Here is a 55,134-nt window from a genome sequence, read left to right as displayed (position 1 = left end):
TTGACGTCCCCCTTGTCGGCGCGGGCGGTAAACACATGGGTGCCGAGCGGACGATCTGCCGCTGCGATCGTAATCGGCACCTCGAACAGCGGCTCGAAGTTTTGCCGCACGTAAAGCTTGCCTTCCTTGCGGCTGACATAGGCCGCGATGTGTCCGGAGCGTGGTTTGACCGGACCGATGAATTCTGCCGAGCCCTCGCGCGGCGGAACTGCATTCGCGACAGCAGGCGTCTTGTCCGCGTCCGTGGCGCGGGATTGATCCTTGGTCGCTGCGGTCTCCGCTGTCTTTGCGTCACCGGCCGTTGCCGCGGGCAGGACATCGCTAGCCGCCTTCTTCGCCTCATCCTTCGGCGGGCTGGGGCTTTGGATGGGGCGTTCGTCAGCATCGGATTTCAGTTGCATCGCGTTGCTGGCATCCGCTGTGCGAATTTCATCGCCTTTGTCGGAAATGGGGGAAAGCCTCAGCTCGATCTTCTCTGACGCGGGCGGCGAGTTGGTCGCGTCCGCGACCGTGGATTTGTCGGACTTGGCCGTGGTGACGGCTTCGTTCCGCGGCGGTGACGCCGTCGGGGCGGCCGCGGCGGAGACCGCAGGCTTTCGCGCAATCAAGTTGGGATTCGAAAAGTCGACGGGCGACAGATCTCCCGGCGCGATGATCACGCGCGCACCCATACGGGTCCAGCCCCACATGCGCATTGCAAAATTCATCGGCATGCGGATGCAGCCGTGTGACGCAGGATGACCGGGGACCACGCCGGCATGGAGTGCGACACCGGACCAGGTAATGCGCTGCATGTAAGGCATCGGCGCATTACTGTAGATGTTGGAGCGGTGGTACTTGTTCTTTTGGATGATGCTGAACACACCCATCGGCGTTAAGTGCCCAGCCATCCCGGTCGAGACCGGAGATTCGGCGAACAGGCCGTTTGAATCGTAAACTTTGAGGTGCTGGTTTTCGATCGAGATGGCGATCACGATCGGGCCTTGCGGCTTCGGCGTGTTCTTGGGGGCGTCGGCAAGCTTGGGTGTCGCACGCTTCCTGTGCATCGGCCGTGCTTGGTAATACTCCATCGGGGCCGGGTCGTCGTAGACCGCACCTCCGTAGTATTGGTTTCTTTGTGAGGGCCAATACACTTGGGAGTATTGCTGGGCTTGCGCGGGAGGGCTGACGCCGAGAGTCAGCGTTGCGGTCAGGCATACGGCCAATGGCGTTCGTGATGGGACCAGTCGAGCAACTGCGACCATTTTGGGTTGTCTCGTGGAAGAGGCTCGCTGATTGTCGAACACGCCCGGTATCCTCAATTGATTCCAATTATGAGTGTCGCAGACAGGCAAAATGTTCACTAGTGCCGCACGAACCGAAGGCGCCAATTTGACGCTCCGGAGCCAGATTATGTCCAAAATCTAGTTCCCAAGCCCTGATGAGCGCTTAACAGCGGCGCCGGTGGAAGTCACAATTACGTGCCTTCCAACATTTACGCGGCCACCCCACATACGGCTGATCAGGGCTGATTCCTGGTCCTGAGATCCCCGCTGGAGATATCGATGATTGTCCGCAAGACCCGCTTTTCGGTCCTATCCTTCGTGTGCTGGGCGTTGATCGCCGCGACCTTCGCCGGGTTCGTGGCATCGCCGGTTCTCGCCGGGGATGAGCCGGACCTGATCTTCCGGCGGTCTACGGTGTTCAAGCTGCTAAGCCCCGATGACAAATTGGCGACCTATGGCATCGATGACCCGGATATCGAGGGCGTGGCGTGCCATTTCACGATCCCTGAAAAGGGCGGCTACAAGGGCTGGCTCGGGCTTGCCGAACAGGTCTCCGATATCTCGCTGTCCTGCCGGCAGATCGGCCCCATCCGCTTCAAGGGCAAGCTGGGGCAGGGTGACGACATGTTCCGGCAGCGGCGCTCGCTCCTCTTCAAGAAGATGCAGATCGTGCGTGGATGCGATGCCAAAAGAAATGTGCTGGTCTACATGGTCTATTCGGACAAACTGATCGAAGGCTCGCCGAAGAATTCGACGTCGTCCGTCCCGCTGATGCCGTGGGGCGCCAATGACATCGTGCAGAAGTGTGGCGATTATATTTCAGGATAACTCTTGGCGTGAAGCGCGCACTTCAGTGCGCGCTTCACGCCATAAGCACTCAATCGGTCATGCCATCCGGCTTTTCAGTGCTCCAACGATAGCGATCAGGATGGCGCCGGATACGCCGCCGCCAACCGCCTGCGCAATGATCACACCGAGGTCTGGCATGGATGGCGTGTTGGCGAGCACGGGAATCAGCGCCCCGATGATCTGCCCACCGACGCCACCGCCAATCGCTCCGGCAATGACGTAATCGACCTTCCGCAGGATGCCGTTTTTTGCTGCGCTTGCCGCGATGTTGCCGCCGATCGCGCCGCCAATAATCTGGAAAACCAGATTGACGAGTAGGCCCGACATGACTTCGTCTCCCGGTCCGGTGCTTCAATCCATCGAGGGGCGCCCGGACACGCCGGGCGCCTTGATTGTAGGCACTGCTGGAGTGTCGTCACGCTGCACGCGCGAAATCACCATGCAAAAAAAGTCGGTCGACAATTCATAAATGTCTTGCGGAATCGAAAATCAGTCGTGTGCTTCGTGGAAGCGAACCATGGATTGAACAATAAGCGGCATCGACGCGACTAACGAGCATCTTGTCGCGGAGAAATTCCCATGCGTGTTTTCGGTGTTCTTTTGACCGTTGCGTTCTTTTTCGCTGGACCGCTGCAACCTCAGCATCATAGCGATTTGCCGGGCATTGGCACGTTTGACTATAGCGGTCCTCCGATCATCGATATTCAGCAGGCATCTGCGTCGACAGGCGCGCGCTAGTGTGGCGGTATTGTTGGTATTAGCCAAAAAGTCTTGAAGAGGAGTGCTTGCGTTCCTCCACGGTTTGATCGACGCTTCCCGAACAACGACATAAACAGGAACCGGGAAGATGCGGCTGAAGGATAAGGTTGCCCTCGTAACGGGCGGGGCATCGGGGTTTGGAGCGGCGATTGCGCGTCACTTCGTGGATGAAGGTGCGAAGGTTGTCATTCTCGACCTGAACGGCGAAGGCGCTGCGCGCGTTGCCGCAAACACTGGCGGCGCTGTCGCGGTGACGGGCGATGTCACCAAACGCGCCGATATCGACAAGGCGGTTGCCGCTGCGGTCGACAATTTCGGCAAGCTCGACATTGTGGTCAACAATGCGGGCTGGTCGTTTCGCAACAAGCCGATCATGGACGTGACTGAAGAGGAGTTTGACCGCGTCTTCGCGATCAACGTCAAATCGATCTATCACATGACCAACGCCGTGGTGCCGCTGATGCGCAAGCAAGGCGGCGGCTGCATGATCAATATCGGTTCGACGGGAGGCATTCGTCCGCGTCCGGGACTGACGTGGTACAATGGCTCGAAAGGCGCGGTGAACCTGCTGTCGAGCGCAATGGCCGCGGAGCTCGCGCCGGACAATATCCGTGTGAACTGCGTCGCGCCGGTGATCGGGGAGACGGCCCTGCTCGAAACGTTCATGGGCGTACCGGATACGCCGGAAAACCGCGCGAAATTCATCGCGACGATTCCACTCGGCCGCATGTCGCAGCCCGAAGACATCGCGAAAGCATGCGTTTATCTGGCGTCAGATGACGCGAACTTCGTGACCGGCGTCGTATTGCCGGTCGATGGCGGCCGAACGGTCTAGCGTCGCATGGTCTTTCGGTCAGCGCATTTGCGGACGCGGGCGACGCCCGCGGCCGTCAGCTTCACGCCGGTGACCTCCTTGATCTGTCCTGCCGGACACGAACCGTCATCAATGTAGACGTGCTGGCCGAGCCGCAGGTCGTGGATGTCGGATTCCCGCATCACGATGTCGGCCGATGCCGGGACGGCGGACAGCAGGCTGACAAACAATGCGATGCAAACGATCTTGCGATGGCTCATGGTGAAGCTCCCGGCCGCTCCGGCCGCTAGTGCTGAATTGTCGAGGAAAACAGATTGATCGTGCCGACGCCGGCAATGATGAGGGCGAGCCCGATCACTGCTGGTGTGTCAAGCTTCTGGCCGAACCAGACGAGGCCAACAAGCGTAATCAGAACGACGCCCAGTCCTGACCAGATGGCGTAGGCGATGCCGACGGGCATCGAGCGCAAGACCAGTGACAGGAAATAGAACGAAGCGGCATAGCCGAGCGCAGTCAAGATCAGCGGCTTCGGCTTGGTGAATTGCTCTGAGGCTTGCAGCGCCGAAGTACCGATGACTTCAAGGACGATGGCCACGATGAGATAAAAGAAGGTCATGTCCCATCGTATTCACTCGCCCCTGATTCTCATAGGTGAGGGGCTCAACAGCGGAAGCGGGACGAGGAGCGCCATACGTGAGATAAGCCGAGGAAGGTCGACCAACCGTTCCTCGGCTCCAGACCCCAAGCCAAAAGGGGTAACTCATGGCTTGGAAAGAGTATGGCTTGGAAAGTGCTCAGCAGCCCGAACGCAGAAGCCCGGGCTGCTAATAGCAACCTTAGGCGGCGGCCTTTGCGCCGGTCGGCACTTCGGAGATCGTCTTCAGGATCTGCGAAGCGATCTGGTAGGGGTCGCCCTGAGAGTTCGGACGGCGATCTTCCAGATAGCCCTTGTAGCCGTTGTTGATGAAGGAGTGCGGCACGCGGATCGACGCGCCACGGTCGGCAACGCCGTAGCTGAACTTGTTCCACGGCGCGGTCTCGTGCTTGCCAGTCAGGCGCAGGTGGTTGTCCGGACCATAGACGGCAATGTGGGCGTCGAGGTTCTTTCCGAACTGCTTCATCAGCGCTTCGAAATAGTCCTTGCCGCCGACTTCGCGCATGTACTTGGTCGAGAAGTTGGCGTGCATGCCCGAACCGTTCCAATCGGTGTCGCCGAGCGGCTTGCAGTGCCATTCGATATCGATGCCGTACTTCTCGGTGAGGCGCAGCATCAGGTAGCGGGCAATCCACATTTCGTCGGCGGCGCGCTTGGAGCCCTTGCCGAAAATCTGGAACTCCCACTGGCCCTTCGCGACTTCAGCGTTGATGCCTTCGTGGTTGATGCCGGCGGCGAGGCACAGGTCGAGATGTTCTTCGACGATCTGACGGGCGATCGAGCCGACGTTCTTGTAGCCGACGCCGGTGTAATAGGGGCCTTGCGGTGCTGGATAGCCGTTCTCTGGGAAGCCGAGCGGGCGGCCATCTTCGTAGAAGAAGTATTCCTGCTCGAAGCCAAACCATGCGCCATCGTCGTCGAGGATGGTTGCACGCGAGTTCGACGGATGCGGGGTCTTGCCATCCGGCATCATCACTTCGCACATGACCAGAGCGCCGTTGGTGCGAGCCGCGTCAGGGAAAACTGCGATCGGCTTGAGCACGCAATCAGAGCTGCGGCCTTCGGCCTGCATGGTCGAGCTGCCATCGAAGCCCCACAGCGGAAGCTGTTCGAGCGTCGGAAATGCGTCGAATTCCTTGATCTGCGTTTTCCCGCGAAGGTTTGGGACCGGGGTATAGCCATCGAGCCAAATGTACTCGAGCTTGTACTTTGTCATTTCGATCTCTCGTAAGTTGACGATGCGAAGGGGGGAGGACCCCCAAGCTGGCCTGGCCACCCAGGGTGGTTGGCCGCCAACGGCCGCGGCTTAATAAGCATTTAACGTGCCAGTTGGTGTGGTCAGATGCCGCAGGCTGGCGAAGGTGGATTCCAGGGCCTTTAGCTGGCCGGCGGGCGCCGACCGGCCATTCCTATGCGCCCATTTCTTCATCGGCGCAAAGGATTGCACGTTCTTTTGGCGTTTTTGGCTCAGTTCGGCCTTCTCCGGAACTGCACAAGGCCGCACGCGTTTGATCCGGCGACGGAATGCTGTGCAAAGACGCAAAGGGTCGAATGACCAAATTTTGTGCAATCGCTGCTCGATTAAGGAGCAATTCGCGCAAATGCGGGGCGACTCCATTATAGTGTCCAAGCCGCGTGTCAGCGCAGCGTCCGAGAGGGAGACCGCAATGGCGTCGAATGCTTCTCACGGGACCGCGAAGATCTATCAGTTTCCGGTGCGGGGTCGGAAGACCGCCGGTGGCGATCACGAGCCAATCAGACCGACAACCGATCCGCGATTTCAACCCGTCCTGGGCGATACATTCGGGAGCGGCTGGTACCACGACGCTGCTATCGAAGAGGAAAAGCGGCGGCCGAGCGAGCACTAAAGCTTTCTGTCTGTTCTGCGTGCTCAATTCGGAATTCGAAACGCTGAGACGATGCGCTTCGGCATTTCCGTTTGAGTGCAATAAGTCTGCGATCAAACTCCGAAGATCGACCAGCCTAGCCGTCTTGTCAGCGCTTCCAGCGCCATCCTGCCGAGATGCGAATTGCCGTTGGCGTCGAGCCCCGGCGACCACACCGCGATAGAGGCTTTGCCTGGCGCGATGGCCAGAATGCCGCCGCCGACACCGCTCTTGCCGGGGAGACCAACGCGGTAGGCGAACTCTCCTGAGCCGTCGTAATGGCCGCACGTCATCATGATCGCGTTGATGCGGCGCGCCCGCTCAGCCTGAACCACGTTGAGACCTGTTGAAGGATTGCGTCCGGCGTAAGCAAGATAGCGCCCGGCCATCGCCAGTTGCCGGCACGACATCGCAATCGCGCAGTGATGGAAATAAACGCCCAGCGTAAAGTCGACGGAGTTTTCGATCACGCCGAAGGACTTCATGTAATTGGCGAGGGCGATGTTGCGAAATCCAGTTCGCTGCTCGGAGGCCGCAACGGCCTCGTCGATCGTGATCGATGAATCGTCGGCGAGAAATCGCATGAACCGGAGAATTTCACCGAGTGCTTCACGCGGCTGGTGTCCCGAGAGGATCAGGTCGGTGACCGCGATCGCGCCGGCATTGATGAAAGGATTGCGCGGAATTCCGCGCTCACGCTCGAGCTGGACAATGGAGTTGAAGGGACTTCCCGACGGTTCGCGGCCAACGCGACTCCACAATCTGTCTCCCACCTTGCCAAGTGCGAGCGTCAGCGTGAAGACCTTCGAAATGCTCTGGATCGAGAAAGGCGTTTCGCGGTCGCCCGCGGCTGCCACATGTCCATCCGCATCGACCACCACAAGGCCGAAGGAGTTGGCGTCGACCCTTGCCAGTTCCGGAATGTAGCTCGCGACTTCACCGCGATCGGATCTTTGGGCCATCTCGTCGGCAATTTCGCGAACGACTTGATCAAGAAGAGAGGTGCTGGTGCTCATTGAACTGTAATTTGTCGTTTAATCTTACCGTGGCAGGGCGGACGAGCCCTTCGTATGCGACAAACGTGCCAGTCCGTCCATGGACGTTGACGGAGCCCGCGCCGCTACGCTGTACTTGAGCGACCTCTGGGCTGGAATGGACAAGAACGATGGATGCGATGAACACCGCGGACATGCAGCGCCGCATTACTGATGCCGTCGACGATGCGTTCGACCGGCAGATGGAAACAACCAAGCAGTTTTCTGCCATCCCAAGCACGCGCGGGGCGGAGGGTCCCTGTCAGGACATGATGCATGATCTGCTGCGTGTCCGCGGCTATGAGGTCGACGATTGGCATATCAATACGGACGATCTGAAGGATCTGCGGGGCTATGGGCCCATCGAGCACGATTTTTCCCATGCGCGGACCGTTGTGGGCACTTACCGGCCCACACGAGACGCCGGCCGATCCCTAATCCTTCAGGGCCACTGCGACGTCGTCCCGGCCGGTCCGCTCGATATGTGGGATACGCCGCCGTTCACACCGACAATCAAGGATGGCTGGCTGTATGGCCGCGGTGCCGGCGACATGAAGTCGGGCACCATTGCCGCGCTGTATGCGCTCGACGCCCTTCATGCGGCAGGATTGAAGCCGACAGCGCGAATTCATTTCCAGTCGGTGATCGAAGAGGAGAGCACGGGTGTCGGGGCGCTCTCGACAATTCAGCGCGGTTATCGGGCCGACTGCTGCTTCATTCCGGAGCCGACCGATGCGAAGTTGGTTCGTTCTCAGGTCGGGGTGATCTGGTTTCGCCTCAAGGTGCGCGGCAAGCCCGTCCATGTGTTCGAAGCCGGTGCCGGCGCGAACGCGATCAAGGCGGCCACCTACCTGGTCGAGGCGCTCGAGGAGCTGGAAGAGGAGTGGAACAGGCGCGCGGCAAGTGACAGGCATTTCAAATCGGTGAAGCACCCGATCAACTTGAATCCAGGCATCATCAAAGGGGGCGACTGGGCCTCGAGCGTGCCCGCATGGTGCGATGTCGATTGCCGGATCGCGGTGTTGCCGGGGTGGTCGATTGCGGAGCATCAGGCGGAAATCGTGGCCTGCGTCGACGCTGCGGCCAAAAAGCATCCTTTTCTGGCGCAGAATCCGCCGACCGTCGAATGGTCGGGCTTTTTGTCGGAAGGCTATGAGCTGACCGGCGCCGAGGAGTCCGAGGCGGTCCTTCGCAAGGCGCATGAAGCTGTCTACGGTAATCCATTGAAAGAGCTTGCTTTCACAGCCCTGACCGACACGCGGTTTTATGGTCTCAACAGCAACATTCCGAGCCTCTGCTTCGGCGCGAAGGCCGAGGCCATGCACGGTTTCAATGAGCGCGTTGAGGTCGAGTCGCTGCGCAAGACCACGCGCGCGATCGCGCTGTTCGTGGCCGACTGGTGCGGCGTTGAGCCGATCTAGTCCACATCTTCATCCATCGCGTGAACTGCTGCCATTTGATCGTTTGGTCGCAACAGAGATCATCGAATGACACCGCTTGAGAAGATCAATTCGCTGCCGATGCCGTTTGCCCAACTGATGGGTGTGACTTTCACGCATGCGGAGCCGGAGAAGGTCGTAGCAACCATGGTGGTCCGGGAGGATCTCTGCACCGTCGGGCATGCCATCCATGGCGGGGCCGTGATGGCACTCGCGGATTCGGTCGGTGCGGCGGCGACGGTGATCAACCTGCCGCCAGATGCCAAGGGAACCACGACGATCGAAAGCAAGACCAATTTCGTCGGCGCCGCCAAGGCCGGCAGCACGGTTACGGCGACTGCCACGCCGATCCATCTCGGCCGGCGGACCCAGGTTTGGCAGACCCGGCTCGAGACCGGAGAGGGCCGGCTTGTGGCCGTCGTCACGCAAACGCAGATGATCTTGTGATAACCACGCTTTTTATAGAGGAAATTGGCTGAAATCGCGGAAATTGCGCCAGAAATGGCCCTGAACACCTGACTGTGAGGTCTTGCGACATTGCGTCATTGCGCAGGAGTCGGGTAGATCAACGCAAAACGCCTTCAAGTCGTTCCCTGGGACGGCACCCGGCCCTTTGAGACCGAGAAACGCCCGATATGAATTCGATTGTCCGAATTGCCCTGAGCCGACCGTACACGTTCGTGGTCATGGCACTTCTCCTGCTGATCGTGGGGCCCTTGGCGGCTCTGCGGACCCCGACCGACATCTTCCCTGATATCCGAATTCCGGTCATCGGCGTGGTCTGGCAGTACACCGGCCTGCCGCCGGACCAGATGGCGGGCCGCATGGTCACCCCGTTCCAGCGCGCGCTGACCACCACGGTCAATGACATCGAGCACATCGTCGCCAATTCCTATAACGGCGTCGGCATCATCAAGATCTTCTTCCAGCCCAACGTCGATATCCGCACCGCCAACGCCCAGGTCACTGCAATTTCGCAGACCATGCTCAAGCAGATGCCGGCGGGTGCCACGCCGCCGCTGATCTTGAACTACAGCGCCTCGACCGTTCCGATCGTTCAATTGGCGCTGTCGGGCGACGGGCTCACCGAGCAGAATCTGGGCGACCTTGCCATCAATCAGTTGCGCACGCCGCTCGTCACTGTTCCGGGCGCCGCTATTCCGTATCCGTTCGGCGGCAAGCAGCGCCAGATCCAGATCGATCTCAATCCGAACGCCCTTCAGGCGCTGGGTCTGTCGGGACAGGACGTCGCCAATGCGCTCGCTGCGCAAAACCTGATCACGCCGGTCGGCACGCAGAAGATCGGAAACTTTGAATACTCGATCCAGCTCAACAACTCGCCGCTGAAGTTCGAGGAACTTGGCGATCTGCCGATCAAAGCGGTCAACGGTGCGATGGTTTACATCCGCGACGTTGCGCAGGTCCGTGACGGCAACCCGCCGCAGACGAACATCGTGCACGTCAACGGCAACCGCTCCGTGCTGATGATGGTGCTGAAGGCAGGGGCGGTGTCGACGCTCGATATCATTGCCGGCATCAAACAGAAGGTTATCGACGTCAAGGACGCGATGCCGGATGCGTTGAAGGTCAGCTTCATCGGCGACCAATCGATCTTCGTGCGCGGCGCGATCGCTGGCGTGGCCTTTGAAGGCATCATGGCCGCCGTTCTCACCAGCATCATGATCCTGCTGTTCCTCGGAAGCTGGCGCTCGACCGTGATCATCGCGGTTTCGATTCCGCTCGCGGTGCTGGGTTCGATCACCATGCTCTCGATGATCGGCGAAACGTTGAACATCATGACGCTTGGTGGTCTGGCACTCGCGGTCGGCATCCTGGTGGACGACGCCACGGTGACGATCGAAAACATCAACTGGCATCTTGAGCACGGCAAGCAGGTCGAGCCCGCCATTCTCGACGGTGCGGCACAGATCGTGACCCCCGCATTCGTGTCGCTGCTCTGTATCTGTATCGTGTTCGTGCCGATGTTCTTCCTGACCGGCGTCTCACGCTTCCTGTTCGTGCCGATGGCGGAAGCGGTGATGTTCGCCATGATCTGGTCGTTCATCCTGTCGCGCACCCTGGTGCCGACGATGGCGAAGTATCTGCTGCATCCTCATCCGCATGACGAGAATGGCAATCCGTTGCCGCCACCGCCGTCGCGTAACCCGCTGGTGCTGTTCCAGCGCGGATTTGAAAGGCGCTTCGAGAAGGTGCGGTCGGGATACCACGGCTTGCTGGCGATGGCTCTTGGACACCGAAAGGTGTTCGTGACCGGTTTCCTGTGCTTCGTCGCGGCGTCGTTTTTGCTGGTGCCGTTCCTCGGCCGCAACTTTTTCCCGGCGGTCGATACCGGTCAGATCCTGATGCATGTCCGCACTCAGGTCGGCACCCGCGTCGAAGAGACCGCAAACCAACTGGCCGATATTCAAAAAGCTATCCGCCAGATCATTCCGCCTGAGCAGCTGGAGACGATAGCCGATAACATCGGGATGCCCATCAGCGGCATCAACATGACCTACAACAACACGGGCGTGATCGGGACGCAGGATGGCGACATCCAGATCAAGCTGAAGGAAGATCACCCGCCGACCGAAGGATATGTTCGTGAGTTGCGCGAGAAGCTGCCGCGCTTGTTCCCGGGTGTTTCGTTCGCGTTCCTGCCGGCGGACATCGTCAGCCAGATTTTGAACTTCGGTGCGCCGGCGCCCATCGATCTTCAGATCCGGGGAGCAAACGCCGATGCGAACTTCAAATATGCCAGCGATCTGCTTCGGCGTATTCGACACATCCCCGGCGTTGCCGATGCCCGCATTCAGCAGTCGCCGAACAACCCGAGATTCAATATCGATGTCGATCGGACCCGCGCACAGTATGTTGGTCTGACGACGAGGGATGTGACCAACAGTCTGGTGGTTAATCTCGCGGGCAGTTCACAGGTCGCGCCGACTTACTTCCTCAATCCTGATAACGGCGTGTCCTATTCCATCGTGATGCAGACACCGCAGTACAAGATCGACTCTTTGAGCAAGCTGCAGGCTTTGCCGATTTCGGCTCCAGGGGCGGCCTCTACGCCGATCCTCGGCGGAATTGCTGACATCTCGCGCTCCACGTCGAGCGCCGTGGTGTCACAATACGACATCCAGAGCATGGTGCAGATCTATGCGACACCGCAGGGCCGCGACCTCGGCGCCGTGGCTGCGGACATTCGGAAGATCGTTGCGGAGACCACGAAGGACGTACCTAAAGGCAGTAACGTCGTGCTGCTCGGGCAGGTGGAGACGATGAACAGCGCCTTTTCGGGCCTGTTGTTCGGCCTCCTGGGCGCGATCGTGTTGATCTATCTGTTGATCGTTGTGAACTTCCAGTCGTGGTCGGATCCGTTTGTGATCGTCTCGGCGCTTCCTGCCGCGCTGGCGGGCATCGTCTGGATGCTATTTGCGACGCATACAACGTTGTCCGTGCCGGCTCTGACGGGCGCCATCATGTGTATGGGCGTGGCGACCGCAAACAGCGTGCTGGTGATTTCCTTTGCTCGAGAACGCTACGACCACCTCGGTGATCCGGTTGCCGCCGCACTGGAAGCCGGCTTCGTTCGCTTCCGTCCGGTGTTGATGACAGCGCTGGCCATGATCATCGGTATGGCGCCGATGGCGCTGGGTCTGGGTGAGGGGGGCGAGCAGAATGCGCCGCTTGGGCGCGCTGTGGTCGGCGGATTGATTTTAGCTACCTTCGCCACGCTCATGTTCGTGCCAGTGGTGTTCAGTATGGTCCACAAGAAGCAGCCCGCGGCTTCCGCGATGGCGCCGGAGACAGTTCATGCCTGAAGAGATCCCTTCCGTGTCGCGCGGCAAGTTGCGAATGTACGGCATCGTTGCCGGCGTTGGATTGGCTGCCGTCGTCGTCGCCGGAATATCGACCAGATCCAATGGCGACGCCAGGTTGCGTGAGTGGACGGAGGCACAAGCCGTGCCTTCGGTCGCTGTCACGCTGCCCGGTGCGAAGCCGCTCAATGCGAAGATCGATTTGCCTGGACGTCTGGAAGCTTATTCCCGCGCTCCGATCTTTGCTCGAGTCAGCGGCTACCTGAAGAACTGGTATGTGGACATCGGAGCGCACGTAAAGGCAGGACAGACGCTCGCCGAAATCGACGCCCCTGACCTCGATCAGCAGTTGCTGCAGGCCCGTGCCGACCTTGCGAACTCGCAGGCTGCGGCGAAGCTCTCGGCTGCAACGTTGTCACGTCGCAAGACCCTGCTGGCGTCAAACTTCGTGTCGCAGCAGGAAATCGATGAGCGGTCGGCGGACCTCGCCAGCAAGGAAGCGCAGGTTCGCGCGATGCAGGCCAATGTCGAACGGCTTGAGGCCTTAGCGAGCTACAAGACTGTCACCGCGCCGTTTGACGGCATCGTCACTGAACGCAACACGGATGTCGGCGCCCTGATCAACGGCGGCACCGGCTCCGGCGCTGCGATGTTCGTGGTTTCGGATGCAAAGAAGCTCCGTCTCTACGTGAATGTGCCGCAGAGCTATCTGCCGTCGATCAAGATCGGCGCAAAGGCTTCCGTCTCGGTGCCGGAATATGCCGGCCGTTCGTTCCCGGCAACGGTGGAAGCATCCGCCCAATCGGTCGATATCGCATCGGGCACCACGCGCATGCAGCTTGTTCTGGACAACAGCACAGGCGAGTTGCGTCCCGGCGCCTACGCTGACGTTCAGCTCAACTTGACGCATGACACCCAGCCGCTCAGCATTCCTGCAAGTGCGTTGATCTTCAACAATAGCGGGTTGCGCGTTGCGACTGTCACGCCCGCGGACAAAATCCTTTTCAAGAATGTGACGATCGCGCGTGATCTCGGTCGCGAGATCGAGATCGCAACGGGTCTTTCAGCCGACGATCGAGTCATCATCACGCCGCTCGACGGTATTGCGGACGGTGACCAGGTTCGCATCGCGGGTGCCGGCAAAGACGGCACGCCGCGGACCAGCGCGAATACCAACGTCAAGACCGAGTGACGGCAGCCGCCGTCATCTGCAACTTACCTCGTTGTTGTACCGGTACCGGCCGGATAGCCGGGATTGGTCGGACTATCGCCAGGCAGACCGCTTGGAGATGCTCCGGTGCCGATCGAACCCGGCGTCGAGGTATTCGGCACGCCCGGCTGATTGATCGTCCCGGTGCTCATTCCTGTTGTGCCCGTCGTGCTGGGTGCCGTCGGCGCCATGGTAGGCGGCGTGGCAGGCGACACGCCGGGCGAGCCGGGAGGCGCAGTCGGTGAAGGCGTCGCTGGACTGATCGTTCCTTGAGCCGCCGCCACAAGTGTTGATCCGATCAGCGTAGCGGTGGCGATAACTGCGATCTGTAATTTATGTCGCATTGACAGCTCCATTGATTGCCCATGGTCTCAAGCGTGGAGGAAACGTTGCTGATGTAGCGGCGTTCCTTCACTGCCGTTCACGCGATCTTGCGTCGGGCGTGTGCAATCGGAGAAGCCGTCCATGCAGGCACTCTTTGAGGCGACGGGAAGCTTTCGGCTCGGGCCGCATCTGCTCGCGCTGACGATTGCGTATCTGCTGGCGCTGCCGATCGGCTGGAACCGCGAGAAGGCGGAGCGAAGTGCGGGCCTGCGGACATTTCCGCTGGTGGCGCTCGCGACATGCGGCATCGTGCAGGCCACCGAGCACATTCTTCAGGATCATCCTGAAGGAACGGCGCGTATCATCGAGGGGCTCATGACCGGCATGGGCTTTATCGGCGGCGGTGCCATTCTCAAGACTGAAAATTCCGTGCGGGGCACGGCGACCGCCGCCAGTCTCTGGGCGACCGGCGCGACGGGCGCAGCCGTCGGACTTGGCGCCTACGATGTTGCCGTGGTGATTTCGCTGTTCACCTTCCTGACGTTATGGCTTCTCGTGCCGTTCAAGGAAGAGGGCAGGGCGATGTCAAGGAAAAGTCCGACCGGATATAGATGAGATGTTACGGAGCCTTGCCCCACATTTTGGTCAATGGTCCACCCGTCCCGTAAACAGGATCGGATTTCGGTAGGGCAACCTTTGGAATGGTCTTGAGCGCCTTGCGATGGTTTTCCGGTGTCGGTCGCGTGATCTGCATATCCGCGCCGGGCGGGTAAGCCCCGATAACAAGGAAGTCGCTGCTGGCTGACAGACATTGATGTCCGGTGCCGGCCGGCAGGACCGCCACGTCGCCTTTGCGCATTTCAAATTTTTCGCCGTGATCTCCGCCGAAACGGACCAACGCGCGGCCGCGGGCCACGCCAAGAACTTCGTGAACGGTGGCGTGATAGTGCAAGTAATCGAACACACCATTGCGCCACATCTGGTGGCCCCAGTTGTTCGTCTTGAACACGCTCTCGATCATGGTTTCCGGGCGATGGTTTTCGAACTCGAAGGCACTTTTGTAGATCAGAAAGGGGAGTGGATTATTCGGCACAGCGCCATCGTCAGCGAATACGAAAGAAACGGGGGTGACGGCGGTGTGGTGAACGCTCATCGTAAAATCGTCCATACACATCTCGATGGTTGGTTCCGGAAAGACTGCGGCAGAAGCTCCTATGTTCACGGCAGCTTGATAACGCCGGGTCAGCGGTGATGTTCCTCGAATTGATACCTGTCGCGGATCATCAAATTGAAGAAAGCACCCTTGGAATCCGCTCTGCCGAATTGGTCGTACACTTCCGGTGAAACGCCAAAATAGGTATAGGTACGGCCGGTCGTGAAGACGACGAGCAGTTCTCTCGCGAACGCATTATATTCGAGACGCGCAATTGCGCTGGAAGCAACACGTGGCATCGGCAAGCCTCGGTGCATCATTGTTAGGCAAATGTGGGAGCTCGTGTGGCGTCTCGCAATTGTGCAGTGTACGCAAAGTCCAAGCCATGTTTAGTCTCAGGGCATCCTTGCCGGAACCATTCGAGAGACATCGATGAGCCCGACAACCGTCAAGCCAAAAACGTCCGCCAAACCAAAGCTCCAGCGCCCGCCGTTGTACAAGGTCATTCTGCTCAATGACGATTATACGCCGCGCGAATTTGTCGTCACCGTGCTGAAAGTTGTGTTTCGTATGGGTGAGGAGGTGGCGAGCCGTGTGATGTTGACGGCTCATCAGAAAGGCGCGTGCGTCATTGCGGTTTATACGCGGGATGTTGCCGAGACCAAAGCCAAGGAAGCAACCGACATGGGAAAGGCGAAGGGCTATCCGCTGTTCTTCACCACCGAGCCGGAGGAATAATTTCGCTCTCGGCGCTGCTAAGCCCTGAATATCGTAAATCCGAGAATCAGCAGGATCAGGAAGATCACGGCGAAGATATAAAACAGCACGCGCGCGACATCAGCCGATGCAGCCGAAACGCCCGTAAATCCCAATACGCCGGCGATGATCGAAATGACAAAAAAGATAAGAGCCCACTTCAAGATCGACATGCCGACTACCTCGTTATGATTCCGATCTAGAACGATCGATATCGGCGATGGTTCCGATCTGCGGCGCTTCGGAACCAGCGCGACGGTGCGCGGTTGCCTCTGAAAGTCAATTGGCGAATGCATTTGGAGGCCGTGATGAAAATCTTCACCATTCTGTTTGTGGCTGCGCCGCTTGTTCTTTCCGGTGCAGCATTCGCCCAATCGTCCGGCGGTAGCTCCTCCGGTGGCAGCGCGGGCGGAGCGGCCGGCGGGTCGATGCACTCGTCGCCAGGCACCGCGTCTGGCGGTTCACTTGGCACGAGCGCGACATCGCCGGGGACAAATTCTGCGGGTACGGCTATGCCGTCCGGCGGTGGCGGCACCGTTGGTGTCGCTCCTCTTGGGACGGGCGATCCCAAAGTCGATCAGTCAGAGAAGGAGGTCGACCGCAAGGTGAAGGGCATCTGCAAGGGATGTTGAACCACGTTGCGTCAAAGCTGGAATGACGGCTGTGCGCGAACCGTTTCTCCGATACGATGCAGCCTGCGCGGTCGCGACACGTCCGACGTCACAGATAAAACCGCGCTGGCGATCGGATCGCACAGCGCGGTATTTGGGTTAGTCGATCGAAATGTTGGCGGCCTTGATGGGAGCTGCCCATTTCGCCATTTCGCTTTTGACGAAATCACCGAGATATTTCGGCGTCGTGCGATCTTCAGAGACGAAGCGAAGCCCAACGCTTTCCAGCTTTTCGCGAACCTCTGGCGTCTTCATCGTATCGACAGTTGCCTTGTTCAGCTTTGCAACGATGGCTTCCGGCGTGCCTTTCGGCAGGAAGAACGCATTCCACGTATAGGCTTCGACGTCGTAGCCTTGCTCAAGAGCTGTCGGAACGTTCGGCAGCACGGGTGAGCGTTCTTTATTAAGAATAGCGATAGCTTTCACGGAGCCGCCTTCAATTTGAGGCTTTGCCGTCGTGACGATATCGCAAAGGTAGTCGATGCGGCCACTCGCGAGATCCTGCATGGCTGGATTTGCGCCACGGTAGGGCACGTGCATGATATCGAGACCGGTCACGGAGTTCATCAACGCGCAGCCAAGGTGAATGGCTGATCCTGTACCTGCGGAGCCAAATTGCATCTTGCTGGCATTGGCTTTGCCGTACGCAACGAACTCCTTCATATCCTTGACTGGAAGGTCCTTGCGCGCGACCAGCACGAGCGGCGCTTCGACCACGAGCGCAACAGGCTCGAAATCCGTCGTCGAATTGTAAGCCGGCTTTTTGTAGAGGAGCTGGTTTTGTGCCTGAGTGCCGACGGTGCCGAGCAGGAAGGTGTAACCATCGGGAGCCGCTTTCGCGACGCGGCTTGCGCCATTCATACCGCCTGCGCCGCCGACGTTTTCCAGGATCACGGGCTGGCCAAGAAGCTCTCCCATCCGCTGGGCAAACAATCTTGCAAAGACATCGTTCGGGCCGCCAGCCGCGAACGGATTGATCATCGTAATCGGACGGGTCGGCCATTCATCAGCGTGAGCTGTTGCAGCGACCGTCAAAAAGCATAGCGCGAGTAGGGCCCGCAGCATTCAATCCTCCTTGATTGTTATTGGCAGAATTCTGCGTTGCAGAGCCCGTACCGCTTATCGGTCAGGCGCTGATACAATCAAGAGGCGTTCCGGCCGGATTGTCCCAGTCGGAATACCCGCCACGGTCGGCAGGATAGGGGGGCGATTAAGTGAGCCGTCGAGGTTCGTTGGTTCGAGCCACAGGTTCATCTTCGGTGAAACGGTGTGGCGCTTGTCCGCCGATGTCGGAATTGCCCTTGCCGATGAGGTCGGGGCTGAAGGTGAATATTTGCAGATTGCGCAGGACATCGGACGCGCGGGACGTAAAGGTCGCGATTTCAGCGGTTCCCTCGATCGCCTTTTTCACCTCGGCGCCGCATCCCGTGCACTCGTAGGTAAATTCAAGTTTCGCGGCTGCCCATTGCACGTCGCTGATCTCCATGAGCCGCTGTTTGCAGCTTGGACATACAACCACTGCGGGTTTCGCATCCCGGAGGGCAACATTGGCGAGCATTCTACTCTCCCATACGCAGACATTCAGTCGCCAGTTCAATGTCCCGACGCAGCGCTATTTTATCGCCCCCAATCCGGCGCTCGGGATTAACTTTCGCGAAATGCACAGGATCCTTCCGCAGGCGGAATTTCCCTGAATTTTCCACAGCCTACCTGAGTCGGGCTCAGTTCTAACAGGCCGCCATGGAGCCAACCGGTTACATGCCTTGCGCCGCGGTGATCATCAGACCGCCGATGATCGCCATGTTGGACAGCCAGACATTGATGGTGTTCTGGCGGAGCTGGCCTTCCATGTCCCAGAAATTCAGCAGCAACACCGACGCGGCGAGGGTGAACAGCACCAGGCCGAATGCGGCGATGGATAAGAACAGTCCGAAGATCACCAGAAGCCCTGCGATGAATTGAAACGCAGAGCCCGCGAGCAGCACGACTCGCGGGAAGGGCACGCCGCGCGCGGCGATCATCTGCGTCAGCACCGGAATGAGAAACATGTGTCGTATGCCGGCGAAAACGAACAGTCCGCCGAGCAACAGGCGGCCGAGCAGCAAAACGATGTGGGGCAGGTCAGTCGGCATGAGGAACGATCTTCAGGGGCTGGGTTACATCACACACGCCCGCTCACGGGTAGCAGCGCGCCGGTCACGGCGCTGGCTTCATCGCTGGCGAGGAAAAGGATGACATTGGCGAGTTCGTCCGGTGTCACCCATTTGCTGAAATCTGCCTGTGGCATGTCCCGCCGGTTAGCCGGCGTGTCGATGGTGGACGGCAGCACCGCGTTGACGGTGACCTTGCCTTTCAGTTCGGCGGCGAGCGCCTCGGTGAGGCGATGGACCCCTGCCTTGGACGCGGCGTACGGGCCCATGCCGGCGCCGGCTTGCAGTGCGCCCATCGCGCCGATGTTGACGATCCGGCCCTCGCCGGATGTGGTGAGATGGGGGATCGCCGCGCGAGACGCGTTGAGTGCCGTCAGGACGTTGATGGCGTAGAGGCGCTGCCACGTCTTGGGATCGCCTTCAGCAACGGTCTCGAATGAAAAGGCTCCGGCAATATTGATTAGGGCATCGAGCCTGCCGAAATGTGCGGCTGCTGCATTGATCGTCTTGAGAGCCTGATCCGCATCGGACAGATCCACGCCACCGAGATGGAGCTGGTCCGCAGTCGCCGGAATTGTCGTGGCCGCATGATCGATCGCGGCGATTTTCGAACCTCGCGCGAGCGCTGCCTCTACGACCACCTTGCCGAGGGCGCCTGAGGCCCCGGTGATGACGATGACTTTTCCGTTCATTGCGTGTCTCCGCTGCGGCCTGGTGAGAGAATACCCAATACACCCGTCCGATATAGACGGGAGTCCGGCCTTCACTGCTTTCATCCACACCGTGAAATGGTGAGGATGACCTTCGAGACAACCGTGGTTATAGATCTGCGTGAGCAGTTTTGTGTGGTGAGGAATTGCAGGATGGGTGATGCTGTTCGGGTGTTCTCGACCCTAGCGCTGATGGGGGCCATCCGCGGCCTTGCCGGGCGATATGAAGCTGATTTCGGCGTAAAGATTGATGTCGAGTTTGCGCCCACACTTGCGCTTCTGAAGCGGCTCGAGGGCGGAGAGACGGCCGATGTCCTCGTTCTGACGCGTGAGGCGCTCGCGGATCTTGCTTCACAGGGGCGGGTTGTGAGCGACAGCTGTGTGGATTTGGCGCGCTCTTACGTCGGTCTCGCGGTCAAGGCGGGGGCGGCGCATCCGGATATTTCATCGGTTGCGGCCTTGCGCGAAACGCTGCTGAACGCCCGTTGCGTGGGGTATTCGCGGCTGGGGGCGAGTGGTATCTATTTTGCGAAGCTGATCGAGCAGATGGAGATCGCTCCACAGGTCAACGCGAACGCCAAGGTCATTCAGGCTGGCCTGACGGCAGAGCTGCTCCCGACCGGTGAGGCCGAGCTGGCCGTGCAGCAGATCAGCGAGCTTAAGCTTGTCCCGGGGATTGAAGTGGTCGGGCCCATTCCCGTCGAACTGCAGCAAAACCCGGCCGTGTTTTCCGCCGGACGCATGGCGGCGTCTCAAAAGGTAGAGCAGACAAATGGCTTGCTGAAGTTTCTGAAATCATCCGACGTTGCGCCGGCCTTGCGTGAATCAGGACTGGAGCCGTGACGTCAACCGAAGACGCCCGCGATGTCTTTCTCAGCTTAGCTTCGCGACCACGGCGAGCCGTTTCACAGTGCCGTTTCTATAGGCGCGGAGAAATGCCTCGTAATTTCTAAAGGAAACGCAGCCGTTGGAATCGCCATTCGGGCCGAGCATGTAGGTGTGCGCAAGAAGACCGGTTCGCCCGAAGACCTTGCCTTCGCCACCCACCGGATTGAGGCGGATCGCCTGAACACCGTGGAAAAGGCTTTCGCGCAGAGACAGATCGTAAAGATGCGGCGGCGTTGCGCCGCGCATGCGTACGTTGACGAAACGGGGATCGTCGAGCTTGTCGCCGAGGCCGGAATGCGCCTCGAGCTTTGTGCCGTCCGGCATGTAAACCATGCGCGCCGAGATATCGTACACAGCGGTCTCGCGATCGTAGAGAGCGCCCGGCGTCAGGCTTTGCCCATCGCTGGAAATACCGCCATCAGGGGAGGCGAATGCCAGTAACGGACCCTTCTCCTTCAGCTTTCCAAACAGCCTTTCAAAAATTGAGGGCTTCTCTGGCGCCGGCATGGCAACGGCGTTGTTGGCTTGAGCGACGTCGCGGCGTGAGGGGCCCTTATCGTCCGGCACGTTGAGGATCGAAGGACGTGGCGTCGGAAGAGGCACGGCCTCCGCAAGCTGGACGGTCGGCGGTGGCGGCGCAACCGCCGGGCGGGCCAGAGGTGTTGGGATTTCGAGTTGAGCGACCTGCGGCTCTGCCACCGGCAGCTTGTCGGCCTTGGCTAGAGCGGGACGGGAATCAGTGTCGTCGGCCTGGGTCAGGAAGCGTTCGTTGAATGTCGCGGCGGGCGGCAAGGCTCCGGTCGTGTCGAGCTGCGCGACGGAGGTTTTCAGTCCGCCTGACTGTGTCGCGACAAAGGATACTGGCGGCAGATCAATCGCGACGGCCTTGGCGTCTGGACCAAAAACGTTGCTGTACAGGGTATACGCACAGGCCACTGCGATGCACGCAAGCGCAGCATTACCGATCAAAGCCTGCGGGCTGGCTTTGCGCGACGCGCGTCGTCGATCGGTCGAGGCGGATTCGTAATACGCGGTGCTATAACTCATACGCCAGACGTCCAGGATAAATCCACTTGCTGCCTTTCCTGGGGGCGTTGACACGCAATGCACACAGGTAGCACGGCCGAGCACAAAGCTGTGTCCGAGTAGTCCTGAGTGTGCGATTTCCCCAAGTCTCGTTTCGCAGATCTGCGGAGCATGATTAAGGCGAGTTTTCGTTAAATGCCGATTAAATCCGGAAGAAAAGTTAACGGAACCGGCCAGTTTCGTCGACTTTGACGTAAAGCCGCCAAAAATGGCAGGTGACCCCCCGGTCAAGTGATTTGGTCGCCCAGAATCGAGTCGAGAATTAGGCAGCGCCCCGCTAAGTCGTTGGAAAAGCGCGAATCAACGGCTTTCGAATCAATTGCCACTGAATGACAAAGCGCGTGACTTCCGAAACGGATCTGCCTGGGTGAGGGGAACGACGACCTGCCCGCTGTCGTTGACACGGAAGACGCTGATTCAGGAGCGGTCCATGATCCGCAAATTGCAATCCGGCGAATACAGGCTTTATTCGCGCAAGGTGAATCCCAAAACAGGAAAACGCCGCAACCTCGGAACGTTCAAGTCACGTGCCGCCGCAGAGAAGCACGAGCGGGCCGTTCAGTACTTCAAACGGCACTGACAGCGCTAACCATCGCATCGCGATACGTCGCTCGCGATGGAAGCTGCGGGTGGCTCGCTTTCTTCGACTCAAGATCATCATTTTTTCACGGTGATGACGATCTTCCGATCAGCGCATGCTGCAGAGTGAGCGTAGTTGTTGCATCGCCGCGAGGCGAATGTCCTTGACGTCCAAAACTAATCCACGTGCGGAGACCGCAATTCTTGCGCTGCAAAATTCGGCGATCACGTTTTTTAGTCGGCAGCCTCGCCACCAAATTCTAGCCGTATTACCTCGCCACGCTCGTTCATGTTCGCAGAGTGGGGACTCGTCAATGCGAACGCTCGGGTGTTTTGCGTAAAATGGCGACAGAATTCAGAGAGGAGCGAGGCCTGACCGGCCGTCGATGACTCTTGGATGAATCTTGGGGAGGCGGCATGAAGTCAGCGAGAGAGGCGGCTGAGCGTAGTCTTGCGCACTTGGGGATCATCGCGGCGTTCGTCGTGATAGCAATGGTCGTTTACTCTCACTGATTGCGAGTGGCTCGATTCGAAGTTCGTGCAGGCTTATGGCTTGGTCGATGCGAACTTCCGAACCGCCACACTGGCGTTGTCATGGCTCCGGATGGACGAGCATGACAACGCCGCGCCGCTTCCACTCAGTGCGCCGGCACGAAGCCCGCGTCTTTCCAGACATTTTGGTTTTCGTTCGAGGCCAGAAATTTGATGAAAGCCTGGGCTGGCTCTGCAGATGCGTTCGCAGTCGTGACCGCGCCAGCATAGACAAGGCTTAGCTGCAGCGATTCCGGGAGCGGTCCGATCTGGTCCACGCCGTCGACGTGAACAACCTCGCTCGCCGGATAGATGCCGATTTCCGCGGTGCCGTCGGAGACCATCTGTACACCGCCTTCAAGGGCGGGGCGGTAGTGCACCTTCTTTTCGATGGCATCGGAAATTTGCAGACGGCTGACCACTTGCGCCATGTGCGCACCACTCGGTGTGGCTGTTGGCGTCGAGTAGACGACCGAGCGTGCTTTGAGCAAAGCATCCTTGAACGCGTCCGGCGTGGAGATATCAGGCCGTACAGCGCCTTTCCTTGCGATCGCGACAAGGCGAACCGTTCCGAATGTGTCGTAGCCGTCTTGCTTCAACCGTCCCAGCTTGATCAAGCCATCGATGGCTGTCGTCGGCATGATGACCATGTCGGGGGCCTCGCCATCGGCAATACGCTGGCGCAGTGCTGAAATCAGGACATACGTCATCTTCACATGATGTCCGGTCGCGCGCTCGAACTGGGGGATCAGCACGCTGAGTGCTTCCTTCGGTGCGCCGCCGCTCATGACATTGATGTCGGCCGCCACAGCGGGAGCTGCATATAGCGCTGCGACAACAAGCCATGCGATTGTGTCTTTCATGAAAATCTCCGAAAGCTGCCTGTCGAAACCGATAACAGGCATTGGTGTAAGAACTTTTTTCCCGGCAATTTTTTCTCATGCTGCAATTTCTTCAGCCGGATATCGAGTCCTTCCGTGGCTTATCTCTCTGGAAAATCAACGATCTTATGATTTTGAGTCGAGTGGCACGCGGTTTGCTGATCTCTCGTTACTCAACGGAGATTTGTTATGTCGATTTCGCTTTCCGGCATTTTATCGTCACTCACCTCGAAGCCGCTGCCGCCAGGCTACAGTCTGAAACCCGCCGACTCCGAATCATCTGATTCCCAGTCAACTCATTCCCCGGCGGAGCAGAAATTCCTCGACTATATGAAGATGTCGCCGGCCGAGCGCATGCATGCTGCGATGATGAGCCAGCTGGGAATCACGGAAGATGAATATAACGCGATGGATCCTGCGGCTCAGAAAGCGGTTGAACAGAAAATCCAGCAAATGATCCAGCAGCAGGCCGAGCAAAACAATGACAAGCGTACGGGTTTGATCACGGACGTATCGGTCTGATTCATGCGCTGAAACAGATAGACGTTGGCAAGATGCAGGCGCGCGCGTTGCGGCTGTGTTGAGGCGTTGGCTATTTGCCCTTGCTGTCCACCTTGCGCTTCTCTTCCTCGTTCATGCGCTTAACCGTCTCATCCTGATCGGTCGATCCGGTCGGCTTCTTGATGTTGGTGGGTGGGCTGGCATTTGGCGCAGATGTCTGCCCGGGAGGCGTGTCCGCTGGCCGCGTGGCGGTGGTGTTCGGGGCAGGAGAGGTTTGTGCCACAGTACTCGCTGCGCCAAACAGCAGGCAGCCCGATAGCAACGCCAATTGAATAGATCTCGCCGTTTCCATCGATCCAACTCCTGTCAGATCGATGAAAACGGCGAGATAAGTTTAATGTTCCGAACTAGCTCTCGAGTTGCTTGCCGATCGGGAGCGCGCGAATGCGCTTTCCGGTCGCCGCGAAGATGGCGTTGAGGAGAGCCGGCGCAAATGGGGGAACGCCGGGCTCGCCGACGCCGCTTGGCGGGGTGTCGTCCTCAGCGGGCACGATATAGACGTTGGTGACCATCGGCGCCTCATCGATCCTCGCCACCGGGAAGTCGTCGAAGTTTCCTTGCTGGACCTTGCCGTCCTTGAAGGTGATTTCGCCGTACTTCGCGAGGCTGAGGCCCATGACCGCGGCGCCTTCCATCTGCGACTGGATCCGTTCAGGATTGATGAACGTTCCGCAGTCGATCGCCGTGTCGACCTTGTGCACGGTGAGTTTGCCGCCGTCGTCCACCGACGCCTCGACGATGGTCGCGATATAGCTCACGAAGCTGCGGTGAACGGCAATGCCAAGTCCATGTCCTTTCGGCACGGACCGGCCCCAGCCGCCTTTCTCGGCGACAACTTCGACAACGCGCCGGAGCCTGCTTGTGTCGATGGGGTAGCTGTCAAACGGTTCGCCGTAATTCCACGGATCTTTGACCGAATCCAGCTTGACCTTCCGCGGAGAGCCGATGAGCTGCAGCAGCATTTCCTTCTGGTCACGACCCGTGGCATGTGCCAGTTCGCCGACCATCGACTGAACCGCGAACGCTCTCGGGATGTTCGATACCGAGCGGAACCAGCCGATGCGTGTGTGTGCGGCGGCCTCCGGATTTTCGCACCGGATGTTTTCGATCTCGAACGGCATGTCGATCAAACCCATGCCGAGTTCGAAGGGGGCTGCGTGCAGCACATTCGGTTCGAAAGTGGACGCAATGCTGGGCGCAACGCTGCGATGACGCCAGGCGATGACCTTGCCGCTCTTGTCGAGACCGGCTTCGATCCGCTCGGACGACACCGTATGCAGGAAGTCATGACGGACGTCGTCTTCCCGCGTCCACTGCACTTTCACCGGCACTCCGAGCTCCTTGGAGAGCAGGGCTGCTTCGATCGCGTAGTCGCATTTCGATTTGCGTCCAAATCCGCCGCCAAGCAGCGTGACGTTGACCGTCACGTTGTCCTCGGGGATGCCAAGCGTCTTTGCGATGTCTTCACGGGTACCGCCCGGGCTTTGCACAGGTGCCCAGATCTCGGCCTTGCCGTCCTTGACATTGGCGACCGCAACAGGTGGCTCCATGCTCACGTGAGCAAGGTGCGGGAGATAGTATTCGCCCACGACGACCTTATCCGCGCGCTTGAGCGCGGCGTCCACGTCACCCTCGTTCCGGACCACCAAACCGGGTTTGCGGGAGGCTTCTTCCAGCTCGGAACGGTAGCTGACGGAATCGTATTTGCCGTTGGCGCCGTCCTCCCAGACAATCTTGAGGGCATCGCGTCCTTTGATCGCTGCGCCGGTGTTGCGGGCGATGACCGCGACGCCGCCAAGAGGCTGGAATTTAGACGGCCAGGGCCAGCCTTGAACTTCCATCACCTTCTCGACGCCCGGCACTTTCAGGGCGTCTGCGCCGTCAAACGACTTGACCTTGCCGCCGGTGACAGGAGGCCGGGCGATCACAGCGTATTTCATCCCGGGCAGGCGGGTGTCGATGCCGTAATGCGCTTTACCGACGGTGATGTCGTGAAGGTCGACCGAGCTGATCTGACCTTTGCCGATGTAGCGAAAGTCCTTCGGAGACTTGAGCTTCAGACCTTCGATGCCCGGCACGGACTGGTTGGCGGCGTCCGCCGCAAGTTCGCCGAAGCCGAGCTTCCGTCCGCTCGCACTGTGGACGACTTCGTGGTTGACGGCTCTGACTTCCGTGGCCGGAACGCCCCATCGCTTGGCCGCGGCCGCTTCCAGCATCGAGCGGGCGGAGGCTCCGATCTGGCGCATCGGCATAAGGTAGTGGCGGGTGCTGCGCGATCCGTCAGTGTCCTGGTTGCCGAACTTGACTTCGTCGCCATGGGCTTGCTGCACGTGAACGCGTGACCAGTCCGCTTCCATCTCCTCGGCAACCACCATCGGAAGGCTGGTGCGGACGCCGGTACCCATTTCTGAGCGATGGGCGATAATAGTGACCGTTCCGTCCGGGGCGATCGCGACAAAGACTCGTGGGTCGATGACGACGCCATGAGGCATTGCGCCGGCGCCTGTCTGGTAGGCAGCGAAGGCTGGGCGCGACATGATCGGCGCGGCGAGCACAAAGCCGGCGGTGATCCCAAGACCCTTGAGGACAGCGCGGCGGCTGACGTTCTCGATCTGGATGGGGTGTCGCAGTTTGTCGGGTTGTGTGATGATGTTCATGATCAGACTCCCGTCGAAGCCAGATGCACCGCGTTTTCGATTCGCTGGTAAGCGCCGCAGCGGCAGATGTTGCCGGACATCGCTTCCCGGATCTGGCCGTTTGTGGGCTTGGGGTTTTCCTGGAGCAGGGCGGCGGCCTGCATGATCTGTCCGGTCTGGCAATAGCCGCACTGCGGCACGTTCAATTGCCGCCAAGCTTTCTGAACCGGATGATCTCCGGTCGGGTGCAGACCCTCGATGGTCGTGACCTCTCGATCCGCAACGTCGGAAACGGATGTGATGCAGGCGCGTACGGCCTGTTTATCAACGATGACCGTGCATGCACCGCACAAAGCCTGGCCGCAGCCGAATTTCGTTCCTGTTAGCCCGATTTCGTCGCGAAGAAACCAAAGCAGTGGAAGATCCGGATCGCCATCCCAAGTCTGTTCCTGGCCGTTGATTTTCAGTTTGGTCATGATCGTCCCTCGCTCTTCATAAGCTGTATGATGTTCGGCTCGGGCAGGAACATGTTTCCCGTGGGCGCCCGGTGCCGTCGTCAGTCATCGTCCGCATCATCTGAAACAGAATGCACGAAAGTATTGTGAACCGTACCCCGCTGTCTGGATTGTTGAGAGGCGGCGCGCCTCGTCCTTGGCAAGTCCCGATGATCGATTGGGAATCGTGAGCTTAGCAGAAGGGCGCTTCGGTTGACTTCACAACACTTTGTTCCGCCGGACTAACTTTGCCTCGAAACGGGTGGAAACGGCAATCGTGCGCTGCGACAGTCCGGCGCTGCGGTGCGGCGGATGCGCGCCCAATCTTTGGTCAGGAGGTCGGCGATGGACTGTCGAAATTTTCGCTTGGCCAGTTTGGTTGCGGCAGCGGTTCTGGCCGTGCTGTCGGCGGATGGGGTCCAAGCCCAGACGCCAGCTTCGCAACAACGCAGTGCCGGACAAACGTCCATTGAGGCAGCCCCGTCGAAAAAGCCTGGTGTTCTCACCGGCAAGGAGCGCCTTGGCAGGAAATGGTCCGACGAGCAGCGGCTGGATAATTGTAACGTGCCAATCGATAAAAGAGGCCCCCGGCCACGGCCGAGTGAATGCGTGCACGCGCCAAGTATATGACGCGGTGTTCGCGCGCGTGGAAGACCAGCTGCTAGCAACACAAGTGTCGGGCTGTGGCTTTTTGCTGACGCGTCATGTGATCGCCGATTGAATGTTGGTATATGGAAGTAACGCGCCGATATCCATTGCCTGGAGGCCCCATGAAGAAGTTGAAGGCTGCTGGCTGGCTTATCTTGTCAGGGGTCGTCGTTGGTCTTTGGTCGGTGCCCGCCGCCGAGGCCGCTGATTACGCACCGCTTGATTGCGCAAAGGCGAGTTCCGCCGCCGAGCGGACAATCTGTTCCGACTACCGGCTCGGTCAACAGGAAGCGCGGGTGGCCACGTTATTTGAGGTCACGACCTCACTCGTTGCCATGGGACAACGCGGAGATATCCAAGATCAGCAACGCGCCTTTCTGAAGGAACGTGACGCCTGCAAATCAAGCGTTCCCTGTCTCCGCAACGTTTATGAAGCCCGCGACAAGCAGTTAGAATCTGCCCTGGCGCAGATCAGGCAGCGCGGTCCGTTTTGAACGCGACATCTGGATTCTTCCAAATCTGAGACTCTTCCAACGCAGATAAGCAAAGGTCTGAAACCTTGATAAATCCGCAGGTTCTTGTTGTCGGGGCAGGCCCCGTCGGTTTGACCATGGCGTCCGAGCTCACCCGTTATGGTGTCGCCGTCCGCATCGTCGACAAGGCCCCGCAACGAACAGATAAGTCGAAAGCGCTCGCTGTCTGGAGCCGTACGCTGGAAATGCTGAATCGGGCAGGGTGCGCAAATGACTTTATTCTTGCAGGCAACAAGGTCGATGCGGCGAATATCGTTGCCGCCAACAAGCTGATTGCTCGTGTCAGCCTTGCAGAGGCAAAAACGCCTTATCCTTATGCACTGATGTTGCCTCAATCGGAGACAGAGCGGCTTCTTGAAGAGCATCTCAATCGGCTCGGCGTGCATATCGAGCGCCAGGTGGAGCTGGTTCAATTTTCCACCGGCGAGAAGCAAGTCGAGACGACACTGCGCTCAGCGTCGGGAGACGAAGAGCGTCTGAATGTGGATTGGCTGATTGGCTGCGACGGGGCGCACAGCACGGTCCGTCATGGTCTGGGCATGTCTTTTACCGGCAGTACGCTGGACACCGACTGGATGCTGGCGGATGTCCATTTGAAGGCCTTTCCATTTCCTGCGTCGGAGCTGGCAACCTACTGGCACGAGAAAGGTGTTCTGGTGGTGTTGCCGATTTCGCCCGGGCGGTATCGCGTCATCGCCGATATCGGAGTTTCAACGGGTCCACTTCCGGCCAACCCGACGCTTACCGAAGTTCAGGAGGTCCTCGATCAGCGAGGCCCGGGAGGGCTTGTCGCCCATGATCCGGTCTGGCTGTCAGCCTTCCGGATCAATGAGCGCAAGGTGGCGGATTATCGATCCGGCCGTGTGTTTCTCGCGGGCGATGCGGCGCATGTGCACAGTCCGGCCGGCGGACAGGGCATGAACACCGGCATGCAGGATGCTTTCAATCTCGCCTGGAAGCTGGCGTTGGTCTGCCGCGGCGTTTGCGCTGAGAAGCAGCTGCTCGATAGCTACAGCATCGAACGCAGTGCTGTGGGTGAGATGGTGCTGAGCGACTCCGGCCGCCTCACCGCGCTCGCCACGCTCAGAAACCACGCAGCCCAGGTTGTGCGAAACCTCGTGGGCCACGTCTTGCTCGGACTCGCCCCGGTCCGCGAGGCGATGGTCAACAACATGAGCGAGATTGCCATTAGCTACAAACACAGTCCGCTCAACGGGCACGCTATCCACGGCGTGAAAGGACCGTCGCCGGGAGAACGAGTGATGCCGCTTACCGGACAGGCACCATTCGGATCGGGGGATACACCGCGATTCACGTTGTTGGCGACGTTCAACGATACTGTCAAAGGCTTGGTGCGGGAATTCAACGGTCTGATCAATCCGGCCATACAGCCGCCGCTCAGTGAGGGCGGTATGTGGCTTGTCCGGCCCGATGGTTATGTGGGGTGTGTGGCGGCCGCCGATGATACCGCAGCGGTCGCCGGCTACTTGCAGGCGATCCGCTCCGCCACGACGTAGACTTCCTCAGACCTTGCTGTTCTCGTTGCACGCTAGATCGATCCGCAATCGTTCGACGCGGCACCGCCCGCAAATCGATCGGACATCCAGTCGACTGCCGTGTCTGCACTGTCGCGGCCGGTGTCGGATGCGCATCTGATTGACTGGTGCGCTGAACGCGGTGTGCCGCTCGCTCGTGTGTTTCATGTCGAGTCCTTGCCGAAAACGTCATCGGGAAAAATCCTCCGCGATCTGATTAAGCAGCGATATCTGCAATGAAGCCACGCGCCGCGGTGTTCGGAGAGCGCCCGGCAACCCGCTCCAGACGAAAATTTCGCGCATACGGGATGGAACCTGGAAACTGCTGATTGATTGGGCAAGTGCGTGGGAATCTCAATGGAGTACAGCCATGAGTATTGCGAGAGTTGCGATTGCCTGTGCGTTTGCTGGAGCTTTGACCGCTGGGACCGTTCATTCGGCCGGGGCAGCTCCGTTACCAACCAACGTTGACGCGATGAAGTCTACAGCTGTCGGAAATACCGTTCAGGTGCAGTGGCGCCGCGGCTGGGGTGGTGGTTGGCGCGGCGGCGGTTGGGGCTACAGGCGCGGCTGGGGTGGTGGCTGGGGATGGGGCGGCGCTGGTGCCGGCCTGGTCGCAGGCGCCTTGATCGGCGGAGCAATAGCCAGCAGCGGTTGGGGCTATGGCTCCGGCTACTACGGAGGCCCGTACGGCTACTATGGAGGCGGTCCGTATTACGGCTATCCGGCCTACGGCTATGCTCCACGGCCATACTATTATCCACGCTACGTGTCATACGGTTACAGTCCCTACGCGTACGCATACGGTCGGCCCTTCAGGCCCGTCTGGGGTTACCGGTACGGTTGGCGCAGGTGGGGCTGGTAACAGCACCGCTATAGCTTCCACGGCTGCTCGTCGTCCTTAAGACGATGAGCAGCAATCGTGTATTGGGCTCGCCTAGCGGGGCCGATGAAGCTTGCCGGCGATCGCCAGCTCCAAACAGCTATCGGCCACCTGAGATTTAACGACCTCGAAACGAAGCGAGCGTATTCTCGGCTTGTTTGAAATTTACGTTGCCTGAAATCCTTTTCCTTTCAACTGCGCCGTCTGCATTTATTGGCGAGCGTTATCGTTTTGCTGCCGCTGCGGCCAATATTGGATCGTGTCGTGCACTACAGTCTGATTCAGGAATTGCAGGATGCAATCAGCAACGAGTCCACGGGGCGTCGCATCGTCGCGCTTCGTAAGATTACGGATCTTTTCCTCGAGCACGGCAATCGTCTGACACCCGAGCAGGTCAATATTTTCGACAACCTCTTGCTCGGATTCATCCGAGATGTCGAAGCAGAAGACCTCGCCGAGCTTGCCCAACAGCTGGCAACCGTACCGTTTGCTCCATCCGCTGTGATACGCCGGCTGGCAATTCATTGCGATAGGGCGGTCGCAACCCCGGTCCTGACCGTGTCCGAAAGATTGTCGAACGAAGATCTGCTCGAAGTCGCAACGACGCGTGGACAAGGACATTTGCTGGCAATCGCTGGGCGTTTTGCCCTCGACACTGTGCTTACGGATGCCATCATTGAACTCGGCGATCGCGAGGTCCGCCGTCGGGTCGCCGGCAATCCCGGTGCGTCCTTTACGCGTGGAGGTCTTGTGCGGCTGGTCGCCGCATCCAAGGGGGATCCGCTCTTGGCCGAAAAGGTGGGTCTACGGGGTGATCTGCCGAACAAGCTGCTGCGCGAACTTCTCGATAACGCCACGAGTGCCGTTCATATCCGGCTTGTGAACAAGGCTCCCACACAACTGCGCGCGGAAATCCAGAAGCATGTGGACGATATCTCGCGGCAAATCAAACGCGATGCAGAACGACCGCGTGATCTGCGCTCCGCGGTCGATCTGGTGAAGCGGCTTGTGGAGCGCCGTGAGCTTACGGAAAATAGACTGGCGGACTTCGCCACGGATCGGCAATACGAGGCGATTATTGCGACGCTCGCTGCGATGACATCGTCACCGATCGCTTTGATTGAACCTTTGATGCGTGTTCATCGCCATGATGGCCTGATAACCGCGTGCCGGGCTGCCGACCTGTCGTGGGAAACGACGCAGGCCGTGATCCTCAGTCGCCTCATGTCGTCGTCAGATGTCGATGTTGGTCAACTGCGTCGAAAGTACGAAGAGATGTCGTTTTCTTCGGCAAAGCGCGCGCTCCTGATCTGGCGCGAACAGGTGTTCCGGCCGCGGAAGGCAGGATAAATGTCATCTGTCTAAACGCGATGAACGCGGCCGCCTTTGTGATTTCCTTATTCATGGAGAGGGTCTGATCGTCGACAGATGATGATCGTGTGCGTCCAGCCCTCAGTGGCGGGACGCTATGATATCGTCTTCGACGTCCACGAGAGTGCCGGGGAATGATGTTGCGACACCATTATCCATGACCGCGCGGCCGATAGCCAAGACACACTGGCTGCCTCCCGTCGATTGGAGCACGCGATAAGCCAGACATAAAGACTCTCCGCTCTTGAGAGAGTGTTGAATGGCCGCCTGCAGACGGGGAGCATCCTCGGGGTGAATGGCTTGAACGAATGTCGCCATTGGTGTGCCGATCGCTGCGATCGAAGGATCGACCTGAAAGAGCCTGGCGACTTCCGGATCAGCACGGACGCGGTCCCGTTTGACGTCCCAGTTCCAGCTTCCGACGACCTTTGGCGGATGAAAGCTTGGTGCGAAGTCCTTCTCAGTCTGTTCCAAATCGACAAACTTGGCTTCATCCTGCGAGCGAAGTTCGACCGCATCCAACTCGAGATACGCCATGGAGAGCAGGTAGGCCAGGAAGCGATCCTTCAAATCCGTCGCCTCGCCGATGGCTGTTTCGAGTGCGAGTCTGAGGCGGCGGTAGCGCAGGAATGTCATCATCTTAGGGCGGGGATCTGGTTGGGCGGTATGAACGCGCGGGTTTGGGATATTTCGGGACATCACGAGAGCCTGCTTTCGTTTTCTGACGAGAGCATTCGTGAGCACCCAAACATCGTATGCAGTGCTCAGTAAGCTCTCTGGTGAAGGGCGAAAGTTACGAAACGTGAATTGACGTCGAGAATTTTCAACACGGTCACATCAGGCGGTTTTCCTTTGCAGGCCAAAGTCTGCCTCCGATGTTCGCGCCAGATTTGCATAGCGATGTACGCGATCCAGAATCTCTTCGCTCACCTCGAACGTCACCGCGAGCAGTTGTTCGTCCTGATAACTCTGCGGCAGACCGAGAGGAATGATCGACATGCCGGCAGCTTGCAACAATGGCATGCGAAACGTGCGGATGACTGATGTCGCTCCCGTCGCCCCGTGCTCCAGGCAATATTCCTGAAATCCGGCCAGGAGTTCGGAGTAGGTCGAAGTGCCGCGCCGATGCTTGCTGACGCCAAACCTCGTGAGTTCGTAAAGGTCTCTGCGCCGAGGGACTTCACCCTGCACCAGGAAAGGAAAGACCTCCGAGAGCATGTGCGGCAACTGCGTCGGGTAGATCCGGCAACAGCCTACGACAGTGTCGCTGTCATCGACGGCAACCACGTAAGCCGCTTCTTCCGTGTCAAACTGGTCGGTTTCGTAAAGGCCGCCGCGGTCAAAATCGGTCCAGCCCCGCTCCTTGACGAAGACGTCGTGGCGAAAGCGGAAGAGCTTCTCCAGTAGGCCGGGATAACGGTGGCGATTGGTGCGATCAACCAATCTGATCATGTGAAGGCTCCCCCGCGGTGCGGGGAGAGCCTCGTTATTTACCGGGAATTACTCGATACCGTGGGCTGGGTATTGACAATCAGATATCGATCTCGCGACGGCGGATCGATTCTGCTACGGCCTGAGCACGGGTATGGACGTTCAGCTTGCGCATTGCCGATGCGGCAATCTTATTCACGGTTTCTACCGAAATGCTCAATATGACGCTCGTATCCCAAGCGGTCTTACCGACGGCGGCCCACGAGATCACTTCTTTCTCGCGCGCGGTAAGGACCTTTGGCACATTCATGTCATGGCGAATACTCGCAAGACGCTGGAATGCAAAGATCGAGATGAGATCGATTGCCGCATGAGCTTCGCTTTGAGGATCGATTTCTCCGCCGGCGATGGAAACGGTGGCCTGATATCCATTCAACCCCTGGATCGGCACGCAGTATCCATTGATCATTCCATAATCGTTCGACGAAATCGTCATGATCCCGTTCGCCTTCCGATCCTCCTTCGGAATCGAAACACTGGACCAATGAAAGGAATGAGTTTGCGACCGTGAATAGTTCGAAATGGGGTCGTGCGGATGAAAATCAGAGCTTATGTACTGTTCGTACCACCCTCTGGGCCACTTCCTTAGCAGCAGCTTGTCAGAAAATTTCTGCTGACCGGCTGTCGGCGCTGCAACGACGCAGAATGATTCGTAGCCGAACCGCGAGAAGGCAGAGTTCAAGACCTCCGAAAGCGCCGATAGTCCTTCGGCGGTTCGAATCCGTTCAAGGGTGTCCAGTGCGCCGTCGAAGTAGTGTTTGTGAAGGGGTCCCATAGCAAGGCCCATTCTAGCATCGGGTTATCTGTTCGATATAAATCCTTTGGCGTATACGGCCGTAACCTCGGCTCTATCGCTGATATTCTGTGGGTATAACGGTGCGTCCACAAGATATTGGTGCGTAATTCTTCAAATATATCCGGAGCGCGGTCGGATTAGCGCTTCATGTCGCAGCCGAAGAAAAATATCCTCCGGTCGATGAACCTGGCCGCATACTTGCTCCATCGTCTCTGCCGATTTCTCTGAAAAGGAGCAAGAACGAGACCATCTGGTCAGTTTTGCAATTCAGTTTTGCGATTCCTGGAACGCCGGGAGATTCATCTGCATCATCAGCGACAGCGCATCTCATTTAACCGAGCTGATGCGGAGCTGTTCAGTCGCTCGCCTCAGTAACTCGTGAAGCCACTTTTGGGACATGTCGCCCTCATTGCGTTCATGCCAGAGGAGGCGGACTTCCATGCGCGTTGTTGTATAGGGAAGTTCATGGACAGCGATCGGGTAAGTCTTGGCGAATGTGTCGGCCAGCGGGCGCGGGACGATCGCGCCGAGGCCGGCTCCCTCAAGAAATGCCGGGAGCGCGAGAAAATGGGGCAGGGACATTGCTATTCGCGGGAGTGTTTCGGAGTCCGCTAAGGCACGTTCGAAGGCCATTCGATCGTACATCTCCGACCGTCTCGCGAGACCTCGCTCCGAGATAAAGCCGTCGACCGCGCCTTCCTGTTCGCCGCCAAACGACACGACGATGATCGGAAGTCGCGCAAGTACGGAGGGGGTTACCGGTCCAAGCTTCTGCGATGAGTGTGTGATGAGGACGTCGTCATACTCGAACAGAAAGCTCGAATAAAACCGAGAAGGCACATTGGAGAACGTGCCGATGGCAGCGTCAATTCTGCCAAGATCAAGTTGCTCGGCGAGATCAATGCGAGTTACCGGCTTGATTGTGATGTCCACCTGAGGTGCATCGGACCGCAGCAACGCGAGCAGTCGCGCGCCAACAACCATGGTCGTGAAATCGTTGGCTGCAATGGTGAACTTCTTGTCCGATGTCGCGGGCGAGAATTTCGGGGGCTCGATAGCTGCCTCGAGAGATTTGAGTGCATCCCTCACCAAGGGGGCCATCGCTTGCGCGCGTGCAGTGGGCTGCATGCCCGTTGCCGTGCGTACGAACAGTTCGTCATCCAGCATCTCGCGCAAGCGGGCCAGTGAGTGACTGACCGCGGATTGACTGAGACAGACCTTTTGGCTTGCGCGAAGGACGCTGCGCTCCTCCATGACGGCGTCAAAGACCCGGAGCAGATTGAGATCTAAGGTACTGAATGTGGCCATGCCCGGGTCCGGCTATTGTGTTTGAAACAGGTGCGGACACTGGCGGCGCGCTCTGTCGATCGAGAAGCACGCGCTTGGCAAGACCCGCGCCAAGGCTCGTAGCTTATAAAACAAGCCTTCGTCAGGAAAGATACATCGCCGCTATAACCCGGTCCTCGTCGGACATATCCGGGCTGCTATTGATAGGCAGGCTTTCCGGCGTAGCCACCAAAATGCATGGCGCGCAGTTTGAAGCTGAAGGAGTTTCAGGGACGTGTGAGGTCCGATGAAACGCTTACTTTGCCTCGACTTTTCAACAGTGCTGAACGAGGCGCATTAGGACTCTGAGGGACTTTCACTTCCGCATCCCATTTTCCGGATGGAAGAGTGATCGGCAGAAAAGAGGCGCGAACATCGCCCTGTCGTCATCGGAGGAAAGCGCAATGTTGATCTCGATACATGATCGCCGGTCCTTAATGCGATCTACGTGGGCCGTAGTCTTTCTGTCTTTGTTTTTTCATTCCAATCGGGCGCGTGCGGAATCTGCTCCACCTCTCAGGATCGGGGTGTTGTCGGACATGTCGTCGCTTTATACCGACAATGGCGGACAGGGATCGGTCGTGGCTGCACAGATGGCCGTGGACGATTTTGGAGGCATGGTCCTCAACAGACGAGTCGAAATTATCGCCGCCGATAATCAGAACAAGCCGGATATCGGAGGCGGTATTGCGCGTCGGTGGATCGACAACGACTATGTCGAAGCTATCGCGGACGTCCCCAATTCGGCGGTAGCGCTTGCGGTACAGGGCATCACCCGCGACCGAAAGAAGATATTTCTCGCCACCGGGTCGGCCACATCGCGCCTGACCGGCGATGAGTGTTCTCCGACCGGCGTCCACTGGACTTACGATACCTATGCTCTCTCGCAGGGCACGACGAAAGCTGTTTCCAAGCTGGGTGGAAAGAAGTGGTTCTTTCTGTCGGCCGACTATTCTCTCGGCACCCAACTCGAGGCGGACAGCCGAAAAGTCATCGGTTCGCTTGGTGGAGAAGCCGTCGGATCGGTGAAGCACCCGCTGAACACGCCCGACTTTTCTTCGTTTCTTTTACAGGCGCAGTCGTCCAGAGCCGACGTCATCGCGCTCGCGGATGCTGGCGGCGACTTTATCAATGCCGTCAAACAGGCCGGCGAATTCGGGATCACGAAATCCCAGAAACTGGTCGGGCTGTTGGTGTTCATCGCGGACATTCACAGCCTAGGTCTTGAGAGTGCCCAAGGATTGATCCTGAGCTCTGCTTTCTACTGGGATCTCAATGACGAGACCCGTGCATGGTCGAAGCGATTCATCGCGAAGACAAACAAGGTGCCGACCATGATCCACGCCGGGACTTACGGCGCGGTCATGCATTATCTGAAGGCGATCAGTGCGGCGGGGACTGTCGATGGGCCGACGGTTGCTGCGAAGATGCGTGCGATGCCGGTCAATGACTTCATGACCAAGAATGGCGTCATCCGCGAGGACGGCCGTCTTCTGCGTGACATGTATCTGTTCAAAGTGAAAAAGCCTTCGGAATCAAAATGTCGCTTCGACTACTACGAACTGCTGGCAACGATCCCCGGCAAGGAAGCATTCAGACCTCAGGAGGAAGGCGGATGCCCTCTGCTCAGCAAGAAATGATAGACCCGGCACCATCATGCCGCGACGAGAGAGGGCCTGCCAGCGATCTCGTCGATCACGTCATCAAGTCCCGCTTCGCCTGCCGGTCATTCAGCGACCGGGTCGTGCCGCGGGATCTCGTTGAAGAGGTGCTCGAAGTCGCAAGATTTGCACCGAGTGGCGCGAACATCCAGCCGTGGCACGTCTATGTCGTGACGGGCGCCAGGAAGGACGAGCTTTCCGCCGTCTTGCTCAAGGCGCATGAGGAGGCGAGGGATCAGTACAGGTCTGAATATCAGTATTACGCATCGCCGCTTCCCGATCCCTATGTGTCCCGTCGCGAACAGTTCGGCCGGCTGTTCTATGGGTCGCTCGGGATCCAGCAATGGGATGTGCCTGCTCGGGCACGGCAGACCGCAAGGAACTATAGTTTTTTCGGTGCGGCTGTTGGCCTGATCATCACCATCGATCGCCGCTTGCAGGTGGGCAGCTGGCTCGATCTCGGCATGTTCATTCAGAATGTCATGATCGCCGCCGGCGCACGCGGCCTGCAGACCTGCCCGCAGGAAACCTTCGCAAAGTACCACGCGCTGTTGAGAGGGCTGCTCCCCATAACGCCCGATGAGATGGTCGTGTGCGGCATGTCGATGGGATATGGCGAGACCGGTGTCGTTGACACAGGAAGTCTCATGCCGAAGGCGGCTGTCGCCGACTTCGCACATTTCGCCGGCTTTGCGGATTCAGCAGACCATGGGATTTTAACGGAGAACAAGCCATGAGCACCAAACACCGCGATGAACTCATTCAAAAGAGCATTCCGTTCCTGCAGGAGGTCAAGGACATGACTCCGAGCGCAGTGATGGAAAAATGGCTCAATGAAAAGTACGGCGAACGCAGCGAGCTGTACCAGGAACTGGCGCGTCTCATAAAGCTCGGCGTTGAAGAGGGCTGGGCGGCCAACCAGGAGGTCGACGGTCCGAGCTACCGGCGCAGCAGAATAGTTGACCCGTCGCCGGAGACGTTTCACTTCAGTATCACGGCCGTTTACATGGACAGTAAGGATCCAAAAGCGTTCAAGGACGACGATGACGACGATGTCCTGCGAGGGCAGTACCACGGGCATCCGTATGGCGAATTGAACATGGTGATCCCGCTGGACAAGGGGGCCGAGTTGAAGGGACTTCAAGGCTGGCAGGGACCTGGATGGACTGCACCCGATCCGGGAAGCCGCCATTATCCGGAGGTGAAGGGCGGGGCTTTGATCGCTCTGTTCTACCTGCCGGCTGGCCGCATCTCGTATGATTTCAAGGCTCCAGCTTGAATGTGAGTTAACGGCAGGAATCATGACCGCAAGATGAAACGTGTTCGCTTTCGGAGGCTCCACTCTCCGAAGGCGAATGCATGAAATATCTGCGTCGACAGGGCTGGATCGACGGCTCCGAAGTGTGTAGACGGGCACTCCTTTCGGGAGCAACGATGTCAGCCTGCGGACTTGATTTTGGAACGTCGAATACGACGCTCGGTACTGTTGTGGACGACGTTCCGGTCTTGGCAGAGCTGGAGACAGGCCACGTCACGGTCCCGAGCGCCATCTTTTATGAGCCGAACCGCGCGACCTTGATCGGCCGAACGGCCATCGAGGCCTATGTCGATGGTGCGCCGGGCCGCTTGATGCGGAGCCTGAAATCGGTTCTCGGAACAGCCCTGATCGACGAAACCACGCGCGTTGGACGTGAGCGGGCGAGTTTTCGCGACGTGATTGCCTACTACCTCACTGTCGTGAAACGGCGCGCCGAGCAGAACATTGGTCATGAGTTGAAGCACGTCGTCCATGGCCGGCCAGTGCACTTTGTCGATAATGCACCGGATGCGGACCGCAAGGCAGAAGAGACCTTGCGGGACATCGCTCGGGAGATCGGTTTCGAAGATATCACATTTCAGTTTGAGCCGATTGCGGCAGCTTTGGACTACGAACGCCAGATCTCCGGGGAGAAGATTGCGCTGATCGCGGACATCGGCGGCGGTACATCCGACTTCTCGATTGTGCGGCTCAGCCCGGAGCGTCACCGCAAGGCTGATCGGACATCCGACATTCTCGCCAATGATGGCGTGCGCATTGGCGGCACCGACTTCGATCGTCAGCTTAGCCTGGGTGTCGTGATGCCGCTCTTCGGCCACGGCAGTCAGATGAAGCGCGCTGGACTGAATGCACCTACTGGATATTTCCACGATCTGGCAACATGGTCGCGGATCAACAGTATGTATGAGCAGAAGATCATCAGCCAAATTCGGCAGGTTCGCTATGAGGCGGCAGAGCCCGAACTGTTCGACCGCCTGCTTCGCGTACTCGATGAGCAGCGCGGCCATACGCTGGCGATCGAGGTCGAAGGTGCGAAGATTGCCCTATCCGATCAGCAGAAGGCCGCCATTTCGTTCGACTGGATCAAACCGGGCTTGAATGCTGCGATGTCTCGAGCCGATCTCGTTCGTCACACCAAGCAACTGGCCGAGCGCATCGCCGCGCGTATCAAGATATGTCTTGAACAGGCGCGGCTTGCGGCCGGCGATATCGAGGCCGTATTCCTGACCGGCGGTTCGGTGCAGCTCGCCCACGTGCGAAATGCGATCATGAAGACAATGCCCGCAGCCCAGATCGTCGAGGGCGATACCTTTGGGGCCGTGGGAAAAGGGCTGACGATCGAAGCCGCACAGCGGTACGGCCGATAATCATAGCGGGAGCGAGCTGTATCTGCAGGCTCCCGCAATCTGCGCTGTCAGCCGTGGGATCCGCTCCAATTGACATCCAGCCCCACCGCGGCGTTTTCTTCGGGATTAGCGAGCCAGTAGCCGTGTGCCATGACAAGGTTGAGAAAGCGCTGGGCTTGCTCATCCGGATTTGACACGTCATTGCTCGAGGCCGAAATGTCCCGCAAAAATTTGGCCATCTTCATTGTCGTCACGCAGAGCATGGAAGCGGGCTCTTGCGACGCGTTTTTCCAGGCATGCCGGGCGCCATCCTGCACATCGACGATGTCGCCCGGTCCAAGCTCCGTCCACGTGTCTTCCCGCAGAGAGCTCGGCGTTCCGGACAACACGTAAAACGTCTCCCGATCTGCGTGGCTGTGCAACGGCACAATTGCGCCGGCGGGCAGGGCGCATTGCATGACACAATAATCCCCTTCGTTGTCGGAGATTTCGGTCAGATAGGTGTTGGTCGGGGGCAAGTCCTTTTGCGGAGAAAAAATTTCTGAGACGTTTGCCGTTCCCGTCCCGCGACGGCTGTTCGCATTGAGTTTAGCAGACATTTTGAGAGACCCGCTTTTTGGTGACGCGGGCTAGGCCGCGCACCTGCCATACGCCACCGACTGCGGCGTGGCGTGACTGTTCCATCCGATTGTTGCGGGTGGGTTTCGCTATCGGCCGTGATGGTTACAGCTGAAATAGGTCGCCGTGCCCGCAGGGCGTCATCGCGAGGTCGTGATGAATGCCGTTCGACCGCGCTTGTCACATATGTGACTTCGTGCCTTTGGCTTCGCCTCCCGCGGCGCTCGACTTTCGTCGAAGAATGTATCGGCTGCGGTTCTGCAGTTCGTTTTGAACCCGCAAACTCAGTCAAATTTTGCTTGGGCTGTTAAACACGATCAATTGGATGAAAACGCGCAAGATCTCGTGATATATGGCGCTTTAGCGCAGCATGAGATAAACCATCTTCTTTCCCGTTGATCGGCTTGATGACCGTCGCCTGAGCTTTTCCCCTAAGGAGTTGATGATGCGCTACACGACGATGCTCACGCTTGGAGCGGTTGCCGCGTTGTTGATCGGTGAGGCACATGCGCAGGCGCCATCTGCTGCGCCTCCGGCCGTCGGCGTTATCGAGGTCGCCAAGCGCCCGATCACCGAGACCAATCAGTTCCTGGGCCGCATCGAGGCCATCAATCGCGTCAATGTCGTGGCGCGCGTCACGGCCTTCCTCGACAAGCGCCTGTTTGAGGAAGGTGCAGAGGTCAAGACCGGCGATCACCTGTATCGGCTGGAGCGCGGACCATTCGAAGCGGACCTCGCGGCCAAGAAGGCTCAGGTGGATCAGCTCGAGGCAACCCTGACGAACGCGCGCCTGACCACGGAGCGCCAGCGCACTCTGCTGACTGGCCCGGCCGGCCAACAATCGAATTTTGATTCCGCCATTGCCAATCAAAAGAGCCTTGAGGCACAGGTGCAGGCGGCCCAGGCGCAGGTCAGCCTGTCGCAGATCAATCTGGACTACACGGATATCCGCTCGCCGATCGACGGTCGTATCGGACGCACTGCGGTCACGGAAGGCAACGTCGTGAGTGCAAGCTCGGGCGTCTTGACGACGATTATCAGTCAGGATCCGATGTATGTGACATTTCCGATCTCGGTGCGCGAAGCCCTTGAGCTGCGTAACCGTTACGCCAAGGAGGGAGGTTTCGACGCGGTCGTGATCCGCCTCAAATTGCCCGACGGGCGGACCTACGATCAGGTCGGGCACCTCGACTTCGCGAGCAACACGGTCACGCAGGCGACCGACACGTTGCTCGTTCGCGGGCGCATTCCTAACCCGCTGCTGTTTCCAGACGTCAAGAGCGGAAGCTCGCTGCGGGAACTCACCGATGGCGAGTTTGTTACCGTGCTGCTCGAAGGCGTGCAGCCGGTTGAAGTCTTGGCTGTACCGCGATCTTCGGTGTTGTCCGATCAGCGCGGCGATTACGTGTACGTCGTGGGGAACGACAACAAGGCCGAGCAGCGTCGCATCCAACTCGGTCAATCGACGGCGACCGTCGCTTCGGTGATTAGCGGTCTGTCGCTCGGAGACAGGGTTGTGGCGGAAGGGCTGCAGCGCGTGCGTCCAGGTCAGCCTGTCAGCCCCGGACCGGCTGGACCGGAAATCCAGGCCATGATGAAGATCGCGCCAAACCCGAATTCATCCGCCCCGGCACCGATGCCGGGCAATGATAACAAGCCGGCGGCCCCTAACGCACGAGGCTCGGGCAAATGATTTCTTCCGTCTTCGTTGACCGTCCGCGCCTTGCGATCGTTATCGCGTTTATCATCACGATCGCGGGCTTGCTGGCGCTGACCCAGATTCCCGTTGCGCAGTTTCCCGATATCGTGCCGCCGCAGGTCACGGTCACCGGCTCCTTCCCGGGTGCCTCGGCCGCCGTGGTGGAGAGCAGTGTCGCGCAGCCGCTGGAAGCGCAGGTCGTCGGCGTCGACAAGATGCTCTATATGAAGTCGAACAGTGGCAACGACGGCAGTTATTCGCTCACCGTCAGCTTCGCGCTCGGCTCCAATCCCGACATCAATACGGTGAACGTCAACAACCGCGTGCAGGCGGCGTTGGCGCAGCTGCCACCGGAAGTTCAGCTCCAGGGCCTGACTGTTCAGAAGAAGTCATCGGCGGTGCTGCAGTTCGTGATCCTTTACAGCGAGGCAAAGGATCAGGACCCGATCTTCATTACGAACTACGCGATCGTCAACGTGCTCGACGCGATCTCGCGCACGCCCGGCGTCGGCCAGGCGAGCCTGTTCGCAAAGATGAACTACTCGATGCGGATCTGGTTCGATACGCAACGTCTGACCAGCCTCAATCTGGCGCCGTCCGATGTTGTTGCCGCGATCCGGGCACAGAGCGTGCAGGCGCCCGTCGGCCGTATCGGTGCACGGCCGATCAGCGATGATCAGCAATTCCAGTTCAATGTGCAAACGCAGGGCAGGCTCTCCACGCCTGAACAGTTCGGAGAGATTGTCCTGCGCGCCAATCCGGACGGCTCGCTGCTGCGCGTGAAGGACGTGGCCCGGGTTGAGATCGGCGCTCAGAACCTGGACAGCGAGTCCCGCATCGACGGCCGTCCCGGCGTCGGCATGGGTATCTATCTGGCCCCCGGCGCCAACGCCGTGACGACCGCAGCCGCCGTTCAGAAAACCTTGCAGAAACTGTCTACTCGCTTTCCGCAAGGCATGAAGTATCTGGTTCAATTCGACACCACCACGTTCGTCACCGACACCATTTTCGAAGTGCTGAAGACGCTCGGCGAAGCTTTCGTGCTGGTGGTGATCGTCGTTTACCTGTTCCTGGGAAATTTTCGCGCCACCATCATTCCGACTGTCGCCGTCCCCGTCAGTCTCATCGGCGCCTTCGCAGTGCTGCTGGCGATGGGCTTTTCCGCCAACACGGTCTCGCTGCTCGCCATGGTGCTCGCGATCGGCATCGTGGTCGACGACGCGATCGTCGTGGTGGAAAACGTCGAACGTGTCATGGAGGAGGAGCCGGACTTATCTCCGGCCGAAGCAACCAAGAAGGCGATGGCGCAAATCACTGCGCCGATCATCGCGATCACATTGGTGCTGTTATCTGTCTTCGTCCCCGTGGCGTTTATTCCCGGCATTTCCGGCACATTGTTCCGTCAGTTTGCCGTCACCATCAGTGCCGCGATGCTGATCTCCGCGCTGAACGCGTTGACGCTGTCGCCGGCACTTTGCGCGGTGTTCCTGCGCCCGCACCACGGTCCTCGGCGGGGCATCATGGCGAGGGTGCTTGGCGCCATCGACTGGACCCGCGACCGCTATGCCGGCGCGGTTCAGCGCCTTTTGCGCATGGCGATATTTGCACTCGTCGCAGTCGCGGTTTTTGCTGGCGGCATTTTCGGAGTGTCTCGCCTGACACCGACCGGCTTCGTCCCGGAAGAAGATCAAGGGGCGTTCTTTGTCATGGTGCAATTGCCTGACGGTGCATCCGTGGCACGCACCAGCGAGGTCACCAAACGCGTCGAGAACATCCTGAAGGGCATTCCGGCGATCGAACATACGCTGTCGATCATCGGTTTCTCGCTGCTCGACGGCGGCAACCTGCCGAATAACGCCTTCGTGGTCGCGCGCATGAAGCCGTTCCATGATCGAACGGCGGCGGTCGATTCCGCGCAAGCGGTGATCCGCAAGGTGTTCGGCGCGGGCCAGCAGATCCGTGATGCCAACGTCATTGCCTTCAATCTGCCGCCGATCATCGGTCTCTCCACCGGCGGCGGCTTCGAATATGTGCTGGAAGCTCTTGAGGGGCAGGACCCATCGGCCATGAGCAGCGTGATGGGCGGGCTCATCGCGGCTGCGAACGCGGATCCACGCATGACGCGCGTGTTCTCGACGTTCACGGCCAGCAATCCTTCGCTTTATCTCGACATCGATCGTGCCAAAGCGCAGGCGCTCGGTCTTAACATGAGTGACGTGTTCACCGCGCTGCAGGCGACGCTGGGCGGTATCTACGTCAACAATTTCAATATGCTCGGCCGGACCTGGCAGGTGAACGTTCAGGGCGATGCGAGCAATCGCAACGATATTCCCGATATTTGGCAGATCTACGTCCGCAACAATACGGGCCAGATGGTTCCGATGCGGTCGATTGCCAGCCTGAAATTCCAGACCGGTCCGCAGGTGATCACGCGTTACAACAATTATCGCGCCATCACCATCAACGGCGGTCCGGCGCCCGGCGTGTCGTCCGGTACGGCACTCGCGGCGATGGCCGAGGTCTCGGCAAAGACATTGCCGCCCGGCTACAGTTTCGAATGGACCGGCACGGCCTATCAGGAGCAGGCGGCTTCGGGCCAGACGGGTCTGATCATGGCGCTCGCCGTGCTGTTCGCCTATCTCTTCCTGGTCGCGCTGTACGAAAGCTGGACCATCCCGATCCCGGTTTTGCTGTCAGTGGTCGTCGGTGTGCTGGGCTCCTACGTCGCCATCAAATTTTCGGGCTTGAGTCTCGATCTCTACGGCCAAATCGGTCTGGTTGTGCTGATCGCCCTGGCGGCGAAGAACGGCATCCTGATCATCGAGTTCGCGAAGGAGCAGCGTGAGGCCGGCGAGTCGATCGAACGCGCCGCCATTCTCGGCGCGCAGATGCGCTTCCGCGCAGTGATGATGACCTCGATCGCCTTTATTCTTGGACTGGTGCCGTTGGTGTTCGCCACCGGCGCCGCCCAGCTCAGCCGCCGAGGCGTCGGCACGGCTGTGTTCGGCGGCATGCTGGCGGCAAGTTCGATCGGAATCTTCTTGATCCCGATGCTCTATGTCATCTTCCAGCGCACGCGCGAAGCGACCAAGAAACGCTTCGGTGGGCGCAAGAAGAAGGCTGAGCCTGCCGTTTGAGCTCCGGTCAGTTCCGGCCGTTGCGATTGTCACTGACCATCACAGCGGCGAGGGCAGGCGGCTTCCAATTTTCTCTGGAGCCGAGGCACGAACAATGCCGCAAACTGCGTGCGATCAGCTGGGGCCGGGATTCGTTTTCTGAGCCACGGAAGGTTTGAACCATTCAATCCAGCGATGAACCCAGATCAGCATGACGAGGGCCCCGCCGCCCAACGGCAAGGCCACGATGACGAGCGCAAGAGCGGCGCAGGCCCAAATGGGGAATATGGCCGACATGGCTGGAATTCTCGAAATCCCGGCCATGAACTTCGACATTCTGGGCTCGCGATCGACATCATCCGCGACAGCGAACGCGTTCGGTGCGGATGGGTGAGGAAATCCAGTGGGTCGGCGCACTCGAGCAATGCAACCACTTCCGGCTCGACCGCAGCTCGGCTGTAGCTTTATCGATCTGCAATTTAATTTCAGTCGCAGGGGCCGACGGTTCGACACTGTTTGTGATCTTGACTTGTCTTTCTTCCGGTCGCGCGCGATCTCCGCATTGCAGACCTGACTGCCACATCGTCCACTCTGTTCGGTCGGACATGTGTCTGGCTTCGGCAACCGGGTCGACGGAAACGGAGATTCGGTCTGGGGTCGGCCTCGCGGCAGAACTGATACGATGCGCGCAATACGGCGCGAAGCACCTACCAGGATCATGGTGACCCATGCATCATCAAGGAAGAATCTCGCTCTCACCGATTTTCCGGCAATTAAGCCTCCGGGGTGAGCCCTGTAACTACGCTCCTCGAAGCGATCGAAAATCCCATGAATGGGCCGCCCGAAGTGTGTCTTTATGGACACAAACTAGGCGCGATGACCAAGCAAACCGGACGCCGCAACGCGCGACGTGAGCTGAGAACATTGATGCCTACGCGGATCGGTTGTGCTCACAATAGAGAGGCCGCTTTTGTTAAGCCATCACAGTCGATCATATGAACGTGGGAGATCGAAAAGCGGGGCGTTAGTTTTTGCAGGATTGTGCGCGATGAACGTTAAGTGGTTCATATTGCATCGCAACTACCACGAATGTCTAACTTGTGTGATGCCGGATTAACGTTCAAGTTGTGCTACGCACTGTTGGCACCTTGTTTCTGAGCATAAGTATTTATGTTAATTTTAGTGCCCCGCGCGGGCTGACCCTTGGCCGGTGAGGGGCCTGAGCCTATAGGCAGGAAGATGAAGAAGCATACTCACGAGGAAATTCTCTCGAAGCTCGACCGAGCAGAGGAACTTGCCCGGGCTGGCAAATCCCAGGTGGACATTTGCAAGGCGCTTGGGGTGAGCATCATGACCCTTCATCGTTGGCGGAAGCTGCCTCTGCCCAAGCGTGAAGCCGTGGCTCCGCAGGATCGCGCAGGCGATAGCAAGGTCCCGGCTAACGTGCTGTCAAACGACGAAATGCGCCGCGTGCTGGAGGAGCTTACGCTCGAGAATCAGCGGCTTCGGAAGATCGTGACGGATCTTCTGCTCGAGAAAATGAGATTGGAAGAAGCTGCCTCGGCCACCTTGCCCCGTCAATCAAGTGCGCAAGGGCGTCTTCAAGCTTTGCTTGGTCCTGGCAGCTCCGGATAGTGGGCTCGCAAGGTGGTTGCGCTAAGGCTCCAGGGAGCGGGCCGGCGAGCCCAAGCGGAATCTCACATGCTTCGCGGTAACGATCACTGTGACATGATATGATCTCTCGCATTGTGAGGTCTGCGTTCGTCTTCGCCTGACTGCCCGCCGAGGCGGACGAGAACGCCAAGGCGACCGTTCCGCTATTCCTGTCCCGCAGCCCATTCGACTGCGTCTGCGAGTTGCTGGATTTCCTGATCCGCAGCATCTCCCGGCACGAAACTCGCGACGGATTGGCCGGTGGTGAAACAGCGGACGAATGCCGAACGACTGGCGATGGGCGGGGCAACCATCTCGCCGAACTCGCTCAACTCCTCGACCAGTTGCCGCCCCTCAAGGGTACGGCCATCGAGCCTGTTGGGCACCAGAATAACCTTGATTTGGTCTCGCCGGTGTTCACGCGCCGCGTCGATGATCGCAAGCGTCTGCACTGTCGCGTCGAGATCAAGGCCGGACGGGGTACATGGAACCAGGATAAGGTTCGCCAGGGCGATCGATGCCCCCATTTCACGCGCATTGGGCGCAGTGTCGATCACAACGAGGCCGGCTTGAATGTTGCGCACCTCCCGAGCCCATGCCGATACCGAAATCTGCTCTAAAGCCATTTCGTACACGGGGAATTCCAGATTGCCCGGCTCCGCCCATTGCGAAGCGGAGCGCTGAACATCGCTGTCCACCAGCACGACATCATGCCCGCGACGGGCAAGTTCGGCTGCGATACAAATCGCAATCGTCGTTTTTCCAACCCCGCCTTTCCGCTGGGTAACAGTGATAGTTCTTCGCACCGAGTCGGAAAAATTCATGCGAGTCGCGCTAAAAAATGTTTACATTGTTAAACAATATCATTTCTGAATCGGCTTCACAATTGGCATCTCACTGAGACCCCGCCGCCGCTTGGTTACGTCTGATACTTTTGCATGTCTCGGCGGCGAATTTCGAATGACACGAACGCTGGATGCGGGCGAATGCTGAAAAGCAGCGGCGCTCAAAGGAGATGTCGGTTTTTCTCGAGCCGAATTGTTCAAGTGTGAGTTAATGTCAGGCTCATCTAACGCTTGACTTGGATCGCATCGCGATACTAACATTAACATAACAAATGATCCGGCGAGCATAACATATGCGGCGCGCCGGATCCGTAGTGTGATCTCATTGCTCTCGTTCACGATCTAGCACATTCAAGCCGCGGCGCGCTTTGGTCTCGATCGGGCGTCTGTATATGCCGTGAATTCGAAAAGCCAGCCAGAGGTGTGCCATGGCCGTTACCTACCTGACGAAAACTGAACTAGGTGATATTCTCCAACATAACGGAAACATCGAAGCGAGTGTTAAATCAGCGCTTTTCGACTCGCTTGCGCATAGTGGTGTTTTTCAGGATGGCAGCGAGGATGGTACGAGGGCGTGGTTCGAGTCTGGACCGTTTCACGGCGGGGCAGTACCGCCAACCATCCAGGTTTTGGACGTGTCTAAGTCGACAACCGTCGAGACGAATCCGAACCTGAAGGCGATCATCCTGGATAGCAACAGCGCCAAGCTGGATGTGACGGGTGGCCACAACGATGTGTTCGTTGCCGCGGGCCAGGGCTCCGACACCATCAACCTGTTCGATCACGGCAATGATACGGTCTACGGCGGCGGCGGCAACGACGTGATCCACGGAGGACACGGTGACAGCTCGCTGGTCGGAGGTGATGGCAATGACAGTATCTACGGAGGCTCCGGCAATGACACATTGGACGGCGGCGCAGGCAATGACCTCCTGATCTCTGGCGGAATTGCCAGCGAAGTCCTTCCCGGAAATGGCGGCTCTCACGGGCACGGCGGCTCTCATGGGCACGGCGGCTCTCACGGGCAGGGCGGTTCTCACGGGCATGGTGATTCTCACTCGGATGTTGCCGGTGGCGGCAACGACATGTCCCAGACGCCGGCACCTGTATTCGCGCACAGCACGCTCACGGGCGGTGATGGCAACGATACATTGGTTGGCGCGCAGGGCGATGTTTTGCAGGGCGGCGCCGGCAACGATCACTTCTGGCTCAATGGTGGTATTTCCGGTTCTACGCTGCAGGGTGGAAGTGGCGACGATATATTCCACGTTCAGTCGCATAGCGGCAACGATACGATCATCGGCGGCAGCGGGAATGACACGGTCAGCTTTGCGGACCGCTCATTCTTTGATGTGACCAAGATTGACGTCGACAAGAGCGCGTCGACCTACACCTTGCACTTCAGCGACAACCAGACGGTTGCAGTCAGTGGAGTTGAGAACCTTCACTTCACCGACCAGGATGTCACCTTGCCGAAGCCTTAACTCGGCTGACGGACATGCATTGTGAAAGTCCCGCTTTCAGCGGGGCTTTCGCTCTCTTCTGCACTGAAGGCTTGTCTGCATTGAAGGCGTGAGAGGAGATCTGTGCCTTTGTGAAGTCACATCGATAGAGTGATATTCGACAGAGTGATAATCGGTTCTTGAATTCCGAATATCTTAGTCCTCGTTCGATATGCCCGATTGTGGCGTCAGGAGCCGATCTTGCCGGCTAGCATCAAGCGCTTGCTTAACGCGGGCTCCGGACCCGGAACAGCCCGACGAATTGCTCGCATGGTAGACCAGCAAGGCTGGGAAGAAGTGCGCTTTGATATCGATCCGCATGTCGGACCTGACGTTGTGGGCTCGGTCATCGAGATCGGAAGATCCTTCGAGCCGCAATCATTCGATGGGGTATGGTCGTCGCATGTGCTTGAACATCTCTACGCCCATGAGGTTTTTCCAACGCTATGTCAGTTTCGTCAGGTTTTGAAACTGGACGGCTTTGCCTTGATCATGAGTCCGGATATCGAGGCTGTGGCTCATTTTATCGTTGAACATGGCATTGCCGCGGTCGCCTACAATTCTCCGGCGGGCCCGATCAGGCCGCTCGACATGCTCTACGGTCATTCCCGCGCGATCGAGGACGGGCACCTCTATATGGCCCATCGCACCGGGTTTACGACCGAGCGGCTTGGCAATCTGCTGTTGATGGCCGGCTTTGCGACCGTGTCCGTAACGACCGAAAACTTCGAAGTCTGTGCGCTGGCGCTCATGCCCGACGCCGACGGCGTGACCATCCAGAGAACATTGTTAGAGACGGGTTTTAATTTTCAGGAAGCATCGGTCTAGCGAGCGACATTCGTTCAGTTGCCGACACCTTCCAGAATGTTGTTCATCACTTTAAATGTTAGTGTTGCCGTCATTTTTGTTGTATCTAATGTTATGAATAGAAGCGGATTATCGTTCGCCGAATATTGGGCGATAATTTGTGATGAATCACAACAGACGGACCGAGCTTCATGACTGTCCAAGCTGCCGCCGAAAACACCTATGTTGATCCAGTGCCGCCGTCCGGGCTCGAGTCCCTGATCATCGTTGCGCGACAGCACGGGCTGCATCTCACCTCGACGCAACTTATCAAGGATAACCTTCTCACCGATCAGGAGGTGACGCTTGATCAACTCGTTCGCTGCGCCGAGAAGTCCGGCATGCGGTCGAAACTCGTCAAGCTCGATTGGGACGGTCTTTCGCAGCTGAAAAAAGCACTCCCGGCCATCGTTTGCCTGCGTAATGGAAGCTACATGGTGTTGCTTCGCGTCGACGGGGACGCTAACAACACTCGCATCATGCTCCGGGATCCGAATGCGGCGGAAGATGCGCTGCTCGTGATCGACCGGCCGCGCTTCGAAGACATCTGGTCCGGAGATGTCGTTCTTGCCAAGCGCAGCTACGAAATCTCGGACGAATCGCAGCCGTTCAGCTTCGGCCTCGTGACCGCATTAATGTTCCGAGAGCGCCGCATCGTTCGGGACGTTGCGATCTCTGCGCTGATCCTCGGTTTTCTTGGCCTGGCGCCCATCATGTTCTGGCGCCTGGTGTTGGACAAAGTGATCTTCTATCAAGCGTACAACACTTTCTATGTGCTGTGCATATCGATGGTGATCATCATCGCCTTCGAGGCGGCATTCTCGTTCCTGAGGCAGCTCCTGGTTCATCGCCTGACGACCAGGCTCGACGTGAAGCTGTCCACCTACGTCTTTGAAAAGGTCCTCAATCTTCCCATCGACTATTTCGAACAGACGGCCGTAGGTCTCGTCGCGCGTGACATTCGCGAAGTGTTTCGCATCCGCATGTTTCTGATGGGACAGTTGTTCGGCACGGTTCTGGATTCAACAACACTGATCTTCTTCCTGCCGGTCATGTTCTTCTTCAGCCCGATCATGACATTCGTGGTCCTCGGGCTGTCCGGATTGATCGTCGGGTGGCTTGTCCTGATGTTGCCGACGTACCGCAAGGCGTCAAACGCCGTCCTTGTTGCGGAAGGGGACCAAGGCGCGTTCCTGGTTCAAACGCTCAATGGCATCCGGACGGTGAAATCGCTGGCGCTCGACGCGCGACAGCGTCACAAGTGGGACGTACTGGTCGCGCGTGTCGCCAAGGCCCGGCTCGCGGAAGGGATGACCGGAAACGCGATCCAGGTGGTGGTGCGGCCGCTGGAACGGCTGGCGGTGAGCGGATCGTTTGCGATCGGCGTCTTTCTCGCGCTTCAAAGCAATGATCCCGTCTATATCGGAGCGCTGTTTGCCTTCCTGTTGTTGTCGCAGCGTGTGTCGGGTCCGTTGATGCAGATGGCTCAGCTGATCAATCAATACGACGAAGCGCGCAGTGCGGTCGCCACGGTCGGAAAACTGGTGAATCAGCCTGCCGAAGAGGGGCGTTCCGGACACGGCGTCCGCTCGCCGGTCGAAGGCAAAGTGGAGTTTTCCGGCGTCACCTTCAAATACAAGGGCGCGGTCTCGCCGGCGCTGAGAGGCGTTTCGTTCGAAGTATCCAGAGGGACCACGCTTGGCGTCATGGGTAAGAGTGGCTCCGGCAAGACCACCATCACGCGGCTCTTGCAGAGATTGCATTCGGATTATGAAGGTCTGATCAAGATCGACGGAATCGACGTTCGCGAATACGACGTCGATCACCTGCGGCGGAGTGTGGGCGTCGTGCTGCAGGAGAACTTTCTCTTCAGCGGGACGATTCGTGAAAATATCAGTGCAGCAAAGCCGGATGCGACCTTTGACGATGTCGTCAAGGCGGCGCGGCTGGCGGGTGCTGAGGAATTCATCGACAGGCTGCCGCGCGGCTACGAAACCTATGTCTATGAAGGATCGCCCAATCTCTCCGGAGGACAGCGGCAGCGGCTTGCGATCGCACGTGCGCTGATCGTCGATCCGCCGATCCTCATTCTTGACGAGGCAACGAGCGCGCTCGATGCCGATAGCGAGGCCATCGTGAACGCCAACCTTACGCGGATCGCGAATGGCCGGGCGATGATCATTATCTCGCACCGGCTTTCGTCGCTGACGGATGCGGACGCCATTCTCGTGCTCAATCGCGGGGTGGTCGACGATATCGGGCGGCATGAGGACTTGTTGGAGCGGAACGATATCTATAGCTCGCTTTGGTACCAGCAGAATACGCATCTGACGCCAGCGGCTCGCACGGACAAACCAAATTTCCGGAGTCCGACTCTTGTCTCCTAATCAGGCTTCGCTCGCTACCGTTCGCCAATTCCAATCGGAAACCGACGCAATCCGCGAGGAGGCCGAGCCTCTGGTTGCGCGCGCAACCCTGTTTGTGCTTTCCGCGTTCCTGGTCTCGATCGTCGCGGTTCTGTGCTTGACGCAGGTTGATCGCGTGATCACCAGCCTCAGCGGCAAGATCGTTCCGGCCGGTCAGATCAGCGTTTTGCAGGCGCTGGATCCGTCGATCATCAAGACGATCGATGTCCGCGAGGGTGAGCAGGTGCAGCCCGGGCAGTTGCTCGCCACGCTCGACGCCACGTTTACGTCGGCCGACTTGACGCAGGCGAAGTTGCAGATCGCGAGTCTCGAGACACAGGTGGCACGCGACGAGGCTGAATTGGCACAGCATTCGCTCGTATTTGCCGACAAGTCAGATCCCGACTTTCAGAAATACGCTGCTCTGCAGAAGGCGCTCTACGATCAGAGGATGGCGCAATATACCGCCCAGCTCAACAGCTTCGAATCAAAAATCAAACAGACGCAGGCCACGATCGAGAAGCTGCGAGGTGATGATGCCAAATATCGGCAACGCGATGAGATTCTTCAGAAGATCGAGGCGATGCGCACGACGCTTGCGGAGCATGGCACGGGCTCGCAACTCAACATGTACATTTCCCAGGATACCCGGCTGGAATTGTTGCGGACATTGGAGAATACCCACAACAGCCTGATCGAAGCGAAGAATACTTTGGGATCGATCATTTCCGATCGTGACGCTTTCAAGCAACAGTGGTTTGCGCAATTGAGTCAGGATCTCGTGGCCACGCGCAACAAGCTCGATGAGGCGAAAGCATCCTACGAAAAGGCGCTCAAGCACCAGGACCTCGTGCGATGGACCGCGGCCGAACCTTCAGTGGTGCTGACCATGGCAAGGCTCTCGGTCGGTTCGGTCCTTAAGCCAGGTGATCCCTTCATCACGCTGATGCCGATCGACACCAAGCTTGAGGCGGAAATCAAGATCTCCTCACGGGATATCGGGTTTATCCGCGCTGGCGACCCCTGCACCATGAAGGTTGATGCTTTCAATGCGGCAGAGCACGGCACGGCGAGCGGGAAAGTGCGCTGGATCAGCGAGGGCGCGTTCACAACGGATGAGGATGGCAAGCCGCTCGATTACACTTACTACAAGGCGCGGTGCTCGGTGGACGCGTCCAACTTCAAGGATGTCCCGGGGAATTTTCGCCTCATTCCAGGCATGACCCTTCAGGGGGACATCAATGTCGGCACGCGATCCGTTGCGATGTATCTGCTTGGCGGAATGATCAAGGGCATGCGAGAGGCCATGCGTGAGCCATGACGCTTTCGGCGCGATCGCTTTTTGAGTGGTTTCGACCAGCTTCCGCGTTTTCCAACGCCGGTCCTTTTGAGCGTGGAATAGACGCGTACGAGCGCGGCCGCTATCTGGAGGCGCTCAAGCTCTGGAAGTTGGCGTCAGAGGCCGGTGTCTCCGAGGCGAGCTTTCGGATAGGGAAGCTTTACGCGAGAGGTGAGGGTGTCATCAGGAGCGTGCCCGATACCGTCATCTGGTACGAGCGTGCGGCTCAGCTTGGCAATGCCGACGCGCAATTCCAGCTCGGCCTGATCCTTCTTCACGGGGATGAAGCCCCGCTCGGTCAATATCGGCCTGAAACATGGCGTCAATCTTCTGCCGTCCGGCTGGGCGAGAAGGCATCGAATATTCATCACCTTGTCTTCCCGCATGGGACAAGCGTTGAGCCGGATATCAATGCTGCCTTTCGGTGGATATCGGCTGCGGCGGAGAGAGGCAAGGCCGAGGCGCAGACGGTTCTCGGCAACTTGTACAGCGGGGGGCATGGTTGCGAGAAAGATCTTCAGGCGGCGCGCGAATTGTATCGAACCGCGGCTGATCAGAAGTGTGCGCCGGCTGAATTCGCGCTTGGCGACGTCTACTATCAGGGCAAGGGCGTTCCTGTCGATTTCGAGCAGGCGGCGATCTGGTATCACAAGGCGGCCGAACAGGACCATGTAAGAGCGCAGGTTGCACTCGCGTTTATGAACTTGAAGGGAACGGGCATGCCCGAGGCTCCGGCCGAAGCCGCGCGGCTGTTTCAGGGCGCAGCCAGGCATGACGATCCGATCGCGCTCTACAATATCGGTCTGTTGCGCCTGAACGGCCATGGCGTCGCGAAGGATATCGACCAGGCGGAAACGGCGTTGCGCAAGGCTGCGCGCAAGGACTACCTCCCGGCCATCCAGGCGTTGGCGGCGTTCTATTCGCATGGCGCGGGCTCCGAGCCCGATCTGCGGGAAGCGGCGGTCTGGTACGAGAAGGCCGCCGAGCGGGGCGATATACAGGCGCAATTCTTCATGGGCCGCTTCTATGCAACTGGCACAGGTGTCGGTCC

The 55,134-nt window shown here is 58.7% G+C and carries 57 protein-coding genes (2 of these 57 cut by a window edge); 31 read left to right on the top strand and 26 right to left on the bottom strand.

Translation table 11 applies throughout. From position 1 onward, the window contains the following. Positions 1-1,244 carry the 5' portion of a L,D-transpeptidase gene (locus tag ACP0KA_RS26120; RefSeq protein ID WP_424631867.1) on the bottom strand. The gene continues 283 nt to the left of window position 1, outside the view, so 1,244 of the gene's 1,527 nt are visible here — the first part of the coding sequence; it begins with the start codon at positions 1,242-1,244; its stop codon lies off the left edge, out of view. A gap of 300 nt (positions 1,245-1,544) precedes the next feature. Here ACP0KA_RS26120 and ACP0KA_RS26115 point away from each other — a divergent pair, with 300 nt between their 5' ends. Then, a complete protein-coding gene (locus ACP0KA_RS26115; protein WP_424631866.1) occupies positions 1,545-2,093 on the top strand; it encodes a CreA family protein in 549 nt (182 codons plus the stop codon). 57 nt (positions 2,094-2,150) lie between these two features. On the opposite strand, the gene ACP0KA_RS26110 is transcribed toward ACP0KA_RS26115, so the two are convergent. Then, entirely contained in the window at positions 2,151-2,441 is a 291-nt protein-coding gene (locus tag ACP0KA_RS26110; RefSeq protein ID WP_424631865.1) for a hypothetical protein, read from the bottom strand. A gap of 252 nt (positions 2,442-2,693) precedes the next feature. On the opposite strand from ACP0KA_RS26110, the gene ACP0KA_RS26105 reads away from it, so the two are divergent. Further along, complete coding sequence (locus ACP0KA_RS26105; RefSeq protein ID WP_424631864.1) at positions 2,694-2,852, top strand: hypothetical protein; 159 nt, start codon at positions 2,694-2,696, stop codon at positions 2,850-2,852. Between the two features lie 109 nt (positions 2,853-2,961). Further along, the gene (locus tag ACP0KA_RS26100) at positions 2,962-3,708 is read left to right on the top strand and encodes a glucose 1-dehydrogenase (protein ID WP_424631863.1); all 747 of its coding nucleotides are present in this window, start codon (positions 2,962-2,964) and stop codon (positions 3,706-3,708) included. On the opposite strand, the gene ACP0KA_RS26095 is transcribed toward ACP0KA_RS26100, so the two are convergent. The 4 genes from ACP0KA_RS26095 to ACP0KA_RS26080 form a co-directional block, all read right to left on the bottom strand. Next, positions 3,705-3,947, bottom strand: coding sequence for a DUF6719 family protein (locus ACP0KA_RS26095; RefSeq protein WP_424631862.1), 243 nt, complete (start codon positions 3,945-3,947; stop codon positions 3,705-3,707). The two genes, ACP0KA_RS26100 and ACP0KA_RS26095, sit on opposite strands and share 4 nt — an antisense overlap. Positions 3,948-3,973: 26 nt before the next feature. After that, positions 3,974-4,303 (bottom strand): DMT family transporter, encoded by a 330-nt coding sequence (locus ACP0KA_RS26090; protein WP_424631861.1) that lies wholly within the window; start codon positions 4,301-4,303, stop codon positions 3,974-3,976. A gap of 220 nt (positions 4,304-4,523) precedes the next feature. Then, entirely contained in the window at positions 4,524-5,558 is a 1,035-nt protein-coding gene (locus ACP0KA_RS26085) for a glutamine synthetase beta-grasp domain-containing protein (RefSeq protein ID WP_424631860.1), read from the bottom strand. A 90-nt stretch (positions 5,559-5,648) separates the two neighbouring features. After that, entirely contained in the window at positions 5,649-5,960 is a 312-nt protein-coding gene (locus tag ACP0KA_RS26080; protein WP_424631859.1) for a hypothetical protein, read from the bottom strand. A 49-nt stretch (positions 5,961-6,009) separates the two neighbouring features. Between ACP0KA_RS26080 and ACP0KA_RS26075 the strand changes: the two genes are divergently transcribed. Further along, the gene (locus ACP0KA_RS26075; RefSeq protein ID WP_424631858.1) at positions 6,010-6,210 is read left to right on the top strand and encodes a DUF2735 domain-containing protein; all 201 of its coding nucleotides are present in this window, start codon (positions 6,010-6,012) and stop codon (positions 6,208-6,210) included. Positions 6,211-6,302: 92 nt separating this feature from the next. Here ACP0KA_RS26075 and ACP0KA_RS26070 read toward each other — a convergent pair whose 3' ends face one another. After that, positions 6,303-7,244 carry a glutaminase gene (locus ACP0KA_RS26070; RefSeq protein WP_424631857.1) on the bottom strand — a complete coding sequence of 314 codons (942 nt, stop codon included), beginning with the start codon at positions 7,242-7,244 and terminating at the stop codon, positions 6,303-6,305. Positions 7,245-7,402: 158 nt separating this feature from the next. On the opposite strand from ACP0KA_RS26070, the gene ACP0KA_RS26065 reads away from it, so the two are divergent. From ACP0KA_RS26065 to ACP0KA_RS26050, 4 genes are all read left to right on the top strand, one after another. Beyond that, complete coding sequence (locus tag ACP0KA_RS26065) at positions 7,403-8,683, top strand: ArgE/DapE family deacylase (protein WP_424631971.1); 1,281 nt, start codon at positions 7,403-7,405, stop codon at positions 8,681-8,683. Between the two features lie 66 nt (positions 8,684-8,749). Beyond that, on the top strand, positions 8,750-9,148 hold the full coding sequence (locus ACP0KA_RS26060; RefSeq protein ID WP_424631856.1) for a PaaI family thioesterase: 399 nt from the start codon (positions 8,750-8,752) through the stop codon (positions 9,146-9,148). Between the two features lie 188 nt (positions 9,149-9,336). Then, positions 9,337-12,525: an efflux RND transporter permease subunit gene (locus ACP0KA_RS26055; protein WP_424631855.1), complete on the top strand. Its 3,189-nt coding sequence runs from the start codon at positions 9,337-9,339 to the stop codon at positions 12,523-12,525. Continuing rightward, on the top strand, positions 12,518-13,714 hold the full coding sequence (locus tag ACP0KA_RS26050) for an efflux RND transporter periplasmic adaptor subunit (protein WP_424631854.1): 1,197 nt from the start codon (positions 12,518-12,520) through the stop codon (positions 13,712-13,714). Before ACP0KA_RS26055 ends, ACP0KA_RS26050 begins: the two co-directional genes overlap by 8 nt. Before the next feature lie 23 nt (positions 13,715-13,737). On the opposite strand, the gene ACP0KA_RS26045 is transcribed toward ACP0KA_RS26050, so the two are convergent. After that, on the bottom strand, positions 13,738-14,076 hold the full coding sequence (locus ACP0KA_RS26045) for a hypothetical protein (protein ID WP_424631853.1): 339 nt from the start codon (positions 14,074-14,076) through the stop codon (positions 13,738-13,740). A 121-nt stretch (positions 14,077-14,197) separates the two neighbouring features. On the opposite strand from ACP0KA_RS26045, the gene ACP0KA_RS26040 reads away from it, so the two are divergent. After that, positions 14,198-14,671, top strand: a complete 474-nt coding sequence (locus ACP0KA_RS26040) for an MgtC/SapB family protein (protein WP_424631852.1) — start codon at positions 14,198-14,200, stop codon at positions 14,669-14,671. Positions 14,672-14,675: 4 nt separating this feature from the next. Here the strand turns inward: ACP0KA_RS26040 and ACP0KA_RS26035 are convergent, their stop codons facing one another. Together ACP0KA_RS26035 and ACP0KA_RS26030 are read right to left on the bottom strand one after the other, a co-directional pair. Next, entirely contained in the window at positions 14,676-15,209 is a 534-nt protein-coding gene (locus ACP0KA_RS26035) for a cupin domain-containing protein (RefSeq protein WP_424631970.1), read from the bottom strand. 89 nt (positions 15,210-15,298) lie between these two features. Further along, positions 15,299-15,508 carry a KTSC domain-containing protein gene (locus ACP0KA_RS26030; protein ID WP_424631851.1) on the bottom strand — a complete coding sequence of 70 codons (210 nt, stop codon included), beginning with the start codon at positions 15,506-15,508 and terminating at the stop codon, positions 15,299-15,301. A gap of 133 nt (positions 15,509-15,641) precedes the next feature. Here ACP0KA_RS26030 and clpS point away from each other — a divergent pair, with 133 nt between their 5' ends. Beyond that, positions 15,642-15,947 carry an ATP-dependent Clp protease adapter ClpS gene (clpS, locus tag ACP0KA_RS26025; RefSeq protein ID WP_424631850.1) on the top strand — a complete coding sequence of 102 codons (306 nt, stop codon included), beginning with the start codon at positions 15,642-15,644 and terminating at the stop codon, positions 15,945-15,947. Between the two features lie 17 nt (positions 15,948-15,964). On the opposite strand, the gene ACP0KA_RS26020 is transcribed toward clpS, so the two are convergent. Next, complete coding sequence (locus ACP0KA_RS26020) at positions 15,965-16,138, bottom strand: DUF1328 domain-containing protein (RefSeq protein ID WP_424631849.1); 174 nt, start codon at positions 16,136-16,138, stop codon at positions 15,965-15,967. Between the two features lie 135 nt (positions 16,139-16,273). Here ACP0KA_RS26020 and ACP0KA_RS26015 point away from each other — a divergent pair, with 135 nt between their 5' ends. After that, entirely contained in the window at positions 16,274-16,597 is a 324-nt protein-coding gene (locus tag ACP0KA_RS26015) for a hypothetical protein (protein WP_424631848.1), read from the top strand. Between the two features lie 138 nt (positions 16,598-16,735). Here the strand turns inward: ACP0KA_RS26015 and ACP0KA_RS26010 are convergent, their stop codons facing one another. The 4 genes from ACP0KA_RS26010 to fabG all read right to left on the bottom strand — a co-directional run bounded on the left by ACP0KA_RS26010 (position 16,736) and on the right by fabG (position 19,478). Beyond that, positions 16,736-17,701 carry a Bug family tripartite tricarboxylate transporter substrate binding protein gene (locus ACP0KA_RS26010; protein WP_424631847.1) on the bottom strand — a complete coding sequence of 322 codons (966 nt, stop codon included), beginning with the start codon at positions 17,699-17,701 and terminating at the stop codon, positions 16,736-16,738. A gap of 145 nt (positions 17,702-17,846) precedes the next feature. Beyond that, positions 17,847-18,194 carry a hypothetical protein gene (locus ACP0KA_RS26005; RefSeq protein ID WP_424631846.1) on the bottom strand — a complete coding sequence of 116 codons (348 nt, stop codon included), beginning with the start codon at positions 18,192-18,194 and terminating at the stop codon, positions 17,847-17,849. 196 nt (positions 18,195-18,390) lie between these two features. Then, positions 18,391-18,768: a DoxX family protein gene (locus ACP0KA_RS26000; RefSeq protein WP_424631845.1), complete on the bottom strand. Its 378-nt coding sequence runs from the start codon at positions 18,766-18,768 to the stop codon at positions 18,391-18,393. A gap of 29 nt (positions 18,769-18,797) precedes the next feature. Continuing rightward, positions 18,798-19,478: a 3-oxoacyl-ACP reductase FabG gene (fabG, locus tag ACP0KA_RS25995; RefSeq protein WP_424631844.1), complete on the bottom strand. Its 681-nt coding sequence runs from the start codon at positions 19,476-19,478 to the stop codon at positions 18,798-18,800. Between the two features lie 171 nt (positions 19,479-19,649). On the opposite strand from fabG, the gene ACP0KA_RS25990 reads away from it, so the two are divergent. Next, complete coding sequence (locus tag ACP0KA_RS25990; protein WP_424631843.1) at positions 19,650-20,339, top strand: substrate-binding domain-containing protein; 690 nt, start codon at positions 19,650-19,652, stop codon at positions 20,337-20,339. A gap of 30 nt (positions 20,340-20,369) precedes the next feature. Here ACP0KA_RS25990 and ACP0KA_RS25985 read toward each other — a convergent pair whose 3' ends face one another. Next, positions 20,370-21,431: a DUF2778 domain-containing protein gene (locus ACP0KA_RS25985; RefSeq protein ID WP_424631842.1), complete on the bottom strand. Its 1,062-nt coding sequence runs from the start codon at positions 21,429-21,431 to the stop codon at positions 20,370-20,372. A gap of 469 nt (positions 21,432-21,900) precedes the next feature. Here ACP0KA_RS25985 and ACP0KA_RS25980 point away from each other — a divergent pair, with 469 nt between their 5' ends. Then, positions 21,901-22,050, top strand: coding sequence for a hypothetical protein (locus ACP0KA_RS25980; RefSeq protein WP_091976305.1), 150 nt, complete (start codon positions 21,901-21,903; stop codon positions 22,048-22,050). A 637-nt stretch (positions 22,051-22,687) separates the two neighbouring features. Here ACP0KA_RS25980 and modA read toward each other — a convergent pair. Continuing rightward, positions 22,688-23,443: a molybdate ABC transporter substrate-binding protein gene (gene modA / locus ACP0KA_RS25975; protein ID WP_424631841.1), complete on the bottom strand. Its 756-nt coding sequence runs from the start codon at positions 23,441-23,443 to the stop codon at positions 22,688-22,690. Positions 23,444-23,650: 207 nt separating this feature from the next. Between modA and ACP0KA_RS25970 the strand changes: the two genes are divergently transcribed. Beyond that, positions 23,651-23,983 carry a hypothetical protein gene (locus ACP0KA_RS25970; protein WP_424631840.1) on the top strand — a complete coding sequence of 111 codons (333 nt, stop codon included), beginning with the start codon at positions 23,651-23,653 and terminating at the stop codon, positions 23,981-23,983. Between the two features lie 70 nt (positions 23,984-24,053). Here the strand turns inward: ACP0KA_RS25970 and ACP0KA_RS25965 are convergent, their stop codons facing one another. Genes ACP0KA_RS25965 through ACP0KA_RS25955 form a run of 3 tightly spaced genes read right to left on the bottom strand, consistent with a single transcriptional unit; the run spans position 24,054 to position 27,134 of the window. After that, on the bottom strand, positions 24,054-24,314 hold the full coding sequence (locus ACP0KA_RS25965; RefSeq protein WP_424631839.1) for a hypothetical protein: 261 nt from the start codon (positions 24,312-24,314) through the stop codon (positions 24,054-24,056). A gap of 55 nt (positions 24,315-24,369) precedes the next feature. After that, positions 24,370-26,679, bottom strand: coding sequence for a molybdopterin cofactor-binding domain-containing protein (locus ACP0KA_RS25960; protein ID WP_424631838.1), 2,310 nt, complete (start codon positions 26,677-26,679; stop codon positions 24,370-24,372). Between the two features lie 2 nt (positions 26,680-26,681). Continuing rightward, positions 26,682-27,134: a (2Fe-2S)-binding protein gene (locus ACP0KA_RS25955; protein WP_424631837.1), complete on the bottom strand. Its 453-nt coding sequence runs from the start codon at positions 27,132-27,134 to the stop codon at positions 26,682-26,684. Between the two features lie 788 nt (positions 27,135-27,922). On the opposite strand from ACP0KA_RS25955, the gene ACP0KA_RS25950 reads away from it, so the two are divergent. From ACP0KA_RS25950 to ACP0KA_RS25935, 4 genes are all read left to right on the top strand, one after another. Then, positions 27,923-28,294 carry a lysozyme inhibitor LprI family protein gene (locus tag ACP0KA_RS25950; protein WP_424631836.1) on the top strand — a complete coding sequence of 124 codons (372 nt, stop codon included), beginning with the start codon at positions 27,923-27,925 and terminating at the stop codon, positions 28,292-28,294. 65 nt (positions 28,295-28,359) lie between these two features. After that, on the top strand, positions 28,360-29,850 hold the full coding sequence (locus ACP0KA_RS25945; protein WP_424631835.1) for an FAD-dependent monooxygenase: 1,491 nt from the start codon (positions 28,360-28,362) through the stop codon (positions 29,848-29,850). A 388-nt stretch (positions 29,851-30,238) separates the two neighbouring features. Beyond that, entirely contained in the window at positions 30,239-30,733 is a 495-nt protein-coding gene (locus ACP0KA_RS25940; RefSeq protein WP_424631834.1) for a hypothetical protein, read from the top strand. Positions 30,734-31,015: 282 nt separating this feature from the next. After that, positions 31,016-32,101: a DUF2336 domain-containing protein gene (locus ACP0KA_RS25935; RefSeq protein ID WP_424631833.1), complete on the top strand. Its 1,086-nt coding sequence runs from the start codon at positions 31,016-31,018 to the stop codon at positions 32,099-32,101. 102 nt (positions 32,102-32,203) lie between these two features. Here the strand turns inward: ACP0KA_RS25935 and ACP0KA_RS25930 are convergent, their stop codons facing one another. The 4 genes from ACP0KA_RS25930 to ACP0KA_RS25915 all read right to left on the bottom strand — a co-directional run bounded on the left by ACP0KA_RS25930 (position 32,204) and on the right by ACP0KA_RS25915 (position 35,717). Next, the gene (locus ACP0KA_RS25930; protein ID WP_424631832.1) at positions 32,204-32,821 is read right to left on the bottom strand and encodes a PAS domain-containing protein; all 618 of its coding nucleotides are present in this window, start codon (positions 32,819-32,821) and stop codon (positions 32,204-32,206) included. A gap of 138 nt (positions 32,822-32,959) precedes the next feature. After that, complete coding sequence (locus ACP0KA_RS25925; protein ID WP_424631831.1) at positions 32,960-33,574, bottom strand: acyl-homoserine-lactone synthase; 615 nt, start codon at positions 33,572-33,574, stop codon at positions 32,960-32,962. Between the two features lie 79 nt (positions 33,575-33,653). Beyond that, positions 33,654-34,400: a LuxR family transcriptional regulator gene (locus tag ACP0KA_RS25920; protein WP_424631830.1), complete on the bottom strand. Its 747-nt coding sequence runs from the start codon at positions 34,398-34,400 to the stop codon at positions 33,654-33,656. A gap of 336 nt (positions 34,401-34,736) precedes the next feature. Further along, positions 34,737-35,717 (bottom strand): LysR family transcriptional regulator, encoded by a 981-nt coding sequence (locus tag ACP0KA_RS25915; protein WP_424631829.1) that lies wholly within the window; start codon positions 35,715-35,717, stop codon positions 34,737-34,739. A 455-nt stretch (positions 35,718-36,172) separates the two neighbouring features. On the opposite strand from ACP0KA_RS25915, the gene ACP0KA_RS25910 reads away from it, so the two are divergent. From ACP0KA_RS25910 to ACP0KA_RS25895, 4 genes are all read left to right on the top strand, one after another. Continuing rightward, positions 36,173-37,375, top strand: coding sequence for an ABC transporter substrate-binding protein (locus ACP0KA_RS25910; RefSeq protein ID WP_424631969.1), 1,203 nt, complete (start codon positions 36,173-36,175; stop codon positions 37,373-37,375). Beyond that, complete coding sequence (locus ACP0KA_RS25905; RefSeq protein ID WP_424631828.1) at positions 37,351-38,133, top strand: nitroreductase; 783 nt, start codon at positions 37,351-37,353, stop codon at positions 38,131-38,133. The genes ACP0KA_RS25910 and ACP0KA_RS25905 overlap by 25 nt, the downstream gene beginning before the upstream one ends. Continuing rightward, positions 38,130-38,675, top strand: a complete 546-nt coding sequence (locus ACP0KA_RS25900; RefSeq protein WP_424631827.1) for a DUF4863 family protein — start codon at positions 38,130-38,132, stop codon at positions 38,673-38,675. The genes ACP0KA_RS25905 and ACP0KA_RS25900 overlap by 4 nt, the downstream gene beginning before the upstream one ends. Positions 38,676-38,830: 155 nt before the next feature. Beyond that, complete coding sequence (locus ACP0KA_RS25895) at positions 38,831-40,081, top strand: Hsp70 family protein (RefSeq protein WP_424631968.1); 1,251 nt, start codon at positions 38,831-38,833, stop codon at positions 40,079-40,081. A 47-nt stretch (positions 40,082-40,128) separates the two neighbouring features. Here the strand turns inward: ACP0KA_RS25895 and ACP0KA_RS25890 are convergent, their stop codons facing one another. Next, positions 40,129-40,659, bottom strand: coding sequence for a cupin domain-containing protein (locus ACP0KA_RS25890; protein WP_424631826.1), 531 nt, complete (start codon positions 40,657-40,659; stop codon positions 40,129-40,131). A gap of 464 nt (positions 40,660-41,123) precedes the next feature. Between ACP0KA_RS25890 and ACP0KA_RS25885 the strand changes: the two genes are divergently transcribed. The 4 genes from ACP0KA_RS25885 (at position 41,124) to ACP0KA_RS25870 (ending at position 47,128) form a co-directional block, all read left to right on the top strand. Continuing rightward, the gene (locus ACP0KA_RS25885) at positions 41,124-42,371 is read left to right on the top strand and encodes an efflux RND transporter periplasmic adaptor subunit (protein ID WP_424631825.1); all 1,248 of its coding nucleotides are present in this window, start codon (positions 41,124-41,126) and stop codon (positions 42,369-42,371) included. Then, on the top strand, positions 42,368-45,514 hold the full coding sequence (locus ACP0KA_RS25880; RefSeq protein WP_424631824.1) for an efflux RND transporter permease subunit: 3,147 nt from the start codon (positions 42,368-42,370) through the stop codon (positions 45,512-45,514). The genes ACP0KA_RS25885 and ACP0KA_RS25880 overlap by 4 nt, the downstream gene beginning before the upstream one ends. Before the next feature lie 190 nt (positions 45,515-45,704). Further along, positions 45,705-45,887 carry a hypothetical protein gene (locus tag ACP0KA_RS25875; RefSeq protein WP_424631823.1) on the top strand — a complete coding sequence of 61 codons (183 nt, stop codon included), beginning with the start codon at positions 45,705-45,707 and terminating at the stop codon, positions 45,885-45,887. 809 nt (positions 45,888-46,696) lie between these two features. Beyond that, positions 46,697-47,128: a transposase gene (locus tag ACP0KA_RS25870; RefSeq protein WP_424631822.1), complete on the top strand. Its 432-nt coding sequence runs from the start codon at positions 46,697-46,699 to the stop codon at positions 47,126-47,128. Positions 47,129-47,310: 182 nt separating this feature from the next. Here the strand turns inward: ACP0KA_RS25870 and ACP0KA_RS25865 are convergent, their stop codons facing one another. After that, positions 47,311-47,970, bottom strand: a complete 660-nt coding sequence (locus tag ACP0KA_RS25865; protein ID WP_424631821.1) for an AAA family ATPase — start codon at positions 47,968-47,970, stop codon at positions 47,311-47,313. Between the two features lie 656 nt (positions 47,971-48,626). Between ACP0KA_RS25865 and ACP0KA_RS25860 the strand changes: the two genes are divergently transcribed. The 5 genes from ACP0KA_RS25860 to ACP0KA_RS25840 form a co-directional block, all read left to right on the top strand. Next, positions 48,627-49,475: a calcium-binding protein gene (locus ACP0KA_RS25860; RefSeq protein WP_424631820.1), complete on the top strand. Its 849-nt coding sequence runs from the start codon at positions 48,627-48,629 to the stop codon at positions 49,473-49,475. A gap of 240 nt (positions 49,476-49,715) precedes the next feature. Beyond that, positions 49,716-50,321: a class I SAM-dependent methyltransferase gene (locus ACP0KA_RS25855; RefSeq protein WP_424631967.1), complete on the top strand. Its 606-nt coding sequence runs from the start codon at positions 49,716-49,718 to the stop codon at positions 50,319-50,321. Between the two features lie 170 nt (positions 50,322-50,491). Beyond that, the gene (locus ACP0KA_RS25850; RefSeq protein WP_424631819.1) at positions 50,492-52,726 is read left to right on the top strand and encodes a peptidase domain-containing ABC transporter; all 2,235 of its coding nucleotides are present in this window, start codon (positions 50,492-50,494) and stop codon (positions 52,724-52,726) included. Continuing rightward, positions 52,716-54,065, top strand: coding sequence for an HlyD family type I secretion periplasmic adaptor subunit (locus ACP0KA_RS25845; RefSeq protein WP_424631818.1), 1,350 nt, complete (start codon positions 52,716-52,718; stop codon positions 54,063-54,065). The genes ACP0KA_RS25850 and ACP0KA_RS25845 overlap by 11 nt, the downstream gene beginning before the upstream one ends. Further along, positions 54,062-55,134, top strand: partial view of a tetratricopeptide repeat protein gene (locus ACP0KA_RS25840; protein WP_424631817.1) — the 5' portion only. The gene runs 973 nt beyond the window's last position; the window shows 1,073 of its 2,046 coding nt (coding positions 1-1,073); the start codon lies at positions 54,062-54,064; its stop codon lies off the right edge, out of view. The genes ACP0KA_RS25845 and ACP0KA_RS25840 overlap by 4 nt, the downstream gene beginning before the upstream one ends.

The sequence above is a fragment of the Bradyrhizobium sp. SYSU BS000235 genome, assembly GCF_049747295.1.
GTDB lineage: Bacteria > Pseudomonadota > Alphaproteobacteria > Rhizobiales > Xanthobacteraceae > Afipia.
Note: the sequence above shows the minus strand (reverse complement) of the source record. Positions and strands in the feature narration are given on the sequence as shown.

Coding starts and splice junctions, on each gene's coding strand:
- ACP0KA_RS26090 (WP_424631861.1), bottom strand. CDS start 4,303: ATGACCTTCTTTTATCTCATCGTGGCCATCGTCCTTGAAGTCATCGGT.
- ACP0KA_RS26100 (WP_424631863.1), top strand. CDS start 2,962: ATGCGGCTGAAGGATAAGGTTGCCCTCGTAACGGGCGGGGCATCGGGG.
- ACP0KA_RS26045 (WP_424631853.1), bottom strand. CDS start 14,076: ATGCGACATAAATTACAGATCGCAGTTATCGCCACCGCTACGCTGATC.
- ACP0KA_RS25990 (WP_424631843.1), top strand. CDS start 19,650: ATGGGTGATGCTGTTCGGGTGTTCTCGACCCTAGCGCTGATGGGGGCC.
- clpS (WP_424631850.1), top strand. CDS start 15,642: ATGAGCCCGACAACCGTCAAGCCAAAAACGTCCGCCAAACCAAAGCTC.
- ACP0KA_RS25965 (WP_424631839.1), bottom strand. CDS start 24,314: ATGGAAACGGCGAGATCTATTCAATTGGCGTTGCTATCGGGCTGCCTG.
- ACP0KA_RS25950 (WP_424631836.1), top strand. CDS start 27,923: ATGAAGAAGTTGAAGGCTGCTGGCTGGCTTATCTTGTCAGGGGTCGTC.
- ACP0KA_RS26035 (WP_424631970.1), bottom strand. CDS start 15,209: ATGAGCGTTCACCACACCGCCGTCACCCCCGTTTCTTTCGTATTCGCT.
- ACP0KA_RS25960 (WP_424631838.1), bottom strand. CDS start 26,679: ATGAACATCATCACACAACCCGACAAACTGCGACACCCCATCCAGATC.
- ACP0KA_RS26110 (WP_424631865.1), bottom strand. CDS start 2,441: ATGTCGGGCCTACTCGTCAATCTGGTTTTCCAGATTATTGGCGGCGCG.
- ACP0KA_RS26020 (WP_424631849.1), bottom strand. CDS start 16,138: ATGTCGATCTTGAAGTGGGCTCTTATCTTTTTTGTCATTTCGATCATC.
- ACP0KA_RS26075 (WP_424631858.1), top strand. CDS start 6,010: ATGGCGTCGAATGCTTCTCACGGGACCGCGAAGATCTATCAGTTTCCG.
- ACP0KA_RS25925 (WP_424631831.1), bottom strand. CDS start 33,574: ATGATCAGATTGGTTGATCGCACCAATCGCCACCGTTATCCCGGCCTA.
- ACP0KA_RS25910 (WP_424631969.1), top strand. CDS start 36,173: ATGCGATCTACGTGGGCCGTAGTCTTTCTGTCTTTGTTTTTTCATTCC.
- ACP0KA_RS25905 (WP_424631828.1), top strand. CDS start 37,351: ATGCCCTCTGCTCAGCAAGAAATGATAGACCCGGCACCATCATGCCGC.
- ACP0KA_RS25890 (WP_424631826.1), bottom strand. CDS start 40,659: ATGTCTGCTAAACTCAATGCGAACAGCCGTCGCGGGACGGGAACGGCA.
- ACP0KA_RS25970 (WP_424631840.1), top strand. CDS start 23,651: ATGTCGATTTCGCTTTCCGGCATTTTATCGTCACTCACCTCGAAGCCG.
- ACP0KA_RS25900 (WP_424631827.1), top strand. CDS start 38,130: ATGAGCACCAAACACCGCGATGAACTCATTCAAAAGAGCATTCCGTTC.
- ACP0KA_RS25850 (WP_424631819.1), top strand. CDS start 50,492: ATGACTGTCCAAGCTGCCGCCGAAAACACCTATGTTGATCCAGTGCCG.
- ACP0KA_RS26070 (WP_424631857.1), bottom strand. CDS start 7,244: ATGAGCACCAGCACCTCTCTTCTTGATCAAGTCGTTCGCGAAATTGCC.
- ACP0KA_RS26030 (WP_424631851.1), bottom strand. CDS start 15,508: ATGCCACGTGTTGCTTCCAGCGCAATTGCGCGTCTCGAATATAATGCG.
- ACP0KA_RS25930 (WP_424631832.1), bottom strand. CDS start 32,821: ATGTCCCGAAATATCCCAAACCCGCGCGTTCATACCGCCCAACCAGAT.
- modA (WP_424631841.1), bottom strand. CDS start 23,443: ATGAAAGACACAATCGCATGGCTTGTTGTCGCAGCGCTATATGCAGCT.
- fabG (WP_424631844.1), bottom strand. CDS start 19,478: ATGAACGGAAAAGTCATCGTCATCACCGGGGCCTCAGGCGCCCTCGGC.
- ACP0KA_RS26055 (WP_424631855.1), top strand. CDS start 9,337: ATGAATTCGATTGTCCGAATTGCCCTGAGCCGACCGTACACGTTCGTG.
- ACP0KA_RS26050 (WP_424631854.1), top strand. CDS start 12,518: ATGCCTGAAGAGATCCCTTCCGTGTCGCGCGGCAAGTTGCGAATGTAC.
- ACP0KA_RS25880 (WP_424631824.1), top strand. CDS start 42,368: ATGATTTCTTCCGTCTTCGTTGACCGTCCGCGCCTTGCGATCGTTATC.
- ACP0KA_RS26115 (WP_424631866.1), top strand. CDS start 1,545: ATGATTGTCCGCAAGACCCGCTTTTCGGTCCTATCCTTCGTGTGCTGG.
- ACP0KA_RS25940 (WP_424631834.1), top strand. CDS start 30,239: ATGAGTATTGCGAGAGTTGCGATTGCCTGTGCGTTTGCTGGAGCTTTG.
- ACP0KA_RS25985 (WP_424631842.1), bottom strand. CDS start 21,431: ATGAGTTATAGCACCGCGTATTACGAATCCGCCTCGACCGATCGACGA.
- ACP0KA_RS25875 (WP_424631823.1), top strand. CDS start 45,705: ATGACGAGGGCCCCGCCGCCCAACGGCAAGGCCACGATGACGAGCGCA.
- ACP0KA_RS25915 (WP_424631829.1), bottom strand. CDS start 35,717: ATGGCCACATTCAGTACCTTAGATCTCAATCTGCTCCGGGTCTTTGAC.
- ACP0KA_RS26105 (WP_424631864.1), top strand. CDS start 2,694: ATGCGTGTTTTCGGTGTTCTTTTGACCGTTGCGTTCTTTTTCGCTGGA.
- ACP0KA_RS26000 (WP_424631845.1), bottom strand. CDS start 18,768: ATGCCGACTGACCTGCCCCACATCGTTTTGCTGCTCGGCCGCCTGTTG.
- ACP0KA_RS26095 (WP_424631862.1), bottom strand. CDS start 3,947: ATGAGCCATCGCAAGATCGTTTGCATCGCATTGTTTGTCAGCCTGCTG.
- ACP0KA_RS26065 (WP_424631971.1), top strand. CDS start 7,403: ATGAACACCGCGGACATGCAGCGCCGCATTACTGATGCCGTCGACGAT.
- ACP0KA_RS26060 (WP_424631856.1), top strand. CDS start 8,750: ATGACACCGCTTGAGAAGATCAATTCGCTGCCGATGCCGTTTGCCCAA.
- ACP0KA_RS25885 (WP_424631825.1), top strand. CDS start 41,124: ATGCGCTACACGACGATGCTCACGCTTGGAGCGGTTGCCGCGTTGTTG.
- ACP0KA_RS26040 (WP_424631852.1), top strand. CDS start 14,198: ATGCAGGCACTCTTTGAGGCGACGGGAAGCTTTCGGCTCGGGCCGCAT.
- ACP0KA_RS25955 (WP_424631837.1), bottom strand. CDS start 27,134: ATGACCAAACTGAAAATCAACGGCCAGGAACAGACTTGGGATGGCGAT.
- ACP0KA_RS26015 (WP_424631848.1), top strand. CDS start 16,274: ATGAAAATCTTCACCATTCTGTTTGTGGCTGCGCCGCTTGTTCTTTCC.
- ACP0KA_RS25980 (WP_091976305.1), top strand. CDS start 21,901: ATGATCCGCAAATTGCAATCCGGCGAATACAGGCTTTATTCGCGCAAG.
- ACP0KA_RS25865 (WP_424631821.1), bottom strand. CDS start 47,970: ATGAATTTTTCCGACTCGGTGCGAAGAACTATCACTGTTACCCAGCGG.
- ACP0KA_RS25895 (WP_424631968.1), top strand. CDS start 38,831: ATGTCAGCCTGCGGACTTGATTTTGGAACGTCGAATACGACGCTCGGT.
- ACP0KA_RS26085 (WP_424631860.1), bottom strand. CDS start 5,558: ATGACAAAGTACAAGCTCGAGTACATTTGGCTCGATGGCTATACCCCG.
- ACP0KA_RS26080 (WP_424631859.1), bottom strand. CDS start 5,960: ATGGAGTCGCCCCGCATTTGCGCGAATTGCTCCTTAATCGAGCAGCGA.
- ACP0KA_RS26005 (WP_424631846.1), bottom strand. CDS start 18,194: ATGCTCGCCAATGTTGCCCTCCGGGATGCGAAACCCGCAGTGGTTGTA.
- ACP0KA_RS25920 (WP_424631830.1), bottom strand. CDS start 34,400: ATGGGCCTTGCTATGGGACCCCTTCACAAACACTACTTCGACGGCGCA.
- ACP0KA_RS26010 (WP_424631847.1), bottom strand. CDS start 17,701: ATGCTGCGGGCCCTACTCGCGCTATGCTTTTTGACGGTCGCTGCAACA.